Raw genomic sequence first — 57,671 nt, forward strand, 5'->3', positions numbered from 1 at the left:
CTAGTGCGTCTACCAATTCCGCCACCTGGGCATCTCAGGAAAGACATAGATTGTATATCAAGAAAATGAACCCTCGCGCAAAAGTTGCCGATATGAACGAAGAAATTTTGGGCACTGTGCAGGGCCACCGCGACGGACACGGCTTTGTCGTCCGTGACGATGGTGAGCGTGACATCTACCTTCCCCCCAATGAAATGCGAGCGGTGCTGCACAAGGACAAGGTCCAGGTGCGTATCGCCCGTCATGACCATCGCGGTCGCCCCGAAGGCCGTGTGGTGGAAATCGTGGAGCGTCCCGATCAGCCCATCATTGGCCGCTTTCTGCAGGAGAGCGGTGTGTGGCTTGTGGCCCCTGAAGACAAGCGCTACGGTCAGGATGTTCTGATTCCTTCCAACGCCACAGGCGCGGCCAAGCCGGGCCAGGTGGTGGTGGTGGAACTGACAGAGGCTCCGGCCTTGTTTGGTCAGCCTGTGGGCCGCATTACCGAAGTGCTGGGTGAGGTGGATGACCCAGGCATGGAAATCGAGATTGCGGTGCGCAAGTATGGCGTGCCGCATATCTTCTCCGACGCCTGTCTCGAGCAAGCCAGGGCGCTGCCCGAAAAAGTCCGACCCGCAGACTACAAGCACCGCATTGATCTGACCGATATTCCTCTGGTCACCATTGACGGCGAAGATGCGCGCGACTTTGACGATGCCGTGTATTGCGAGCCCGCCAAGGTGGGGCGCAGCAAGGGCTGGCGTCTGCTTGTTGCGATTGCGGATGTGAGTCACTATGTGACCACAGGCAGCGCCATTGATGTGGATGCTTACGATCGCGCCACCAGCGTGTATTTCCCGCGCCGAGTGATTCCCATGCTGCCGGAAAAGCTCAGCAACGGGCTGTGCTCCTTGAACCCCGACGTCGATCGGCTGTGCATGGTCTGCGACATGCTGATCACGGCGCAAGGTGAGATTCACGCCTATCAGTTCTACCCGGCAGTAATGCATAGCCATGCGCGCTTCACCTATACCGAGGTGGCTGCAATCCTGGCCAATACGCGCGGCCCTGAAGCAGCCAAGCGCAAGGAGCGCGTGCAGGATTTGCTGAATCTGTATGGCGTCTTCCAGTCCCTGCTCAAGGCTCGCGAGGCGCGCGGTGCCGTGGACTTTGAGACGACCGAGACGCAAATCGTCTGCGACGACAACGGACGCATCGAAAAAATCGTGCCACGCACTCGCAATGATGCGCACAAGTTGATTGAAGAAGCCATGCTGGCGGCGAATGTCTGCAGCGCAGATTTCATCGACCAAAGCGGGCAGCTTGGTCTGTTCCGCGTGCACGACAAGCCTTCGCTGGAAAAGCAGGAAATTCTGCGCAATTACCTCAAGGCCATGGGTGTGAGCATGAGCATCAGCGAAAACCCTTCGACCAAGGAGTTTCAGCAGATTGCCAATGCCACCAAGGACAGGCCTGACTCGCAGCAGATTCACACCATGCTGCTGCGCTCCATGATGCAGGCTTTCTATACGCCGGAAGGCTCGGGCCACTTCGGTCTGGCCTTTGAGGCCTATACCCACTTCACCAGCCCGATTCGTCGTTATCCGGACTTGCTGGTGCACCGCGTGATCAAGGCTGAGCTGAACGGCACACACTACAAGCTGCCCAGCCTGCCCACGCCGGGTGAAGCCGAAGCCAAGATGGCCAAGCGCCTCTCCTCGCGTGTGGTCGAGCCGGGGCAAAAGCCGCGCAAGCGCTCGGCGGCCAAGGAATTCCAGGCATGGGAGGCTGCCGGCCTGCACTGCAGCGCCAACGAGCGCCGCGCCGATGAAGCCAGTCGCGATGTGGAGGCCTGGCTCAAGTGCAAATACATGCGCGAGCATCTGGGCGAGGAGTTCGCGGGCACGGTTTCCTCGGTCACGACCTTCGGAGTCTTTGTGACGCTGGATGCCATGTATGTGGAAGGGCTGGTGCATATCACCGAGCTGGGCGGCGACTACTTCCGCTTCGACGAAGCCCGGCAGGAGTTGCGTGGCGAGCGCTCGGGTGTTCGCTATGGCATCGGCGCACGAGTGCGGGTGCAGGTCAGTCGCGTGGATCTGGACGGCCGTCGCATCGACTTCCGCCTGGTTCGTGATGGCGAGGATGGCTTGGTACAAACACCACGCAGCGGTCGTGGCCAGGCCAAGGATGAGGGGCGTGGCCGTCGCGAGTCACGTGACGAACGCAGTGCGGGCGGCTATGCCGACAAGTGGAGTCGTCGCGATGCCAAGGCCAATCGTGCGCAGCGCAATGCCGCTGCGGGGCCTGCTTCTGCACCTGAGCCCGATCGCGCCAAGCAGGGCCGAAAGGCAGCCAAGAAGGCCATGCTGAAAAGCGTGAACCTGGCCGCACTGGAGGCAGAGTACGCACAAGAGCACGCCGCGCCCAAGCCTGAGCCTGTGACGGAGTCCGTGACTGCGGTGCAGCAAGCCAAGCCTCGCAAGGCGGCAGGCAGGAAAAAGGTTGCAGCTCTGCTTGCGCCTGATGCTCCGGCCATCTCTGTTGCCAAGGCTGCGGTCAAGCCCGAATCAAAATCGGTCGCAAAGCCCGCAACCAAGGTCTCAACGAAGTCTGTGGCGAAGTCGGCTCCCAAAGCCGTAAAGGTTGCTGCCAAGCCTGCGGCAGGTACCAAGGCTGCACCGGCAAGCAAAACCAGCAAGCGCAAGACCGAGCGCTGATTGCTCTCCTATCAAGAGCTGAAAGGCCTTGCCAGATAATGGCAAGGCCTTTGTTTTTTGCAGTTTATTGATTGCCCAGACGCAGAGCCAGTGCACTGGCGCTGAATGGGAGGTTTGCTGGCCAGCAATCTGCAATGTGGCCATGGCGGAAGGCTGCCTGAGTCGCTGCCATATCGGCACTTTGACCCTGTGCCCATAGCGCTGCTATCAATCCGGCCAGCACATCGCCCGTGCCGCCCGTGGCCAGGCGGGCATTGCCGCTGGCATTGATCCAGACTTGCTGCTGTGGATTGGCCACAACCGTGCCCGAGCCCTTGAGCAGCGCCGTGCACTGAAATTTGCTGGCAAGCTGCAGGCAGGCTTGAAGGCGGTTGGCTTGTACTTGAGCGGTGCTGGTCTGCAGCAGGCGCGCGGCCTCCAGCGGGTGGGGGGTCAAGACCGTGGTCTGCTGGCGTGCAGCGCGCTGGCTCAGCTGCTGTGCCAGTGCCGGGCTGGCCGCAACGGCGTTGAGTGCGTCGGCATCCAGCACCAGTTGTGGTGCTTGTGCCAGTATGTGAGGCAACCAGGCGTGCACGGCTTCGCCGCCACCGCAGCCGCAGACCACGGTGGCCTGGCTCCAGTCCTGCGCGGCGGGTTGGCGCAACATGATTTCCGGCCAGGGCGAAGTGCCTTGCGGTGATTGCTCGTCCAGCAAGGCCAGCATGACGCGACCGGCTCCAGCGTGCAGTGCCGCCAGTGCCGCCAGCCAGGCAGCGCCCGTCATCGACAGGCCGCGCATGCCCAGGCCTTCGCCGCCGAGCACGGCCACATCGCCAAAGCTGCCTTTGTGACTGGCGTGCGGGCGTGTTCTTGAGGAGGCAAGGCCTGGGTTGCTCAGATATGCCGTGGGCTGTGCTGCAGCGACTAGGGCGGGCGAGTGCGGTACGTCGGGAGCGCTGGCAATGCCGCAGCCCAGGTCGTCCCACCAGATTTGTCCGCAGGCATCGCGGCCCTGACCGGTGAACAGGCCGGGCTGCAGGGTCAGCAAGGCAAGCGTGTGGCGTCGTTGGTCGGCGGAGATGTGGCCGGGTGCGAATTCCCTCAGATATTGACCGGTATCGGCATCGAGGCCTGAGACAACGTCTACACAGAGTACGTTGCAGGTGCAATGCTGAACCAGGGCCAGCAACTGCAGCAGGCGCTGATCGGCAGCCGAGGTCTTGCCAAAAGTGCGCGGGCTCAGTCCTATGCCCAGCAGTGCATCAACGCACAGGTCTTGTGGTCCCAGATCGACGGGGGCGTCATCGAGCCACTGCACGCCAGCCTGCAAGGCTTTGTTCCGGGAAATCTGTGCATCGGACGGAAGTTCGGCAGGTGCGCGCACTTCGCTGACCATGATTCGCGCATGGGGCAGCATGGCCCTGAGCTGAGCTGCCGCCTCAAAGCCGTCGCCGCCGTTGTTGCCAGGGCCGCAGGCAATCCAGATGCGTTGCGCGTGCGGGGCTATTGCCATTGCCAGCCTGGCGATGGCAAGGCCTGCGCGTTCCATCAGCCTGTGAGGCGGCAGGCGGTCGGCGCAAGCCTTCTCAATCTGACGTGTGGCGGCGGTGCTGAACAGCGGCCAGCCTTGACCAGCGGAAATGGAGGCGGGCGGGGTGTCGGAGGGAGAAATGCGCAGCATGGCCCGAGGATAGCCTCCGGCTGCGCATTTGTGGGTTTTGATGATTTTTGCCTTTTAATTCAATAGCCATAAGCGGTTATAGCTACGGAAATTGAAGTCAGTCGCGATTGAGCACGGCTTCGATGCCCGCGCTGATATTCAGGATGGCATCGTCGTGCAGGGCGGCATGCCAGATCATCAGGCCCATGGGGAGCTCGTTCGGGTTGTGGCACGGCAGTGACAGGGCGCAGCCGTCCAGCATATTGACCACGCTGGTATTGCGCAGCAGCAGGCCGTTGACGCGGAAAAATTCCTCGTCACGCTTGGCGTCGGCTGCGGCGTCGAAACCGTTGGTCGGGGCGACGGATGCAATCGTGGGTGCCGTGATCGGCGTGGTGGGCGAGAGCAGGGCGTCATAGCCGGCAATGGCACTCTCCATCTTGGCAATCCAGCGCTTGCGCGCGGCCAGCAGATCCAGATAGTCGGCAGCGCTCATGCTCGCGCCGCGCTCTATGCGCGAGCGTACTCGGGGGTCGTAGAGCGCGGCCTTGGCGGGGTCCTGCAGATGGCGCCGGTGCCAGGCATAGCTTTCGGTGGGCGAGAAGCCCCCGATGATGTTGACGCCGCCCAGCTCCTCCAGCTCGGGCAGGTCAATCCACTCGATCTGTGCGCCGCCGGCCTGCAGCTTGGCGATGCTGCGTTCGAAGGCGTTGCGCACGGCGGGCTCGATCTGATCGAAGAAGACGGGGCGTGGCACTGCCAGGCGCCACTGGCTCAGGCTGCGTTCGTCCTTGGTGACTTTGCGCTCGGCCAGAATCTCGTGTAGCAGCACGGCATCGCGCACGCTACGCGTAATGGCGCAGGCAGTGTCCAGTGTGGGCGAGAGTGGCACGGTTCCTTCGGTGGGAACCAGCCTGGCCGTGCTTTTGAAGCCCACTAGTCCATTGAGTGCAGCGGGAATGCGGATGGAGCCCCCGGTGTCCGAGCCCAGTGCTGCCCAGGCGGCGCCGCTGGCGACGGATACAGCTGCTCCTGACGAGGAGCCGCCCGGAATGCGGGCCGGCCATGTGGGCGCCAGCTGAGGATTGGCGGGGTGGCGGGCATCCAGCGCGGCGGGGGTGCCGAAATGCGGGTTCACGCCAACGCCGGAAAAAGCGAACTCGACCATATGGGTGCGGCCAATGATGGCCGCGCCTGCCGCGCGCAGGCGGGCAACGGCCGTGGCGTCTGCTCGGGCGAGGGGCGCATCCTGCAGCACCAGGGAGCTGGCGGCACTGCGCGCGCCTTGTGTGTCGAACAGATCCTTGACCGAGATGGCCAGGCCAGCCAGGGGTGTAGTGGGTGGCGTTTCTGCAGCAGCCCAGCGTGCCTCGTCAAAGAAAGTCTGGCTGAAAACGTTGGCGCACAAGGGGCTTTGCGCGGCAGCAATGCTCATTTGCATGAGGTTTGCAGCGCTTTGGCGGCCTTCGCGGATCTCAAGAGCGACGTGACTGAGGTCGAGTTGCATGGCAGTGTGCTAAAATTTTGCGGCTTTGCTAAGGGTTAGTCCGTGAGGATTGACTTGAAAAGCTCTGAAAGTGGTTGATGCGATGGCTTTTTGTGTGTTGCAGCAATTGCTTTTAAGTCGGCAAGGCAAATAGCAAACCGGCCTATTCAAGGTGTTGCGCTCGCTTTTTTTCAAGGCGGCTGCAATCGTTGGGCCGGATTTTAGACCCAACCTTTGAGGTAATTAACATGGCAGTAACAATGCGCGAGATGCTGGAAGCCGGCGTCCACTTCGGTCACCAAACTCGTTTCTGGAATCCCAAGATGGCTCCGTTCATCTTCGGTGCCCGCAACAAGATCCACATCATCAACCTGGAAAAGTCCCTGCCGATGTTCCAGGAAGCCCAGAAGTTCGCCAAGCAGCTGACTGCTAACGGCGGCACCATCCTGATGGTGGGTACAAAGCGTCAAGCCCGTGAGCTGGTGGCTGAAGAAGCCAAGCGCGCTGGCGTGCCCTTCGTTGACCAGCGCTGGCTGGGCGGCATGCTGACCAACTTCAAGACTGTCAAGACCTCCATCAAGCGTCTGAAGGACATGAAGGCTCAGCAAGAAGCCGGTCTGGAATCCATGTCCAAGAAGGAACAGCTGATGTTCGTTCGCGAACTGGAAAAGCTGGAAAAGGACATCGGCGGCATTCAGGACATGAACGGTCTGCCCGACGCCATTTTCGTGATCGACGTGGGCTTCCACAAGATCGCTATCGCTGAAGCCAAGAAGCTGGGCATTCCTCTGATCGGCGTGGTTGACACCAACCACAACCCCGATGGCATCGACTACGTGATCCCTGGTAACGACGACTCCGCCAAGGCTGTGCAGCTGTACGCCCAAGGCATTGCCGACGCAATCCTGGAAGGCCGTGAAGCTCGTCTGAACGACGTGGTGAAGGCCGCTGCCGGTGAGAACGGCGACGAGTTCGTGGAAGTGGAAGAATCCGCCGCCTAAGCGAAGTCCGGCTGCGCGACCGCATCGCGAGAAAAAGCGGGGCTCTAGGTAGCCCCGTTTTTTTAGCCGGAATCCTGTAACGAATCGAACTGATACTGGAGAAATACGATGGCAATTACTGCAAGCATGGTCGCCGAACTGCGCGCCAAGACCGACGCCCCCATGATGGAATGCAAGAAGGCTCTGACCGAAGCTGATGGCGATATGGCCAAGGCTGAAGAGCTGCTGCGCGTCAAGCTGGGTACCAAGGCTGGCAAGGCCGCTTCCCGCGTGACTGCTGAAGGCGTTGTGGCTGCTTTCATCGACGGCGGCAAGGGCGGCCTGATCGAAGTGAACAGCGAAACCGACTTCGTGTCCAAGAACGACAGCTTCCTGGCCATGGCCAATGCCGCTGCCAAGCTGGTCGCCGAGCATAATCCCGCTGACCTGGACGCTCTGGGCGCTCTGGCCTACGAACAAGACGGCTACGGCCCCACTCTGGAAGACGTGCGCAAGGGTCTGATCGGCAAGATCGGCGAAAACATGTCCTTCCGTCGCTTCAAGGCTTTCAGCGGCGCTGGCCTGGCTGCCTACGTGCACGGCACCCGCATTGGCGTGGTGGTCGAGTTCGACGGCGACGCTGCTGCTGCCAAGGACGTGGCAATGCACGTGGCCGCCATGAAGCCCGTGGCTCTGACTTCCGCTGACGTGCCTGCTGACCTGATCGCCAAGGAACGCGCTGTGGCCGAAGGCAAGGCAGCCGAATCCGGCAAGCCTGCCGACATCGTTTCCAAGATGGTGGAAGGCTCCGTGCAGAAGTACCTGAAGGAAGTGTCCCTGGCCGACCAGGTCTTCGTGAAGGCTGCTGACGGCAAGCAAACCGTGGCTCAGATGCTCAAGGCTGCCAACACCAATGTGAAGGCGTTCACGATGTATGTCGTGGGTGAAGGCATTGAGAAGAAGACTGATGACTTCGCCGCTGAAGTGGCTGCCCAGGTGGCAGCAGCCAAGGCTGGTGCTTAAACCTAAGCCTTAGCAACAATCGCGGCCTAGAGCCGCGATTGATTTATTCCCCTCCCGTTTTCATACTCATTCAACTTCCATCGGAGAAACACCATGTCCAACGCCATTCCAGCCCACAAGCGCATCTTGCTCAAGCTGTCGGGGGAGGCGTTAATGGGAGATGACCAGTTCGGCATCAACCGTGCAACCATCGAGCGCATGGTGGCTGAGATCGTGGAAGTGACCAAGGTGGGTGTGCAGGTTGCCGTGGTGATCGGCGGCGGCAACATCTTCCGCGGCGTGGCGGGCGGCTCGGTCGGCATGGACCGTGCGACTGCCGACTATATGGGCATGCTGGCCACGGTGATGAATGCCCTGGCTCTGGCTGATGCCATGGACAAGCAGGGCCTGACGGCGCGCGTGATGTCGGCCATCGGTATCGAGCAGGTGGTCGAGCCCTATGTGCGCCCCAAGGCGCTGCAGTACCTGGAAGAGGGCAAGGTCGTGGTGTTCGCTGCCGGTACGGGCAATCCCTTCTTCACCACCGACACGGCCGCTGCGCTGCGTGGTGCTGAAATTGGCGCCGAAGTCGTGCTCAAGGCCACCAAGGTGGATGGCGTGTACACGGCTGACCCGGTCAAGGATCCTTCGGCCACACGCTACGACAAGCTGGCTTTCGATGAGGCCATCTCGCGCAATCTGGGCATCATGGATGCCACGGCTTTCGCGCTGTGCCGCGACCAGAAGCTGCCGATTCGCGTGTTCTCCATCGTCAAGCCCGGCGCACTCAAGCGCGTGGTCATGGGTGAAGACGAAGGCACTCTGGTGTACGCTTGAGCGTTTTGCCGCCACATGCCCGCAAAGGAACAAGAACATGACGATCGCTGAAATCAAAAAGAACACCGAAACCAAGATGGGTCAGTCCATCGAGGCTCTGAAGAACAATCTGGCTCGCGTGCGTACCGGCCGTGCGAATCCCGCGCTGCTGGATGCCATTCATGTCGAGTACTACGGCTCCATGGTGCCTCTGTCCCAGGTGGCCAATGTGTCTTTGCTGGATTCCCGCACCATCAGCGTGCAGCCCTGGGAAAAGAACATGGCCGCCAAGGTGGAAAAGGCCATTCGCGAGAGCGATCTGGGCCTGAATCCCGCTTCCATGGGCGACCTGATCCGCGTGCCCATGCCTCCCATGAGCGAAGAGCGCCGCAAGGAAATGACCAAGCTGGCGCGCAACGAAGGCGAGAACGCCAAGATTGCCGTTCGCAACCTGCGTCGCGATGCCAATGAAGGCGTGAAGAAGCTGGTCAAGGACAAGGAAGCCTCTGAAGACGATCAGAAGCGCTCCGAAGCCGAAATCCAGAAGATCACCGACAAGCATATTGCCGAGGTCGATACGCTGGTGGCGGCCAAGGAACAGGACATCATGGCGGTCTGAGTCTTTCCAAAGGACTTGCACTTTTGACATCCAAGAAAAACGGCGCGGTTCCGCGCCATATCGCCGTCATCATGGACGGTAACGGGCGGTGGGCCAAGCGCCGTCTGCTTCCACGTCTTGCCGGTCACAAGCAGGGGGTGGAGTCCCTGCGCCGCTGCGCTCGCGCTTGCGTCGAGCGTGGCGTGCAGGTGCTCACTGTGTTTGCGTTTTCCTCCGAGAACTGGAACCGGCCTCAGGAAGAGGTCTCGGGCCTCATGAGCCTGCTGGCCAATGCTCTGGCCAAGGAAGTCGCTCAACTCAGCCGCGACGGCGTGCGCCTGTACTTTGTCGGCGACCGTCAGGGGCTGAGCGACAAGGTTCGGGAGGGCTTGGCAGAGGCCGAGCGCATCACCGCTCATAACACGCGTCTGGTTCTCAACGTCTGCTTCAACTACGGTGGCCGCTGGGATATAGCCCAGGCTGCACAGAAGCTGGTGGCCCAGGGGCTGGAGTTGACTCCCGATAATCTGGACAGGGCCATGGCTTTGGCCCATGTGCCGGATCCGGATCTCATGATCCGCACCGGTGGCGAGACCCGCATCAGCAATTTCCTGCTCTGGCAGGCTGCTTATACAGAGCTTTTTTTCAGCAATGCCCTGTGGCCTGATTTCGATGAGGCGGCTCTTGACGAGGCCATTGCCGTGTTTGGCGGTCGTGAGCGCCGCTTCGGCCAGACTTCCGAGCAGATTCAACCATCATCCACCGTCACCTTGACGGTTTAACCATAAGAGGTGCCATGCTCAAGCAGCGCGTCATTACCGCCTTGATTTTGCTGGCCATTTTGCTGCCGGCACTGTTTTATACGGCCAGCACCGTGCCCTTTGCCGCACTGATGCTGTTGTTCATGGCGGCTGGTGCCTGGGAGTGGGGGCGACTCAATGGTTTTGGACAGGCAGGCTCACTGGGCCTGGGTGCTGTCTGTACGGCGCTGTGCGCCGGCTCCTGGTGGGCCGGCTGGGTGGATCAGCCTCTGCACACGGTGTGGCTGATTGCAGGTTCCCTCTGGGTGCTGGGGGGCGTTTTGCTGCTGCGCGCTGGCGTGGCGGGCTGGCCGCATATTCCGGCTGCCGTTCGTCTGGTCGGCGGCGTGCTGGCATTGTGGCTGGCCTGGCTGGCCGTGGTGCAGGCGCGCAATATCGGCATCAACTTCCTGCTGTCGGTGCTGGTGCTGGTCTGGGTGGCTGATGTCTTCGCCTATTTTGCAGGCCGCACTTTCGGCCTGAAATTCACCAGGAACAAGCTTGCTCCTTCCATCAGTCCCGGCAAGAGCTGGGAAGGTGTCTGGGGCGGCATGCTGGGGGTGATTGTGCTGGCTCTGGTCTGGAGCTGGGCAGATCGTCACTACGGCGCCGGTGTTCCCAGTTTCTATTCGGTGCTGCAGTCGCGCGGACTTTGGTTCCTGCTGCTGGCTGCGGTGTTTATGGCTGCGATGAGTGTGGTGGGCGACCTGGTCGAATCCCTCATCAAGCGCAGCGTCGGTGTCAAGGACAGCAGCGGCTTGCTGCCCGGCCATGGTGGTGTCCTGGATCGCATTGATGCCCTCCTGCCCACACTGCCGTTGGCGATGATGCTCTCATCCTTTGTGCATCCATGAAGCAGAAAATCACGGTTCTGGGTTCTACCGGTTCCATCGGAACCAATACCCTGGATGTGGTGGCGCGCCACCCTGAACAATACGAAATCTTCGCGCTGAGTGCAGCCACGCAGGTGGATCTGATGCTCAGGCAATGCGCGCAGTTCAAGCCACAGTTCGCTGTGATGGCCAGTGCGCCTCATGCTCGTCAACTGGCTGAGGCAATCAAGCAAAACGGGCTTCAGACACAGGTTCTCCAGGAGCGGGATGCTCTTGAAGTGATTGCGTCGCACCCTGATGTGGATGCCGTCATGGGGGCGATTGTCGGAGCGGCCGGTCTGGCGCCCTGTCTGGCGGCCGCCAGGGCCGGCAAGCGTCTGCTGCTGGCCAACAAGGAGGCTCTGGTGGTGGGCGGCGCGCTGTTCATGGACACGGTCAAGCGCCATGGTGCCACCTTGCTGCCCATCGACAGCGAGCACTCGGCCATCTTCCAGTGCCTGCCCGAAGACAGTAGCACCTGGGCTGATCGCGTTGACTCCTTGCTGTTGACGGCATCGGGCGGTCCGTTCCGCCAGCGCGATCCGGCGACACTGTCCGAAATCACGCCCGAGCAGGCTTGCTCGCATCCCAATTTTTCCATGGGACGCAAGATCTCGGTGGACTCGGCCACCATGATGAACAAGGCGCTGGAGGTGATCGAGGCGCGCTGGCTGTTCGATATGGCGCCCGAGAAAATCAAGGTGGTGATCCATCCCCAGCAGATCGTGCATTCCATGGTGCAGTTCAAGGATGCTTCCGTTCTCGCCCAGCTGGGAACGCCCGATATGCGTGTGCCGATTGCCTGTGGTCTGGCCTGGCCCGAGCGCATCGAGAGCGGCGCACCTGTGCTGGATTTCGCCAAGCTGGCGGCGCTGACCTTCGAGGAGGCGGATGCGCATCGCTTTCCGGGCCTGCATCTGTCCTGGCAGGCGCTGCGCGCGCCCGAGGGTACGACCACGGTGCTCAACGCAGCGAACGAAGTGGCTGTCGCCGCATTCCTGGAGCGTCGCCTGTCGTTTGACCGCATTCATGCCGTCAATCTGCAGACGCTGGAATCCGTGCAACCCGGTGTCGTTGGCAGTCTGGATGAGTTGATGGCGCTCGATGAGCGAGCGCGCGAGCGTGCGGCTGACATAGCTAGGCAGTGGGCGCGCTGATCTGGCGTCGAGTTTGGTGGCTTGAGGGCTTGCGGTTGAACTTGCGGCCTGCTGCGCACTCCAAGCATTGATTGGCATTAAGGAGTTTCAGGTGTTGCTGACGGTTGTGGCTTTCATCGTGGCGCTCGGCGTTCTGATTGCGGTGCATGAGTGGGGCCACTATCGCGTTGCCGTGGCCTGTGGCGTCAAGGTGCTGCGTTACTCCGTGGGCTTTGGCAAGCCGCTGTTGCGCTGGGTCGGCAAGAAGTCGGGCACCGAATATGTGATTGCGGCGCTGCCTCTGGGCGGCTATGTGCGCATGCTTGACGAACGTGAGGGTGAGGTCAGACCCGAGGAAAAACATCTGGCCTTCAACAATCAGCCCTTGCGCTCACGTGCAGCGATTGTTGCTGCGGGACCGGTGGCCAATCTGGTGCTGGCTGTGGCGCTGCTGGCGGTGGTCAACTGGGTGGGTGCCAACGAGCCGGCAGCCCGGCTTGCGGCTCCTCCGGAAGGCACGTTGCTGCATCAGGCCGGTATTCAAAGTGGCGACTGGGTGCAGCGTGCCTCTGTGGGTGGCAAGGAATGGCAGCCTGTGCGTGCCTTGGGTGATTTGCGCTGGCTGGTGACGACAGCTGCCATTGAAGGTGAAACCTTGCAGCTGGAGGTGGCGGCGCAAGAGCACGGGGTGGCGCGTGTCGTGCCACTCGATCTCGCTTCTTTGCAACAAAAGGAACCGGATGCAGCTTTCTTTGACAAGGTCGGGCTGCAGGGTGCCTGGAGTCGTCCGGTCATAGAAGAGGTTGTTGCGGGTGGCCCTGCAGAAAAGGCGGGTCTGCAAAAAGGCGATGTGCTGCTCAGCATCGATGGCCAGGCAGTTCAGGATGGCGCTCAGGCGCGTGCCGCGATTCGTGCCTCGGGTGCATCGGGTCGAGTCGAGCCGCAGGCCTGGGCGGTGGAGCGTGCGGGCCGGCGTCTGAACCTGCGAGTGCAGCCGGAAATAGTACCTGGCAAGGATGGACAAGCTGCAACTGCACGTGTGAACGCCTTTATTGGCAGCCAGCCCGAGATGGTGCTGGTGCGCCATGGCTTTCTGGATGGCTTGAGCGCCGGTGTGCACAAGACCTGGGAGCTGTCCTCCATGACGCTGCGCATGATGGGGCGCATGCTGATCGGTCAGGCCTCGCTCAAGAATATAAGCGGTCCTTTGACGATCGCAGACTATGCAGGCAAGTCCGCCAGCATGGGGCTGGTGCAATACCTGTCGTTCCTCGCGCTGATCAGCATCAGCCTGGGCGTTCTCAACCTGCTACCATTGCCCGTTCTGGATGGTGGGCACCTGATGTATTATCTTTGGGAAGGTTTGACGGGGCGCAGTGTCTCTGATGTCTGGGCTGAAAGACTGCAGCGTGCAGGCGTCGCAGTCATATTGCTGATGATGTCAGTCGCCTTTTTCAACGATATCAACCGGCTCTGGGGCTAATTTTTACCGCTACGGTAGGCCGCATTCGCGGCGATTTCCACTCATGAAAAAACATTTCAATCGCTTGGGCGTGCGCTCTGCAACTGCCCTGGCTGCTATGGTTTTAGCTGCGCAAGCGGCATGGGCATTGGAGCCCTTCAAAGTTCAAGATATCCGCGTCGAGGGTTTGCAGCGAGTGGAGCCCGGTACGGTGTTCGCCTCCATGCCTTTGCGCGTGGGCGATGACTACAACGACGAAAAGGGCGCGGCTGCCATTCGTTCGTTGTTTGCTCTGGGTCTGTTCAAGGACGTGCGCCTCGAAGCGAATGGCAATGTGCTGGTGGTGGTTGTGGAAGAGCGCCCAACCATTGCCGAGGTGAACTTTGCCGGCACCAAGGAGTTCGACAAGGACACTTTGCTCAAGGCCATGCGTGACGTGGGCCTGGCCGATGGCCGCCCTTTCGACAAGGCACTGGCTGATCGCGCCGAGCAAGAACTCAAGCGCCAGTACATCAACCGCAGTCTGTATGGCGCTGAAGTGGTGACCACGGTGACGCCTATCGAGCGCAACCGAGTGAACCTGACCTTCACCGTCTCCGAAGGTGAGCCGGCCAAGATCAACGAAATCCACATTGTGGGCAACAAGGCCTTCAAGGAATCGACGCTCAAGGACCTGTTCGACCAGGACACGGGCAACTGGATGAGCTGGTACACCAAGTCTGACCGCTACGCTCGCAACAAGCTCAATGCCGATCTGGAGTCTCTGCGCTCCTACTATCTGCAGCGAGGCTATCTGGAGTTCCGTGTGGAGTCCACCCAGGTCGCCATCTCTCCGGACAAGCAAAGCATCGGTCTGACCGTGAATATTCACGAAGGCAATCAGTATGTGGTCTCTGGCGTGAAGCTCGAAGGCAACTACCTGGACCGTGACGACGAGTTCAAATCGCTGGTCAAGATCAAGCCAGGTGAGCCCTATAACGCCGATCAGGTTTCCGAGACCGTCAAGGCTTTTACCGACTATTACAGCAATTTCGGTTTTGCCTTCGCCAAGGTGGAGGCCGTGCCCGAAATCGATCGCGCCAACAATCGTGTGGCCATCGTGTTGCAAGCACAGCCTTCGCGTCGCGCCTACGTCCGTCGCATCAGTGTCAGCGGCAACAACAAGACCCGCGACGAAGTGATTCGTCGCGAGTTCCGTCAGTTCGAAGCCTCCTGGTATGACGGCCAGAAGATCAAGCTGTCGCGCGACCGTGTGGATCGTCTGGGCTTCTTTACCCAGGTCGACATTGAGACCCAGGAAGTGCCCGGCTCTCCCGATCAGGTCGATCTGATGATCAATGTGGTTGAGAAGCCCACAGGCTCGATCCAGCTGGGCGCAGGTTTTTCCAGCGCTGAAAAGGTCTCGCTGTCCTTCGGCATCAAGCAGGAAAACGTGTTCGGCTCGGGCAACTACCTGGGTCTGGATATCAACACCAGCAAGTACAACCGCACCATGGTGGTGTCGACAACCAATCCATACTTCACGGATACCGGTATCTCGCGCACCTATGACCTGTACTACCGCACCATCCGTCCCTACTATGACGATGGCGCCTACAAGATCATCACCAAGGGTGCCAGCGTGCGCTTCGGTGTGCCCTTCAGCGAAGTGGACACCATCTTCTTCGGTGCCGGTGTTGAAGGCAATGAGATCAAGCCTGGCACCTATATGCCGGCGGTCTATAACGAGTATTGCGGTGGTCTGTCTGGCCAGAACATAGGCTGCTCCAAGACCGGTATCCCTCTGACTCTGGGATGGTCTCGTGATAACCGCGACAGTGCACTGGCGCCCAATGCCGGTCGCTATCAGCGTGTGAATCTGGAAGCCTCGTTCATGAGCGATATGCGCTATGCGAAGGCCAACTACCAGATTCAGCAATATATTCCGTTGAACAAGAAGTACACGATTGCCCTGAACGGCGAGCTGGGCTGGGGCAAGGGCCTGGGCGGCAATCCCTATCCCATCTTCAAGAATTTCTACTCTGGTGGCCTGGGTTCGGTGCGTGGTTTTGAGCAGGGCTCTCTGGGGCGTCGTGACACGGTGAATACCAATCTGGCCTTGGGCGGTACGCGCAAGCTGACCTTGAATGGCGAATTCATGGTCCCGTTCCCAGGTGCCGGTAATGACAGAACACTGCGTCTGTTCGGCTTTGTGGACGTGGGTAATGTGTGGGCGGAAGGTGAAAGCATGGATCTGGGAACCTTGCGTGCTTCCACCGGTGTCGGTATTAGTTGGATTTCGCCGCTGGGTCCTCTGCGTTTGGCGTATGCTCAGCCAATCCGTAAGGAAACCGGCGATAGAATCCAGAAACTGCAATTCCAAATCGGAACATCTTTCTAATGAAATCTCTCTCTAGCCATCTTTCTTTGGCTGTGCTGCTTGGCGCCATGGCCGTCTCTGCGCATGCACAGGAATTCAAGGCCGGTTTTGTGAACACGGATCGTATCTTCCGTGAGGCATCCGCTGCCAAGGCTGCCCAAGCCAAGCTTGAGCAGGAGTTTTCTAAGCGTGAAAAGGATTTGGTCGATCAGGGCAATTCCTTGAAGAGCGCCTCGGACAAGTTCGAGCGTGAAGCTACCACCATGTCCGAGAGCCAGCGTGCTTCGCGCCAGCGTCAGCTGGTGGATCAGGATCGTGAATTCCAGCGCAAGCGCCGTGAATTTCAGGAAGATCTGAACGCACGCAAGAACGAAGAACTGGCCACCGTGCTGGATCGTGCGAACAAGGTTGTCAAGCAAGTGGCCGAGACTGAAAAGTACGACGTCATCCTGCAAGAAGCCGTGTATATCAACCCCAAGTTCGATATCACCGACAAGGTCATCAAGGCCCTGAACGGCACAAAGTAATCCCAAGGATACTTTTGTGAGCGTTCTATTGGGACAGATTCTCGATGCGCTCGGAGGAGAACTGGTGGGTGGCGAGCGCGAGATGCCTATCTCGCGCATCGCTCCACTGGACTCTGCGGGCCACGGTGATCTGAGCTTTTTAAGCAATCCCCGCTATCGCCAGCAACTGGCCGCCTCACAGGCGGCCTGTGTCATTGTGGCGCCGACGATGCGTGATGAAGCGGCGCAGCGTGGCGCCTGCATTGTCGCGGCCGATCCTTATGCCTATTTCGCGCGTGCCACCCAGTGGTGGAAGGCGCATCAGCAGGGCGGCAGGCCGCGCGGCATCCATGCGAGTGCGGTGGTGGATGCCACGGCCCAGGTGCATGAAAGTGCCTATGTGGGGCCGCAATGTGTGGTGGAGGCAGGTGCGGTCATCGGTGCCGATACGGTGCTGAAATCGCGCGTCACCATCAGCCAGGGCTGTGTGCTGGGCGAGCGCTGCATTCTGCATCCCGGTGTGGTCATCGGTGCCGACGGCTTCGGCTTCGCGCCCTCGGCGGGCCAATGGGAAAAGATAGAGCAGCTGGGGGCCGTGCGCATCGGCAACGACGTGGAAATCGGTGCCAACACCTGCGTGGATCGTGGGGCACTTGATGACACCGTCATTGAAGATGGCGTCAAGATCGATAATCTGGTGCAGATTGCCCACAATGTGCACATTGGTGCGCATACGGTGATTGCCGGCAATACCGGTATTGCCGGCAGTGCGCGTATCGGCAAGCGCTGCCAGATTGGTGGAGCTGCCAATATTCTGGGGCATTTGACGATTGCGGATGGCACGGTGATTTCGCCGACCTCCATGGTCACTCGCTCCTTGCCCAAGGCAGGTTTTTATACAGGCATCTTTCCGTTGCAAGAGAACGAGCAATGGGAAAAGAACGCTGCAACCTTCAGGCAGTTGTACACGCTCCGGGAGCGGGTCAAGAAGCTTGAACAAGCGCTGGCAGAGGGCCGGCAAAGCAACAACGGAAATTGATGATGGATATTCAAGAAATTCTCAAGCAACTGCCTCACCGCTACCCCTTTCTTCTGGTGGACCGGGTGCTGGAGCTTGAGCGCAACACGCGCATCAAGGCGATCAAGAACGTCACGTTCAACGAGCCGTTCTTCACCGGACATTTCCCTGGTCGTCCGGTCATGCCCGGCGTGCTGATTCTTGAAGCTCTGGCCCAGGCTGCCGGCCTGCTGGCCTTCGACGCCATGGGCCAGGTGCCCGATGAAAACAATATCTACTACTTCGTGGGCATCGACTCGGCTCGCTTCAAGCGCCCCGTGGTGCCGGGAGATCAACTGGCCCTGGAGATCACCATCGATCGCGTGCGCGGCGGCATCTGGAAGTTCAACGCCGTCGCCAGCGTGGATGGCGAAGTGGCCGCTGAAGCTCAGCTGATGTGCACCATGCGTCACGTGGGATAAGCGTTGATGGCGGCTGTGAGCTTGATTCATCCCACCGCCGTGGTGGACCCTGCGGCCCAGCTTGACACCTCGGTGTCGGTGGGGCCGTATGCCGTCATCGGCCCCAGGGTGCGCATTGGCGCCGGCAGCAAGGTGGGCGCGCATTGCGTGATCGAAGGCGAGACCACCATTGGTGAAGGCAACCACATCTTCCAGTTCGCGTCGCTGGGTGCGCAGCCTCAGGACAAGAAGTACGCGGGCGAGCCCACGCGTCTGGTGATCGGCGATCGCAACACGGTGCGCGAGTTCTGTACCTTCAACACGGGGACCACGCAGGATCGCGGCGAGACGACCATCGGCAATGACAACTGGATCATGGCCTATGTGCATATCGCGCATGACTGCATCATTGGCAACCAGACCACGCTGGCCAACAACACCACGCTGGCAGGCCATGTGCATGTCGGCGACTGGGTGACGATTGGCGGCCTGACCGGTGTGCTGCAGCGCATGCGCATAGGTGCACATGCCATGGTGGGCTTTCAGGCCCATGTGAACAAGGATGTGCCGCCCTTCATGACGGTGGATGGCAATCCGCTGGCCGCTCGCAGCGTGAATCTGATTGGTCTCAAGCGTCGTGGCTTCTCGGATGCACGCATTGCCGCCGTGCGTGAAATGCACAAGCTGCTGTACCGCCAGGGGCTGACGCTGGAGCATGCCATTGCGGCCATGGATGCGATCAAGTCGGCAACGCCTGAAGCCGTGCAGGACGTGGACTTCATGCAGTCCTTTCTGGCATCGGCAAGCAACGGCATTACACGTTGATAGCGACTCGCGCTGTCCCTATCTGAGTTTGAGACGTGAATAGCTCTGAAATGACTAATAAGCAAGCGCAAGCTGCTCCAGATTCCATAGCGCCCAGCATTGCCATGGTGGCAGGCGAGGCCTCGGGCGATCTGCTGGCTTCGCTGTTGCTGGACGGTCTTCGTCAGCGCTGGCCCGATGCGAGCTCCATGGGCATAGGCGGCGACAGAATGCAGGAGCGCGGCTTTGACGCCTGGTGGCAGTCAGAGCGCCTCGCCGTGCACGGTTACAGCTGGGAAGTGCTGGCGCGCGTGGCCGAGTTGCTCGGTATTCGCAAAAAGCTGCGTCAGCGCCTGATTGCGCATCCGCCCTCGGTCTTCGTCGGTGTGGATGCCCCCGACTTCAACCTGGGGCTGGAAACCGGCTTGCGTGAAGCCGGCATCAAGACCGTGCACTTTGTCTGTCCGTCGATCTGGGCCTGGCGTGCCGATCGCGTGGAGAAAATCCGTCGCGCGGCCGACCATGTGCTGTGCATCTTCCCGTTCGAGCCCGAACTGCTGGCCCAGCATGGCATCGAAGCTACCTACGTCGGTCATCCGCTGGCGCAGGTGATTCCGTTGCACCCCGATAGAGCGGCCGCGCGTGCGCGCCTGGGCCTGGCCGAAGAGGGTCTGGTGCTGGCCTTGCTGCCCGGCAGCCGCCGCTCCGAGGTGCGCTACATTGCCTCAGGCTTTTTCAAGGCGGCGGCGCTGGTCCAGAAGGCGTTGCCTCAGACCCGGATCGTGGTGCCGGCCGTGCCTTCGCTGTACGAAGAGGTGCAGCGCATTGCTGCCGAGGCCGGCATGCAGGGCAAATGTCTCATCGTCAAGGGCCAGTCCCACGATGTGCTGGCAGCCTGCGACTGCACGCTGATTGCCAGCGGCACCGCCACGCTGGAGGCGGCGCTCTACAAGCGCCCCATGGTCATCAGCTACAGCATGCATCCCTGGAGCTGGCGCCTGATGAAGCGCAAACAGCTGCAGCCCTGGGTGGGGCTGCCCAATATTCTGTGCGGCGATTTTGTCGTGCCCGAGCTGCTGCAGGATGCGGCAACACCCGAGGCGCTGGCCCAGGCCGCACTGGGCTGGCTCAGAGCCAGCCAGGATTCTCCTGCCACCATTGAAGCGCTGGTTGAGCGCTTCACCGCGCTACATCACGAACTGCGCCGCGATACCGCCGAACTGGCTGCCCATGCGATCCAAAAAATCATTGCCACCCCCGCTGCTTGAGCAAGGCTGCCTGCCCTGGCATCCGCCCGGGCTGGTTGCCGGGGTGGATGAGGCAGGGCGCGGCCCGCTGGCCGGTCCGGTGGTGGCTGCCGCCGTCATCCTGGACGATCTGAAGCCCATTGCCGGGCTTAACGACTCCAAGAAGCTCACGGCCAACCGCCGCGAGGTGCTCTACGACGAAATTCGTGCCAAGGCGCTGTGCTTTTGCATAGCTCAGGCTTCGGTGCAGGAGATCGACGAGATCAACATCCTCAAGGCAACGTTGCTGGCCATGCGTCGTGCGGTGATGGGCCTGCGTCTCAAGCCCGTGCTGGTGCTGGTGGATGGCAACCAGTTGCCGCAGATCGATGTGCAGGCCGAGGCCATCGTCAAGGGGGACTCGCTGGTGCAGGCCATTTCTGCAGCGTCCATTTTGGCCAAGGTCACGCGCGACCGCTGGTGCGAACGCCTGGACACCCAGTATCCGCAGTATGGCTTTGCTGGCCACAAGGGCTATGGCACGGCCGCGCATCTGCAGGCCTTGCGTGCCCATGGTGCGACGGCAGAGCACAGGCGCTCCTTTGCACCCGTGGCCCAGGTGCTGCAAGCCGGCCAGGTGTGTGCAGGCGGCACGGCGCAGCCTGTGCTGTGCGAGACCGGGCTGTCGGGTGTGACGTCCAGCCTGCAGATGTCGCAGGCATCGCTCTACGTCTGATGCGCGCCTGATCGACATTGTCTGCATTCCCGAGTGCGGCGCAGGGCCGCCTCGGGGGTTCTATCTTCTTGTTTCAAGCTCGGCCAGGTGCTTGCATGCCGGGTTTTTGTTTTTTCTCAGAGGTCGACATGGCTGCACGCCCCCAGGTCACGGACATTCATTCGCGAGACAACGCTTTCGTCAAGGAGCTGCGCCGTCTGTCCCAGGACAGCACGGCCTATCGCAAACAGGGGCAGGTCTGGCTTGAAGGCGATCATCTTTGCCGTGCGGCCCTGGTGCGGGGCCTGAAACCAAAGGTTGCCGTTTTTGCGCAGTCTTTCTGGCCTCAGGCGCCCGAAGAGTGGGTGCTGGCTGCCGGCAAGGTCGTGGTGCTGGCAGATGCCTTGTTCGACGAGATCAGCGCTCTGGAATCTCCTGCCCGCATGGGCTATGTGATGGACTGGGATGCGGGTGTGCAGGTGCAGCCGGGCGTTGCCACCGTGGTGCTGGACCGCGTCCAGGATGCCGGCAATGTGGGCAGCATCCTGCGCAGCGCGTCGGCCTTCGGCTTCACCCAGATCGTGGCGCTCAAGGGCACGGCCGCGCTGTGGAGCCAGAAAGTGCTGCGCGCTGGAATGGGTGCTCACTTCGGTCTGCATCTGGTCGAGGCTGCCTCGGTCGAGGATGTGCAAGCCCTGCAGGTGCCCCTGGTAGTGACCAGCTCCCATCAGGGGACATTGATTCATGAGGCCGACCTGCCATGGCCCTGTGCCTGGGCCATGGGCCATGAAGGGCAGGGTGTGGGCGATGCGCTGATGGAGATGGCGAGCCACCGCATCAGCATTGCACAGCCCGGGGGTGAGGAGTCACTCAATGTGGCTGCTGCCGCAGCGATCTGCCTGCATGCGAGCAGCGTAAGCATGCTACGCCGTAGAGGGTAATCCCGGGGCGCTTCAAAGGGGTGAAGCGGACAGAGCCTATAATGGGCGGCTTTCAAGCATTCCTTCATACGCCTAGCGACGCTTCCTCGCCATTCCCTGCAGACACAAATGTCCCAGCGCACATGCCGGGGCTTCGTTGGGCGTAACCGTAATTAAAAAACCGGAGAACCCAGTGCTTTTGTCTCTCAAGGGAAATTTCCCATCCGCCATTCTGGCGCTCGCAGACGGCACGGTCTTTATTGGCAACTCGATTGGTGCGCAAGGCACCACTGTTGGTGAAGTCGTTTTCAACACTTCGCTGACCGGCTACCAGGAAATCCTCACAGACCCCAGCTATTGCCAGCAGATCGTGACGCTCACGTATCCGCACATCGGCAACTACGGTGTCAATCCTGAAGACGTCGAAGCTGACAAGATCCATGCCGCAGGTCTCATCATCAAGAACCTGCCTTTGCTGGCCAGCAACTTCCGAAGCACCCAGACGCTGTCCGAGTACCTGACCGAAGGTAAGACCGTCGCCATCGCCAACATCGACACCCGCAAGCTCACGCGACTGCTGCGTGATCAGGGCGCGCAGAACGGTGCAATCGTGGGTCTGGCCGCTGGTGAAGAAGTCACCCAGGCCAGGATCGACGAGGCCATCGCCGCCGCCAAGGCTGCCCCCAGCATGAAGGGTCTGGATCTGGCCAAGGTCGTGTCCACCGACAAGTCCTACCCATGGACCGAGGCCGAGTGGACGCTGGGCGAAGGCTACGGCAAGCTCGAATCGCCCAAGTTCAAGGTTGTGGCCTATGACTTCGGCGTGAAGAAGAACATTCTGCGCATGCTGGCCGAGCGCGGTTGCGATGTGACCGTCGTGCCCGCCCAGACTCCAGCCAAGGATGTGTTGGCTCTGAACCCCGACGGCGTGTTCCTGTCCAACGGCCCTGGCGACCCCGCGCCTTGCGACTACGCCATTGCCGCCGTGCAAGAGATCATGGCAGCCAAGATGCCGGTGTTCGGTATCTGCCTGGGCCACCAGATCATGGCTCTGGCCTCCGGTGCCAAGACCTTCAAGATGCAAAACAGCCATCACGGAGCCAACCACCCCGTCAAGGACCTGGACACCGGCCACGTCAGCATCACCAGCCAGAACCACGGTTTTGCGGTGGAGCTGGAGTCGCTGCCCGCCAATGCCCGCGCCACGCACATCAGCCTGTTCGACGGCACGTTGCAAGGCCTGGAGCGCACCGATGTGCCTGCCTTCTGCTTCCAGGGCCACCCCGAAGCATCGCCCGGCCCCAACGATATCGGCTATCTGTTTGACCGCTTCACAGCGCTGATGGAGAAACACAAAAATGCCTAAGCGCAACGACCTAAAAAGCATTCTGATCATTGGCGCCGGTCCCATCGTGATCGGTCAGGCCTGCGAGTTTGACTACTCCGGCGTGCAGGCCTGCAAGGCGCTGCGCGAAGAGGGTTACAAGGTCATCCTGATCAACAGCAACCCTGCCACGATCATGACCGACCCGGCCACGGCCGACGTCACCTACATCGAGCCCATCACCTGGCAGACGGTCGAGAAGATCATCGCCAAGGAACGCCCCGATGCCATCCTGCCCACCATGGGTGGCCAGACTGCGCTGAACTGCGCACTGGACCTGTGGAAGAACGGCGTGCTGGACAAATACAAGGTCGAGCTGATCGGCGCCAAGCCCGAAGCCATCGACAAGGCCGAAGACCGTCTGAAGTTCAAGGACGCCATGACCAAGATCGGTCTGGGCTCCGCGCGCTCCGGCATCGCCCACTCCATGGACGAAGCCTGGGCCGTGCAAAAGCAGATGGGCTTTCCCACCGTCATTCGCCCCAGCTTCACGCTGGGCGGCACTGGCGGCGGCATTGCCTACAACCCCGAGGAATTCGAAACCATCTGCAAGCGCGGTCTGGAGGCTTCGCCTACCAACGAACTGCTGATCGAGGAATCCCTGCTGGGCTGGAAAGAGTACGAGATGGAAGTGGTGCGCGACACCGCTGACAACTGCATCATCGTCTGCTCCATCGAAAACCTGGACCCCATGGGCGTGCACACCGGTGACTCCATCACCGTGGCGCCGGCCCAGACACTGACCGACAAGGAATACCAGATCATGCGTAATGCATCTCTGGCCGTTCTGCGCGAAATCGGTGTGGACACTGGCGGCTCCAACGTGCAGTTTTCGGTGAATCCCAAGGACGGTCGCATGATCGTCATCGAGATGAACCCCCGCGTCTCGCGTTCCTCGGCGCTGGCCTCCAAGGCCACGGGCTTCCCCATCGCCAAGATCGCGGCCAAGCTGGCCGTGGGCTTCACGCTGGACGAGCTCAAGAACGAAATCACCGGCGGCAAGACCCCCGCTTCGTTCGAGCCCTCGATCGACTATGTGGTCACCAAGATCCCGCGTTTCGCCTTCGAGAAGTTCCCTGCAGCCGACAACCGCCTGACCACGCAGATGAAGTCCGTGGGCGAAGTGATGGCCATCGGTCGTACCTTCCAGGAGTCCTTCCAGAAGGCCCTGCGCGGCCTGGAAGTGGGCGTGGACGGCATGAACGAAAAGACCCAGGATCGCGAAATCCTGGAAAAGGAACTGGGCGAGCCCGGTCCCGACCGCATCTGGTATGTGGGTGACGCTTTCGCTGCCGGCTGGTCGCTGGACGAGGTGCACAACATCACCAAGATCGACAAGTGGTTCCTGGTGCAGATCGAGGAGATCGTCAAGATCGAACTCGACCTGGACAAGCTCTACGAAGCCAAGGGCGAAGGCGCTCTGGCGGCTCTGGATGCGCAGACTCTGCGCACCCTCAAGCAAAAGGGCTTTTCCGACCGCCGCCTGGCCAAGCTGCTGCACACCAGCGACAAGGCCGTGCGCGAAGCACGCAAGGCGCTGAAGGTGCGTCCCGTGTTCAAGCGCGTGGACACCTGCGCGGCCGAGTTCGCTTCCAACACCGCATACATGTACTCCACGTATGACGAAGAGTGCGAAGCCGCTCCCACGGACAAGAAGAAGATCATGGTGCTGGGTGGTGGCCCGAACCGTATCGGCCAGGGCATCGAGTTCGACTATTGCTGCGTGCACGCCGCCATGGCCATGCGCGAAGATGGTTACGAAACCATCATGGTCAACTGCAACCCCGAGACCGTGTCCACCGACTACGACACTTCCGATCGCCTGTACTTCGAGCCCCTGACGCTGGAAGATGTGCTGGAAATCGTGGACGTGGAGCAGCCCGAAGGCGTGATCGTGCAGTACGGCGGCCAGACGCCTCTGAAGCTGGCTCTGGGCCTGGAGCGCGAAGGCGTGAAGATCATCGGCACCACGCCCGACATGATCGATGCCGCGGAGGACCGCGAGCGCTTCCAGAAGCTGCTCAACGAACTGGGTCTGCGCCAGCCTCCCAACGCCACTGCGCGTACCGAAGCCGAAGCCCTGGAAAAGGCTGCCGGCCTGGGTTACCCCCTGGTGGTGCGTCCTTCCTATGTGCTGGGCGGCCGTGCCATGGAAATCGTGCACGAGCAGCGCGACCTCGAGCGCTACATGCGCGAAGCCGTGAAGGTCTCCAACGACTCTCCCGTGCTGCTGGATCATTTCCTGTCCAACGCCATCGAGTGCGATGTGGACTGCGTGCGCGATAAGACCGGCGCTGTGTACATCGGCGGCGTGATGGAGCACATCGAGCAAGCTGGCGTTCACTCCGGTGACTCCGCCTGTTCGCTGCCTCCTTACTACCTGAAGGCCGAAACCGTCGCTGAAATCAAGCGCCAGACCGCAGCCATGGCCGAAGGCCTGCATGTGGTGGGCCTGATGAACGTGCAGTTCGCCATCAAGGAGGCTGACGGCCAGGACGTGATCTACGTGCTGGAAGTGAACCCCCGTGCCTCGCGCACCGTGCCCTTCGTCTCCAAGGCCACCGGCGTGCAACTGGCCAAGGTGGCTGCACGCTGCATGGCCGGCGACACGCTGGCCGAGCAGGGCATCACCAAGGAAGTCACACCGCCTTACTTCAGCGTCAAGGAAGCCGTATTCCCGTTCGTGAAGTTCCCTGGTGTGGACACCATTCTCGGCCCCGAGATGAAGTCCACCGGTGAAGTCATGGGCGTGGGCAAGACCTTTGGCGAAGCCTTTGTGAAGAGCCAGATGGGCGCCGGCGTGCACCTGCCTGCCGAAGGCAAGGTCTTCCTGTCGGTGAAGAACAACGACAAGACCCGTGCCGTGGCCGTGGCCAAGGAGCTGGTTGCCATGGGCTACAGCCTGTGCGCTACACGCGGTACAGCTGCAGCGATTGCTGAAGCTGGCCTGGAAGTGCAAGCGGTCAACAAGGTGACTGAAGGCCGTCCTCACATCGTGGACATGATCAAGAACGGCGAGATCGCCCTGGTCATCAACACCGTGGAAGAGCGTCGCAACGCCATCGCCGACTCGCGCCAGATCCGTACCAGCGCGCTGTTGGCACGTGTGACCACCTTCACCACCATCTTCGGCGCGGAAGCGGCCGTGGAAGGCATGAAGGCCATGCGCGGCAATCTGGACGTGCACTCGGTGCAAGAGCTGCATGCCATGCTGACCAAGGCCTGAAAAGCCTGACGCCCGAAGCAGCCCGCAAGGGCTGCCGGGTTTTTACCGCACTTGTGCCACGGCAAACACGGCATAATCTGCGGTAATGTATTTGAACCGCCGCGCGGCAACGTGCGGCGGTTTGCTTTTGGGGCACAGGCCCCTGTTTGACGTTGTCACTCAGGACTGTGCGAGAGGTGCCGCGCTTGGCGCGGCGTTTGCTGAATTTGGAGACTCGATCATGGCCACCATCCCAATCACCAAGCGCGGAGCAGAAAAGCTCAAAGTGGAACTGCAACGCCTGAAGACTGTGGATCGTCCCGCGGTCATTCAAGCCATTGCAGAGGCCCGTGCTCAGGGTGACCTGAGCGAAAACGCCGAATATGAATCCGCGAAGGAGCAGCAGGGCTTCATCGAAGGCCGCATCCTTGAGGTTGAGGGCAAGCTGTCTGCCGCGCAGGTCATCGACCCGACCGAGCTGGATGCTGGCGGTCGCGTGGTGTTCGGCGCGACCGTGGATCTGGAAGATGAAGACAGCGGCTCGCCCGTGACCTACCAGATCGTGGGCGAGGACGAGGCCGATCTCAAGCATGGCCTGATCAATGTGTCCAGCCCCATTGCCCGCGCCCTGATCGGCAAGGAAGAGGGCGATACCGCCGTGGTGCAGGCACCGGGCGGCGAGCGTCGCTATGAAATCGTGGGCGTAAAGTACGTGTAAGCACCCCCTGAGGCGCTGCGCGCCTTCCCCCTCTCTGCTGCGCGGAGGGGGACAACATCTTCGCTGCGGGGCTGCCCTTGCTTGATGTTTCTGGCCTGGGCGCTGCGCCGCGTTCAAGGATCCGTGACTATGTACGAGCGTTTGCCTGTTTTCCTGGCCGCTTTATGGTGGGGCAGTCTGTGCTCCATCGGCTTTGTGGCCGTACCCATGCTGTTTGCCCACCTGCCCACGCCGGCTCTGGCGGGCTTTATGGCGGCCAAGCTGTTCGCCGCGCAGACCTGGATTTCCATAGCATGTTGCGCTCTTCTGCTGGTGTTTTCAAAGCGAAAACATGCTGAAAAGATTGAGCAATGGGCGCAAGCAGCTATCGGTTTTGTTATCGCCGGCATGTTGCTGGCGCTGCTGGTGCAGTACGGCGTGTCGCCCAAGATCGTGGCGCGCGAGAACCTCAGGCTCTGGCATAGCGTGGGCACCGGCATGTATGCGCTGCAGTGGCTGTGCGCCGCCATCGTGCTGTGGCGTGTGGCGGGCGCGCGCAAGCCGGCTTGATCCAGTGCAAGCCCGCGCCAGCTGCGGGGAGTACACTGCCGAAGCCATGGAATCTCAAATCGTAAAAATCGACGCGACCGACTGGAGCCAGGTTCAGGGGCGCGATGAATGGACTGCTGCCGTCGAGGCAGGCAAGGTGCTGTACTTTCCGCAGCTGAGCTTTCAGCTGACCGAGCAGGAAAAAACCCTGCTGCGCCCCGATGTGCGTGATTCCAAGACGCGCAATATCAGCCTCAATGTGGATGGCTCGATCAAGGGCGTGGCTGGCGACGAGGCCACACAGAAGCAGGTGGCTGGCATGGTCGGACGCTTTCGCGACCAGGCCACGGCGCTGATCGCAGGCCTGTTTCCCGCCTATATGCCGGTGGTGCGCATGGCACCCACCAGCTACCGACCTTCGCAGGTGGAAACGCGGGCGCAGTCCTGGCGTGCGGACGACAAGCGCATGCATGTGGATGCCTTTCCTTCGCGGCCCAACTATGGCGAGCGCATTCTGCGCGTCTTCACCAATGTCAATCCGGATGGCCAGCCCCGGGTCTGGCGAGTAGGCGAGCCGTTCACCGATGTGGCCAAGCGTTTTGTGCCGCGTGCCAAGCCCTACAGCGCCTGGCAGGCCAAGGCTCTGGAGCTGCTGCATGTGACCAAGTCCTATCGCAGCGAATACGACCATTTGATGCTGCAGCTGCATGACGGCATGAAGGGCGATCCCGACTATCAGAAAAATGCTCCCCAGGAAACCGTGCCTTTCGCGGCAGGTTCCACCTGGGTGTGTTTCTCCGATCAGGCAGTGCATGCCGTCATGTCGGGGCAGTACATGCTGGAGCAGACCTTGTTCCTGCCGCCAGGCAGTGAATACAATCCCGCGGCCAGCCCGCTGTCCATTCTCTCGCGCATGAAGGGGCATCCGCTGGTCGATGCCAAATATCGCTGATCCATCGGTCAGGCGAGCACAAAAAAGGCGTTGAACCTCGCGGTCAACGCCTTTTGTTTTTGAGGCTGCAACTGCAGCCGTCCTTCAGCCCCAGGCCTTCTCGATCCACCTGGCGGGCTCAATATGGCGAAAGCGCTTGTTGCGGCGGCCTTCCAGGGCATCGGGGGGGTTCACCTCGCCGTGGAAGATCACGATGCGCGCATCGGCCGGCGGCACTGGCTCCTTCCAGTAGTTGCTTGGCCAGGTCGGAATGCAGTAGTACTTGAAGCTGGGGCACCAGGCTGCAGGCCAGTAGTCCAGCTTGCCCTGCTTGTGCAGAAAGTGCGACAGATACTCCTGCTCGTTGCGGTACTTGCCGCGCATCTCTTCGGTGTGCGCGCGGAAATGCTCCAGCACATCGGCATGGGCACCCAGCTCGAAGCGGTAGACCGATGAGTTGCCGACAATGCGTTCGCCAAAGCGCCAGAAACGCGGATAGTCGTGAATGATGCGGAAGTCGCCGGGCAGCGTGAAGAATTCGTCCAGGCTGCCCACAATCACCACGTCCAGGTCCAGGAACAGCGCCTGACCCTTGAGGCCATGCAGGTCGCGCTCGAAGGTGGTGAGCTTCTTCCAGGCGCCGTCACGCTGGCCGGGCGCCAGATGGATGTTCAGGTCGGGGATGGGAAAGCACTCCACTTCGGAGCGAATCCCCTCTGTGCTGTCGGTCAGGCAGACAAAGCGAAAATCTCCGCTGAGATGGCGGCGCACCATGGCATAGAGTCGGTTGACGTACTCCGGGCCGTATTTGGTGCCCCATTTCATGCAAAGAATATGGCGTGGCTGCTGTGTGGTCTGAACCATGGGTTGGCGGTCTCGGCGAGGAAATAAGGCGGATGGACGGGCAGACGGGGCTGATCGGCAGATCAGTCCTGACGGCCTTTCTTGACCGACTTCTGCTTGGGCTTGGCGCGCTTGATGGTGCCGCCGGCGGTCAGGCGCTGGTTGCCGAGCACGCGCAGTTGCTTGACTTCGGGCTTCTGGCCGGCGCGGCCGAACTTGAGCACCTTGACGTCGCGAGGACCGGGCATGCGGTCTTCGTCAAAGGCCTTTTCCTTTTCGGGAATCGGGCGCCACAGCACCAGCAGCTTGCCGATGTGCTGGATGGGAGCGGCGTTCAGCTCGTCGCAAAGTTGTTGATAGATCTGCTCGCGGGCTGCACGGTCGTCGCCGAAAACGCGGACCTTGATCAGACCATGGGCATTGAGTGCGGCATCCACTTCCTTCTGAACGGCAGTGGTCAGACCATCGCCACCGATGAGGACGACGGGGTCCAGATGGTGGGCTTCGGCGCGGTGTTCCCGGCGCTGCGCGGGAGTTAATTCAATTTGGGGCATACCCGTATTATCAAGGCTGCGAGAATTCAGGCATGAAAACCAAAACCAAAAGCAAGAAGGTCAATAAGAATTGGCTGCACGATCACATCAATGACCCGTATGTGAAAGCCGCCCAGAAGGACGGTTATCGTGCCCGCGCGGCCTACAAGCTCAAGGAAATCGACGAGTCGCTCAAACTGATTCAGCCCGGTCACACCGTGGTGGACCTGGGCTGCGCGCCCGGCGCCTGGAGCCAGTATGTGCGTCGTCGTCTCTCGCCCAGCGGTGCGGCCGTGGGCGAGCTCAACGGCCGCATCATCTCGCTGGACCTGTTGCCCATGGAGCCCATCGAGGGCGTGCATTACATCCAGGGCGACTTCCGCGAAGAGGCAGTGCTGGCGCAGCTGGAAGAAGCCATGGGCGGCGGCAAGGCCGACGTGGTGGTCTCGGACATGGCCCCCAATCTGTCGGGCCATGGCGCCACGGACGGGGCGCGGGTCGCGGTGCTCATCGAGATGGCCGTCGATTTCGCGATCAACAACATGAAGCCCGAGGGCGCGCTGGTGGTCAAGCTTTTCCACGGCAGCGGCTACAACGAGCTGGTGGATCTGTTCAAGCAGACCTTCAAGGTGGTCAAACCCATCAAGCCCAAGGCCTCGCGCGACCGGTCTGCCGAGATTTTCCTGGTAGGGATGGGGCTGAAGCAGGGCTCCTGATGCAGTTGCCGGCTTGCATAGGGGCATTTGACCTCATGCCTTGCTGCAGCAAGTCAGTGAAACTGATAGCGCAAAGCCCTGATAAAACACAGGCTTAGAGCCGATTGCCTGTCGGACCATAGCTTGCCTATGGCCGCTATAGGGGGAAATAGGCGTCCTGGGCGCTTGAAACACCTAAAATGAACCTCAACTAGGTCTGGAGTCCCCTCCGGGCCTTTACGTCTGAATATTCCATTGGAGCCCCGCTTGAACAATCAGTGGTTTTCAAAAGTCGCCGTCTGGCTGGTCATCGCCATGGTGCTGTTTACGGTGTTCAAACAGTTTGACACCCGAGGTGCTGGCGGTGCCTCTCATGTTGGCTACTCGGAATTCCTGGAGCAAGTGCGCAACAACCGTATCAAGAGCGCCACCATTCAGGAAGGTGCCGGCGGTACCGAGGTCGTAGCCACCACCACCGATGATCGCAAGATCCGCACTACAGCCACCTACCTGGATCGTGGTCTGGTGGGCGACCTGATCAATAACAACGTCAAGTTCGACGTCAAGCCACGTGAAGAAGGCTCGCTGCTCATGACGCTGCTCGTGAGCTGGGGCCCCATGCTGCTGTTGATCGGCGTATGGGTGTACTTCATGCGCCAGATGCAGGGCGGAGGCAAGGGCGGTGCCTTCAGCTTCGGCAAGTCCAAGGCACGCATGCTCGACGAGAACAGCAACACCGTCACCTTTGCCGACGTGGCTGGTGCCGATGAGGCCAAGGAAGAGGTCAAGGAAGTCGTGGACTTCCTCAAGGACCCCAACAAGTTCCAGAAGCTCGGCGGTCGTATTCCCCGTGGTCTGCTGCTGGTCGGCCCTCCCGGCACCGGCAAGACGCTGCTGGCCAAGTCGATTGCGGGCGAGGCCAAGGTGCCTTTCTTCTCGATCTCGGGTTCCGACTTCGTTGAAATGTTCGTTGGCGTGGGCGCTGCCCGCGTGCGCGACATGTTCGAAAACGCCAAGAAGAATGCACCCTGCATCATCTTCATCGACGAAATCGACGCCGTCGGTCGCCAGCGCGGTGCCGGCATGGGCGGCGGCAACGACGAGCGCGAGCAGACTCTGAACCAGATGCTGGTCGAGATGGATGGTTTCGAGACCAATCTCGGCGTGATCGTGGTGGCTGCAACCAACCGCCCCGACATCCTGGATGCCGCCTTGCTGCGTCCCGGTCGTTTCGACCGCCAGGTCTATGTGACGCTGCCCGATATCCGCGGCCGCGAGCAGATTCTCAATGTGCACATGCGCAAGATCCCCGTGGGCCAGGACGTGAACCCCGCCATCATCGCGCGCGGCACGCCCGGCATGTCGGGTGCCGATCTGGCCAATCTCTGCAACGAAGCAGCGCTGATGGCGGCTCGCCGCAATGCGCGCACCGTGGAGATGCAGGACTTCGAGAAGGCCAAGGACAAGATCATCATGGGCCCCGAGCGCAAGACCATGGTCATGCCCGAGGAAGAGCGCCGCAACACGGCCTACCATGAAGCCGGCCATGCCCTCATCGGCAAGCTGCTGCCCAAGTGCGATCCCGTGCACAAGGTCACCATCATCCCGCGCGGCCGCGCACTGGGCGTGACCATGAGCCTGCCCGAGAAGGACCGCTACTCCTATGACAAGGAGTACATGCTCAACCAGATCGCCATGCTGTTTGGTGGCCGTATCGCCGAAGAAGTGTTCATGAACCAGATGACGACTGGTGCGTCCAACGACTTCGAGCGCGCGACCCAGATCGCCCGCGACATGGTGACGCGCTACGGCATGAGCGATGCCCTGGGCACCATGGTCTATTCCGAGCAGGAAGGCGAACCTTTCCTGGGCCGTACCTTCAGCCGAGGCTCCAATCTGTCCGAGTCCACCATGCAGAAGGTGGACGACGAAGTGCGTCGCATCATCGACGAGCAATATGCGCTGGCACGCAAGCTGATCGAAGACAACAGCGACAAGATGCACGCCATGGCCAAGGCCATGCTGGACTGGGAAACGATCGACGCCGAACAGCTCAACGACATCATGGCTGGCAAGGAGCCTCGTCCTCCCAAGGACTGGACGCCTCGCAATCCGCCCTCGTCGGATGGCGGCAACTCCTCCGGAGGCAATCCCGCATCGAATGCTGAGCCTTCACCGACTACGGCTTAAGCGCCAAGTCTCCGCTGCAAAAGGTCCCTCAGGGGCCTTTTGTTTTTGTACTCTCAGATATCGGAAGATCTATGTCGCAACAGTGGCAAACCTCGCGTTTTCTCGTGCAGCTCGACAAGCCCCAGGTCATGGGCATCGTGAATGTGACCCCGGATTCCTTTTCTGACGGCGGCAAGCATGCCGGGGTATCCCAGGCCATGGCCCACGCAGAGCTGCTGCTGGCACAGGGCGCACATATTCTGGACATAGGCGGCGAGTCCACCAGGCCGGGCTCACCTGCAGTCAGCCTGGAGGACGAGCTGGCGCGTGTTCTGCCCGTGCTGCGCGAGGCCGTCAAGCTCGATGTGCCCATCTCCATCGATACCTACAAGCCCGAAGTCATGGCGGAAGCCCTGGATCTCGGAGCCGACATCATCAATGACATCTGGGCGCTGCGCCAGCCCGGCGCCTTCGAAGTGGTGAGCCGGCACGGCAGCTGCGGGGTGTGCCTGATGCATATGCACAAGACTCCGCAGGACATGCATCTCGAGCATATGCAGGGCAACGCCGTGGCGCAGGTGCGTGACTTTCTGCTGCAGGCGACGCAGCCCTTGCTCGACGCAGGCGTCGCACGCTCGCGCATCGCCTGGGATTACGGTATTGGCTTCGGCAAGAGCGTGGTACAAAATTTTGCCTTGCTTGCACATCAGCGTGAGCTGCTGGTCCTAGACTTCCCGCTGCTGGCAGGCTGGTCGCGCAAGGGTTCTCTGGGGCAGGTCAGCGGCCTGCCCGTGGATCAGCGCATGGTGCCCAGTGTGGCGGCGGCATTGCTGGCGGTCGAGCGAGGGGCCAGAATTGTGCGTGTCCACGACGTGAAGGACACGGTGGCCGCGCTGGCAGTCTGGCAGGCCATGCATGATGCGCAAGCACTGCAGGCCTGATGACAGAGTATTGAATCTAAAAAGGACAACGAAACTATGGCAAGACAGTACTTCGGCACCGACGGGATTCGCGGCACGGTGGGCAAGTCGCCCATCACGCCTGACTTTGCCCTGCGCCTGGCGCATGCCGTCGGGCGTGTGCTGCGTCGTACGCAGGAGCGTCCTCTGGTGCTGATCGGCAAGGACACCCGCATCTCCGGCTATATGCTGGAGAGCGCACTCGAATCGGGCTTCAACTCTGCCGGTGTCGATGTCATGCTGCTTGGCCCCCTGCCGACACCGGGCGTGGCCTATCTGACGCGTGCCCAGCGCGCCAGCCTGGGCGTGGTCATCAGCGCCAGCCACAACCCGTTCTACGACAACGGCATCAAGTTCTTCAGTGCCGAAGGCACCAAGCTGCCCGATTCCTGGGAAGAGGATGTGGAAGCCGCCCTCAAGGAAGACCCCGTCTGGGTGGATTCAGCCTCTTTGGGCAAGGCACGACGTCTGGCCGATGCCGCCGGCCGTTATATCGAGTTCTGCAAAAGCACTTTCGATCACAGCCTGTCGTTGCGGGGCCTGAAGATCGTAGTGGATGCGGCCCATGGCGCGGCCTATCAGATTGCTCCCAAGGTCTTTCACGAGCTAGGTGCCAATGTGGTGGAAATCGGCTGCTCCCCGGACGGCCTGAACATCAACGAGGGAGTTGGCGCGACCCATCCCGAAGCGCTGGTGAGGGCAGTGCGTGCCAACAATGCCGACTATGGCGTGGCGCTGGACGGCGATGCCGACCGTCTGCAACTGGTCGATGCGCAAGGCCGTCTCTACAACGGCGACGAGCTGCTCTATCTCATGGCGGCCGATCGTCTGGCTCGCGGCGACGTAGTCAGCGGCGTGGCGGGAACCCTGATGACCAATATGGCGGTGGAGCAGGCGCTCAAGGAGCAGGGCGTGGGTTTTGTCCGTGCCAAGGTGGGAGACCGCTATGTGCTGGAGGCGCTCAATGCCAAGGGCTGGCAGCTGGGCGGCGAAAGCTCGGGCCACCTGCTGGCGCTGGACAAGCACACGACCGGTGACGGCCTGGTCAGTGCACTGCAGGTGCTGCAGGCCTGCGTGCGCTCGAAGAAGACCATTGCCCAGTGGCTGGAGTCCGTGAAGCTGTTCCCCCAGGTCATGATCAATGTGCGCCTGCAGCCTGGCCAGGACTGGAAGAGCAACGCCAAGCTGCCAGGTGAGCAGGCAGCGGTCGAAAAGCTGCTGGGCAGCGACGGCCGTGTGCTGATCCGTCCCAGCGGTACCGAGCCCCTGGTGCGAGTCATGGTCGAGGCCAGGAGTGCGGACATGGCCAGCAACTGTGCCGAGCGTCTGGCCGAGGTGGTCAGGGCCAGCTGAAGCTGCGCAAACCCTGATGATTGTCATGAACAACGATGACAGTCATCTCTTGGTCATCTAATTGTCATAAACCATGGGCAGACTGCGGACATGCCCTCAGGGGCGCTTCAAGCTTTCGCAGGCTGCTGCCACATGTCCCAATCCGTATCTGCTTCCGACTCTTTTTTTTCCACTTCCATCACTTCATCTTCAGGGCAGGATCCGGTTGCAGTTTCCCCAGTGACCTCGCAGACCGATAGTCAGGCGCATGAGGCGGGACCTGCATCCCTGGGTCTGGCGCATATCTCGCTTGTGCCTCCCGTCACGACGGCGGTCGTCAACTCCACGAGCGAGCCGGCAGCAGTTGCGCAAGCCGGGGCGGCCGGGCACCATGGTGTGCCCGGTGCCGTTTCTGACGCTGCGACACCGGCCCCTGCCAAAGCGCCGCGCCGACGCCGAGCGGCGTCCAAGAACGAGGTAGCCATGCCGCCTGTGATCGAGCCGACTCTGGAGCTGCTGGACCGCGATCAAAGCATTCTGGTCTTCAATGAGCGCGTGCTGAACTGGGCCGAGCGCGAGGATGTGCCGCTGCTCGAGCGCCTGCGCTATCTGTGCATCGTGTCTTCCAATCTCGACGAGTGGTTCGAGGTGCGCTGTGCACCTCATGTCTCTGCCGCCAAGGTCGGGGATGAACAGGGGCCTTACTCGCGCGCCAGCTTCGAGCGACTGATGACCACGGCCCACGGCCTGGTGGCCAAGCAGTACCAGCTCTATAACCAGTCCATCATTCCCGCGTTCGACAAGCATGCGATTCGCCTGGTTTCTCACGGCGAGCGCAGCGTGGCGCAGCGCAAATGGGTGCGCGAGTACTTCATGCGCGAGGTGCAGCCCCTGCTGATGCCGGTGGGGCTGGATCCGTCGCATCCCTTCCCGCAGGTCGCCAACAAGGCGCTGAATTTCATCGTGCGCCTCAATGGCGTGGATGCCTTCGGGAGGGCCAATGAAGTGGCCATCGTCAAGGTGCCGCGTGCCTTGCCGCGCCTGATCCGCCTGCCCGAGAAGATCTCGGGCAAGCAAAAGCTGTTTGTCAGCATCTCCAGCGTGGTACGTGCCCATCTGGCCGAGCTGTTCCCTGGGCGCGAAGTGTCGGAGTTCTCGCAGTTCCGTGTCACCCGTCACTCCGATCTGGCCGTGGACGAGGACGATGTGGTGGATCTGCGCATGGCCCTGCGCCAGGGTCTGCACCACCGTCACTACGGCCAGGCCGTGCGTCTGGAGGTGTCCTCGTCCTGCTCTGTGGTGCTCTCTGACCTGCTGCTGGAGCAATACGGCCTGCCGGCCGAGGCGCTGTTCCGCGTCAAGGGGCCGGTGAATCTGGTGCGCCAGATGCAGCTGATCGATCTGGTCGACGACCCGGCCCTGCTGTTTCCCAAGTGGAAGCCGGCCTGGCCCACGCAGCTCGTGCCCGGCCGATCCATCCTGGCGCAGATGCGCAAGAGCGACATCATCATCCATCAGCCCTTCGAGAGCTTTGACGGCGTGCTGGAGTTGCTGCGCGAGGCCGTGAACGATCCGCAGGTGCTGGCCATCAAGCAGACCATCTACCGCACGGGCACCGACTCCGAGATCATGAGCCTGCTGGCCGAGGCCGTGAGCCGCGGCAAGGAGGTGCTGGCCGTGCTGGAGCTCAAGGCGCGCTTTGATGAAGAGGCCAATATCAACTGGGCGGAAAAGCTGGAATCGCTGGGCGTGCAGGTGGTGTACGGCGTGGTCGGCCTCAAGACCCACGCCAAGATGCTGCTCATCACGCGCCGTGAAAAGCGCAACAACCAGCTCAAGCGCTATGCCCATCTGTCCACAGGCAACTACAACGCCCGCAGCGCACGCCTTTACACCGACATCAGCCAGCTGACCTGCGATGACGAGATCACGGCCGATATGGATGCGGTATTTCGCCACCTGTCCAGCCATAACACCATGCCCAAGCTGCAAAAGCTGGTCATGGCGCCGTTCCATCTGCAAAACCGCATGCTGGAGCTGATCGGCCTGGTGGCCGCCGCAGCGGCGCGGGGCGAAAAGGCACGCATGGTGCTCAAGATGAATGCGCTGACCGACGAGCCCCTGATTCGCGCCCTGGTCGAGGCCGGTCGCAAGGGAGCACAGATCGATCTCATCGTGCGCGGCTCCTGCATGCTGCCGGCACAGCGCCCGGGCGTGACGGACAATATCCGCGTGCGCTCCATCATCGGCCGTTTTCTGGAGCATTCACGCGTCTTCTACTTTGCCTGGGGCCAGGAGGAAGAGCTGTTGCTGTCCAGTGCCGACTGGATGAATCGCAATATGCTCAGTCGCGTGGAGCTGGCCTGGCCGGTGCTGGACAAAAAGCTGCGCCAGCGCGTGATCGACGAGTGCCTGGTGGCCTATCTGGGCGACGACCGCGATGCCTGGACGCTGGACGCCTCGGGCATTTACCAAAAGCCCGCGCGTCCGCTGGAGGGCAAGGGTGCCCAGCAGGCCCTGATGGTGCGCTACGGCGGCAAGAGCGTTTGAATACTCTGAAAAGAGGAGCGTCTTGCGCCTGATATGCAATGTTTTCAGATATTTTTAGCATTGAAATCATTGTTTGGAAGGTGCTTGAAGCTATCTTTTTGAATGGCTCTGCAGAGCAAAAAAAGGGACTGCCTCGCAGTCCCTTTGTCTTTTGCAGGCTACGGCGGCCTGGCTGGTGACATCAGCGCAGCTGCAGCTTGAGGCTCCAGGGCGTCTTGCTCCAGGCCATGGCTTCCTCTTCGAGCAGGCGGGCGGACTGGGGGTAGGTCAGCATCCAGCCCGAAGGTGTGGAGAGCTTGCATTCCGAACCCGAACGCTTGATCTGCATGCCCTGCATGTCAGGGTCGCGGCGGGTATGGCTCAACTGCACGGCAATGCGCAGTGCCATCAGCGGCAGGGCCAGCTGCGGCTCCTCGATCGCGTCCTCCAGCTTGCGCAGCTTGCCCTGGTGACCCAGCACCAGCTGACAGATGCGCTGGCGCAGCTCAGGCTCCCAGGTGGCCAGGCCGCAATGCTCGACGATATAGGCGCCGTGGCGGTGATAGTTGCTCAGGGCCACGCGCATGCCGACCTCATGCAGCTGCGCGGCAATGGCCAGGGCCTGAGTGCTCAGCGGCGCGGTTTCTGCGGGCAGGATTTGCTGGCACAGCTGGGTGGCAATGCGCTGAACGCGCTGGGCATGGGGTACGTCCACGCCGAAGTCCAGTTGCAGCGCGCCGACTTCCGCCGCTTCCTTGTCGGCAGGGGGCTCATGGTCGAGCAGGTCGTGCAGGGCTCCCTGGCGCAGTGCACCCTGTGCAACTTCCAGCTCGGTAATGCCCAGCAGGTCGACCACGGCCATCATCACGCTGATGCCGCCTGCGACCACCGGGCGGCGATCTTCCTTGAGGCCCGGCATGCGCAGGCGCTCCACATGACCGATGTCCAGCAGCAGCTCATAGAGGTAGCGCAGCTTGGCGGGCGTGATCACCTGTCCGTCCAGGCCCTGGGCCGTGAGAGCGTCGGCCACGGCGTTGGCTGTGCCGGAGGAGGCATAGGCGCAGTCCCAGGCTGTGCCCGGGTAGGCGAACTGGGCCTGGGCCAGGCATTGCTTGGCGGCGGCAACGGCGGCCTGGAAGTTGGCCTTGCTCAGTGCGCCGTCGCTGAAGAAACGGCTGCTCCAGGAGACGCTGCCCAGTGCGAACGATGCCACTTGCAGAGGCTGGCTGTGCTGGCCGATGATGATTTCGGTGGAGCGACCGCCAATGTCGATGACCAGGCGTTTTTGCTGGCTGGGCGGCAGCGAGCTGGCCACGCCGCGATAGATGAGCCGGGCTTCTTCCTCGCCGGCAATGACTTCGATGGGAAAGCCCAGCAACTGGCTGCCACGCGTCACGAATTCGTCGGCATTCAATGCCTCGCGCAGGGTCTGGGTGGCTACAGCGCGGACATGCGAGGCATCAAAGCCCCTGAGGCGCTCGCCAAAGCGAGCCAGGCACTCCCAGCCGCGCTCCATGGCTTCGCGCGAGAGTTCCTGGCGTGAGTTCAGGCCATTGCCCTGGCGCACGGTTTCCTTGAGGTATTCCACACGCTCGATGCGTTGATGCGAGCCGATACGGCCTATTTCAAGGCGAAAGCTATTGGAGCCAAGGTCTACGGCGGCAAGCAGCGATTCAGGAGCCATTTCTGAGCCAATCAATGCGTTGTTGTTATGCGGGTTGGGGCACGGGCAGAGCATGAGCGTGATGGAACAGGCGACACATGCACCGGGCAGTGGAATATGCAATACGGGCCGTCATCAAGCTTGCGGGGCGCGGGGTTCAACCTCTGCCAAGTCAGGTATTTGCAGGTATTTGCCGAGTTGGGCCGCCAGAGTGCGCTCACGCTGTGTGACAGACTATGTCATACATTGCCGACGATCAGTCTCCAGCCTTGCGACAAGCTGTTACCCGGGCCGGGTCTGCGGGTCAAGGCTCAGCAGTTTGCGAATGAAATATGACACTCGCATGACCGCTTTGGAGCTCTTTCACTCGGTTGCGCCTTGAAATTTTCATGTCACGACCTTGTCATAAAAGGTTTTTAAAGTTCACTCCATCGAATCTTTCAACCCTAAGAGGTCGTTTCATGAAGTTGTCCTTGATTCACGTTCTGGTGGCTGGTGCTCTGTCTGCAGCGGGTATTGCCAACGCCAGCCAGGAAGCCACAGGTGCCGGTGCGAGCTTCCCGGCTCCTCTGTATTCCAAGTGGGCTGCCGACTATCACAAGGCCACTGGCGTCAAGATTAACTATCAGTCCGTGGGTTCCAGCGCCGGTGTCAAGCAGATCGAAGCCAAGACCGTGGACTTTGGTGCTTCCGATGAACCCCTGAAGGATGACGAACTGGCCAAGAAGGGTCTGGTTCAGTTCCCCACCGTGATCGGCGGCATTGTTCCCGTGGTCAACATCAAGGGCGTGGCTCCCGGCCAGCTGAAGCTGTCGGGCCAGGTGCTGGGCGATATCTACCTGGGCAAGATCTCCAAGTGGAACGACCCCGCCATCACGGCTCTGAACCCCGGTGTGGCACTGCCTGATGCCGCTATCGCTCCCGTGCGCCGCGCTGACGGCTCCGGCACCACCTTCGGCTTCACCAACTACCTCTCCAAGGTCAATGCCGAGTGGAAGGAAAAAGTGGGCGAGGGCAAGGCCGTGAACTGGCCCACCGGTGCCGGCGGCAAGGGTAACGAAGGCGTTGCCGCCTTTGTGGGTCGCCTGCCCAACTCCATCGGTTATGTCGAGTACGCCTATGTGAAGCAGAACAAGCTGACCTACACACAGCTGCAGAACAAGGAAGGCGCTTTTGTCTCTCCTGACGACGAGACCTTCAAGGCGGCTGCTGCTGGCGCTGACTGGGCCAAGAGCTTCTACCAGATCCTGACCAACCAGCCCGGCAAGAACGCCTGGCCCATCACCTCGGCAACCTTCATCCTGATGCACAAGACTCAGGAAAAGCCTGCTCAGGCCGCCACCTCGCTGAAGTTCTTCGACTGGGCTTACAAGCAGGGTGACAAGACTGCCGCCGATCTGGACTATGTGCCCATGCCCGACGCAGTCAAGAACGTGATCTACAAGTCCTGGAACGACATCAAGGACGCTTCGGGCAAGGTTGTTTCCAAGTAATTTCGTGTCATCAGTGAGCAGCGGGCTGCCGTGCCGGACGGTATGTTCGCTGCTTGTTTCAACCCTTTGCGAATAAAGGCGCTCACGTGTCCACTACGTCGCCCTCCAGTTCGCTGGCTGCAGCCCCCACCGATGCCGCCAAGCGACGCTCTCCCTCTCCGCCACGTGCTCCGATGATCTCGGGACGTATGGCGGATCGTTTGTTTGGTGGCCTGGCACGCAGCGCAGCAATTTTGACGCTGGTGCTGCTGCTGGCCATCATGGTTTCGCTGATCTTCGGTGCCTGGCCCGCCATCTCCGAATATGGTCTGAGCTTTCTGACCAGCAGTGTCTGGGACCCCGTGCAGGATCAATACGGCGGTCTGGTCATGATTTACGGCACGCTGGCCACTTCGGCCATCGCGCTCATCATTGCAGTGCCCGTGAGCTTCGGCATTGCCCTGTTTCTGACGGAGCTCTCGCCTGCCTGGCTCAAGCGCCCTCTGGGCACTGCCATCGAGTTGCTGGCCGCAGTTCCCTCCATTGTTTACGGCATGTGGGGCCTGATGGTGTTCGGCCCCGTGCTGGCCACCTATGTGCAGCAGCCTCTGCAGAACCTGCTGACCGGTGTGCCCTATCTGGGCGCTTTTGTCTCCGGCCCTCCCGTGGGTATCGGTATTTTGTCGGCCGGCATCATTCTGGCCATCATGATCATCCCCTTCATCGCCTCCGTGATGCGCGATGTGTTCGAAGTCACGCCGGCGCTGCTCAAGGAGTCGGCCTACGGTCTGGGCTCCACGACCTGGGAAGTGGTCTGGAAAGTGGTGCTGCCCTATACCAAGACCGGCGTGCTGGGCGGCGTCATGCTGGGCCTGGGCCGCGCACTGGGCGAGACCATGGCCGTGACCTTTGTGATCGGCAACATGAACCAGCTCAATTCCCTGTCCGTGTTCGAGGCTGCGAACAGCATCACCTCGGCGCTGGCCAATGAGTTTGCCGAAGCGGGCGAGGGCCTGCATCAGGCGTCGCTGATCTATCTGGGTCTGGTGCTGTTCTTCATCACCTTCGTGGTGCTGGCCTGCTCCAAGCTGCTGCTCAACCGTCTGCAGAAGAACGAAGGAGCCCGCTCATGAGCCCGACCTCCACCTCCACCAAAATGCTCGACGCAGCCGATCTGGCTGCGGTGCGTCAGGCCAAGTACAACAAGCGCAAGCGCCTCAATCAGGTCGCGCTGACCCTGTCCATGGCAGCCATGCTGTTTGGCGTGTTCTGGCTGGTCTGGATTCTCTGGGAAACCATTCGCCAGGGCCTGGGTGGTCTGAACTTCGCCCTGTTCTCGCAGATGACGCCTCCCCCCAACGAGGAGGGCGGTATTGCCAATGCCATCTGGGGTTCGCTGATGATGGTGGCGCTGGCCACTTTCGTGGGCACGCCAATCGGCGTGATGGCCGGGGTCTATCTGGCCGAGTACGACAAAAAAGGCTGGCTGGCTTCCACCACCCGCTTCGTCAACGACATTCTGCTGTCGGCCCCCTCCATCGTCATCGGTCTGTTTGTCTATACCGTGGTGGTGGTGCGCTTCAAGAGCTTCTCCGGCATGGCCGGCGTGATCGCGCTGGCGCTGATTGTGATTCCCGTGGTTATCCGCACCACGGAAAACATGCTGGTGCTGGTTCCATCCAGCCTGCGTGAAGCAGCTTATGCGCTGGGTACGCCCAAGTGGAAGGTCATCATCATGGTGACCTTGCGCGCAGCCCGCGCCGGCGTGATCACCGGTGTGCTGCTGGCAGTGGCCCGCATTGCTGGCGAGACCGCTCCGCTGCTGTTCACGGCGCTGAACAACCAGTTCTGGAATGCCGACATGAGCAAGCCCATGGCCAGCCTGCCGGTCACCATCTTCAAATTTGCCATGAGCCCGTATGAGAACTGGCAGCAACTGGCCTGGGCCGGTGTCTTCCTCATCACTGTGGCTGTGCTGGGTCTGAATATCCTGGCGCGTTTCATCACCCGCCAGAAATAATTCGAAAGTTCAAGATCATGACTGCAATCACTGCTCCCGCCAACATCAAGCTGGCCGTGCGCGACCTGAACTTCTACTACGGCAAGTTTCACGCGCTGAAGAACATCAACCTCGATATTCCCGAGAAGAAGGTCACGGCCTTCATCGGCCCCTCGGGCTGCGGCAAGTCCACGCTGCTGCGCACCTTCAACCGCATGTTCGAGCTCTATCCCGAGCAGCGCGCCGAAGGTCAGATCATGCTGGACGGTGACAATCTGCTGACCAGCAAGCAGGATGTGGCACTGATTCGTGCCAAGGTCGGCATGGTGTTCCAGAAGCCCACGCCGTTCCCCATGTCCATCTATGACAACATCGCTTTCGGCGTGAAGCTGTTCGAGAATCTCAACGCCTCGGACATGGACGACCGCGTGGAGTGGGCGCTGCGCAAGGCAGCACTGTGGAATGAAGTCAAGGACAAGCTGCAGCAAAGCGGCTCGGGCCTGTCGGGCGGTCAGCAGCAGCGTCTGTGCATCGCGCGCGGCATTGCCATCAAGCCCGAGGTACTGCTGCTGGACGAGCCCTGCTCGGCGCTGGACCCCATCTCCACGGCCAAGATCGAAGAGCTGATTGCGGAGCTGAAGAACGACTACACCGTGGTCATCGTGACACACAACATGCAGCAGGCCGCCCGTTGCAGCGACTACACGGCCTATATGTATCTGGGGGATCTGGTGGAGTTTGGCGACACCGAAAAAATGTTCTTCAAGCCCCAGCGCAAGGAAACGGAAGACTACATCACAGGCCGCTTCGGCTAAGGACTTAAAAATGACAGAAAAACATTTGTCCACGCAGTTCGACTCCGAACTCAATCGTGTCTCGGCACGCGTCATGGAGCTGGGCGGTCTGGTCGAGTCGCAGATCAGCAATGCCGTCTACGCACTGACCAGCTTCAGCACCGAGGCGGTTGAGCAGGTCATCAGCACCGAGCAGCGCGTCAACGCCATGGAGGTCGAGATCGACCATGAGCTGTCGTCCATCATTGCGCGCCGCCAGCCCACGGCCCGCGACCTGCGCCTGCTGATCGCCTTCTCCAAGGCAACGGCCAACCTGGAGCGCATGGGCGACGAAGCCTGCAAGATGGCCCGCATGGTCAAGTCCATCATCGAAAGCGGCGCTGCCCGTTCGCTGCCCAGCGGCGAGTTGCGCATGGCGGCACAGATGGCTTCCGAGCTGCTGCGCAAGACCCTGGATGCCTTCGCCCGACTGGACACCAAGGCGGCAGTGGCCATCTTGCGTGAAGACGACCTGATCGACGAAGAGTTCGACGGCTTTGTGCGCAAGCTCATCACCTACATGATGGAAGATCCGCGCACTATCTCCGCCAGCCTGGACCTGCTGTTCCTGGCCAAGGCCATCGAGCGTATCGGCGACCACTCCAAGAACGTGGCCGAGCTGATCATCTACCTGGTCGAGGGCAAGGATGTGCGCCATCAGACCATGGCTGAAATCGAATCTGCGGTGTTGTAAGACGGAGGCTACTCAGGGATGAAGAAGATGCCCATGGTCCTCATCGTGGAGGACGAACCTGCGATTGCAGAGTTGATCGCGGTCAATTTGAGGCATAACGGCTTCCAGCCCGTCTGGGCGGAAGACGGTGTTTCGGCGCAGCGCGAGCTTGATGCCGTGCTGCCCGACGTGATTTTGCTCGACTGGATGCTGCCCGGGGCCAGCGGTCTGTCTCTGGCCCGTAAATGGCGTGCCGACAGCCGCACCAAGGCCGTGCCCATTCTCATGCTGACGGCGCGTGGCGACGAGCCCGACAAGGTGGCGGGCCTGGATGCCGGTGCGGATGACTACATCACCAAGCCTTTCTCCACCCAGGAGCTGCTGGCCCGTATCCGTGCCGTGCTGCGCCGCCGTGCGCCTGAGCAGGTGCAGGACAAGGTCAGCATTGGCGAGCTGGTGCTGGATGCCGCAGCCCACCGCGTGAGCTGGCAGGGCGATCTGCTCAAGATCGGACCTACCGAGTTCAAGCTGCTCAACTATCTGATGAAGCACCCCGAGCGCGTGCACAGCCGTGCGCAGTTGCTCGACAAGGTCTGGGGCGATCATGTCTTCATTGAAGAGCGCACCGTGGACGTGCACGTCAAGCGCTTGCGAGAATCGTTGGGTGTGGCGGGTGTTCTGATTGAGACCGTGCGCGGTGCGGGCTACCGCTTCAGCGCCCAGGCCATGGCCTGACAGCACTTCCCCCCGAACCTCGGCCCGGCCTGGCTGGGTCGTCAAAAATCACAACTGAAAGCAAATATGGGGTGGCGTGGTTTTCGATTGTTGGCTTCTCAGGTCGCGGCAGCCGTAGTGGTATGGCTGCTGTGGGCCTATCTCGTTGCACCCGGTGCGACGGTGCTGCAGCAATGCGTGGCGGCCATGACGGGTGCCTTGATCGGCGGCTGGATATGGTGGCTGGTGGACAGCTGGAATGGCGCGCGGCTACTGCACTGGCTGCGCCAGTCGGAGCTGGGCGCGGTACCCAATCTGGCAGGGATCTGGGGCGAGGCCAGCGTGCGCATGCGCCGCTGGATTCGCCAGAGCGTGCAGCAGGTGCAGCAGGGCGACCAGCGGCTCAATGACATTCTGTCTGCCTTGCAGGCCAGTCCCAATGGTGTGGTGCTGCTCGATGCACAGGGCCGCATCGAATGGTGCAATCAGATTTCCGCCAAGCAGTTCGGCTTTGACGCCGAGCGCGATGTGCTGCAAAGCATCGGTAATCTGGTGCGAGATCCTCAGTTCAGTGCCTATTTTGCGGCGCAGGACTTCAGCCATGATCTGGTCATGCAGGGGCGCGAAAGCACACCTTCGCGGCCGGTCAAGCTGTCGGTGCAGCTCTACGGCTACGGTGAAGGGCGCAAGCTGCTGCTGGCGCGCGATGTGACGGCGCTGGAGCAGGCCGAGGCCATGCGCCGCGACTTCGTGGCCAATGTCTCGCACGAAATCCGCACGCCTCTGACCGTGCTGGCCGGTTTTGTCGAGACCCTGCAGAACCTGCCGCTCGAGGAAGACGAGCGCAGGCGCTATCTGGAGCTGATGGCCCAGCAGGCCGAGCGCATGCAGCATCTGGTGGAAGACCTGCTGACCTTGTCGCGCCTGGAGGGCAGCCCGCTGCCCAGCAACAATGACTGGGTGTCGGTGGCGCAGCTGCTCAATCGCTGTGAGAACGAGGCTCGTGGACTCTCCAATGCCTTGACGCGCAAGCAGGCCAAACCCCATGTGCTGAACTTTCCTGATGAGCAGGCGCTGCGGCAGGCCGGAGATCTGGCAGGTGCAAGCGCAGAACTGCACAGTGCGTTTTCCAATCTGCTGGCCAATGCCATGCGCTATACGCCGGCCGGCGGGCAGATCGATGTGCGCTGGCAACTGCTGCCCGATGGATCGGCCCGCTTTGCCGTCAAGGACTCAGGCCCCGGCATCGACGAAAAGCATGTGTCGCGCCTGACGGAGCGCTTTTATCGCGTGGATCGCAGCCGCTCACGCGATACGGGCGGCACCGGCCTGGGGCTGGCCATCGTCAAGCATGTGCTGCAGCGGCATGGCGCCAGGCTCAGTATTGAGAGTGAGCTGGGCAAGGGTTCGGAATTCGCCGTCACCTTCCCACCCAGCCGAGTGCGGGCGGCTGCTGAAGTACCCGCCAAGGCACTTTCTCATTAGGAGGCTCCAGGCTGGGTCTGCGGCTTTGGAGGTTGTATGGCCCTGTGCAAAATGCTGCTGAAGGCCATGGCCGTGACAAACAGGGCTGCCGCGCTGCAAACCCAGAAGGGCATGGGTGTGGCCTGCCAGTCCAGCCAGCCTTCGGCTGCTTGCCATCGGTAGGTCAGCCAGTAGCCAAGGCCCAGGCCGCCGCCCCATAGCAGCAGGCAATAGATCACCAGAGGCGCCACGGTCACGCGATAGCAGCGCAGCACGAAAATGCAATAGGTCTGCACGCAGTCCGCCACATGGTATGCAGCCACGCAGATCAGCAACCAGGACGTCACTGCCAGCACCCGCGGGGAGTCGGTGTAGATGTCTGCAATCCAGGTGCGAGCGATCAAGAGCGTAGCTGCTGTCGCAATACCGATGAGCAGAGCAAGCTTGAAACACTGTTGAATCAGCGTCCTGGCCTGGGCCTCATCACCGGCGCCGCGCCAGTAGCTGACGCGGGCGCTGGTGGCGATGGCCAGAGACAGCGGCACCATATAGCAGATGGCGGCCAGATTGGCGGCGATCTGGTGGCTGGCGGACGAGAGCGAGCCCTGCCTTGCCACATACAGGGCCATGAGGGTGAAGGAGGTGACTTCCACCAGAATGGCCAGGCCTGCAGGAACACCCAGGCGGCAGAAATGGCCAAGTTGCCGCCAGTCAGGGTGCTCCAGCTTCTGCCAAAGCGCCAGCGGAGCATAGAAATCCTGAGTGCGCATCAGCCACAGAGCCACGGCAAACATGGTGTAGTTGACCAGCAGCGTGGCCAGTGCGCAGCCCACTGCTCCGAGGGGAGCAAGACCCAGCCCGCCAAAGGTGAACCAGATGGACAAGGGGATCTTGATCAGCAGCGAGATGAGTTGCAGCCAGGTGACCAGCTTGGGGTGGCCTAGCGCCTGGTTGAGCGCGCTGTAGATACGAAACAGCAGCGCCGGAGGCAAGCCCCAGGCCAGTACGGCGAGATAGCGCTTGACCTCCAGTTGCAGCGCATCGGGCACGCCCGTCCAGTGCAGCAGTGCACCGGGCATGAGCAGCACCGCCATGCCGAGCACGCAGGCCAGCGCGCACAGATACATGGACTGGCGCAGCGATTGACCTATGGCCAGGGGCTGACCGGCGCCGCGCTGCTCGGACCACAAGGGCAGAAGAGCCTGAAAAATGCCCATCAGCGAGGCATAGACGCTGATGAAAATGGCCGACCCTACGGAGAGGGCGGCCACGGCATCGTTGGAATAGCGGCTGGCCACGATGGTGTCGGTGGTGCCAAAGGCCATGACGGCCAGCTGCCCGGCCAGCACGGTGCCCGCATGCCGTCCTATGTACTGCAATTCGCCCTTCATGGGGCTTTGGGGTCGGTGTACTTGAGCAGTACCAGGACTTCCTTTTGGCCTGCCAGACGGGTGATGCGGCTGACCTCGCTCCAGCCCTGGCGCAGCTTGCGATTGTGATCGCCTGCCCAGCGGTCTGCGTCGACCAGCGCCCAGCCGCAGTCGCCTGGATTGCTGCGACGCAATAGCGCCGTATCCACATGGGTGTAGTAGCGCACGGCCGCAATCTGCGAACGGCCCAGGCCGTAGGTCAGCACGCAGCTTGTGGCGCCGTTCTGCTTGAGTTCGCTGCCCAGCTGTGTCATCTGGAATTCATAGCTGCGAGCATGATCCAGCGGCTCCATCCAGAGTGTGGACAGCAAAACCCAGCTCAGTGTGGCGCCGCCGGCCGGGAGCACCAGGCTCTTCCAGATGGCTGCACGATTGCGCGAGGTGCGCCAGACCACCAGTACAAACCAGCCGGCCGTGGCGATCAGCGCCACGATGACGGTGAGCCAGGAGATGCTGGCCTCGAACTGCGGAGCCAGACGCGCAATATTGGCGGCGATCTTGGGCGGGAATCCAGTCTGAAACGCCAGCCAGACCACCCAGATGGCAATCGCGGATGCCGTAAAGAACAGCAGCGTGAACCAGTCGATCAGCGCGCTGATGCTGCGGCGGAATGTGGGCAGGGCGAAGGCGGCCAGGGTGGCAATGGCGGGAAGTCCCAGCAGCAGCGCACGATCGGCCGGGGTGCTGCTCAGGCAGGCAGCCACAGGGACTGTGGCAAACAGCAGGGCGATGGACAGATGCGGGTTGTGGCCGGGGCGTGCAATCTGGCGGCGCCAGACCCACAGCGTCCACAAAGCCAGGGGCCAGGCGGGCCAGCAGAACCACAGCAGCAGTTGCAGCAGGGCATCCCAGTCCTTGAACGAGTCCACCAGATGCCAGACCCATTGATGCAAGGCCGTGGTCAGGCTGGCAGCGAGCACCGTGGCGGCTAGCCAGGCTGCGGCCCAGGTGCGGGCCTGACGGTGGGCGCGGCCGGGATTGTCGCCCCAGCTGCGCTGTGTGAAGGCGATCACGCTGCCGCCCAGTCCGAACAGTACGGAAAGAGTGGGTGCGCCGCTCAGGGCCAATCCCAGCAGGCCGAATAGCAGTGCAGCGGCTGACTTCCTGGGGTGATAGGCCATGGCCGCCGCTGCAAAAAACAGCAGCGCCGTGCAGCCCAGCTGCGTGACATAGCTGGTGGTTTCATGCGAGAGCTGGGCCAGGCCCAGGCAGGCAACCAGGGCCAGCAAAGCCGCATCGGCCATGGCGCGGGCATAGTCGATCAGCTGGGCTTCCCCGCCAAAGGCAAAGGCCACGGGCTGCGCCCCGGGGGTGCGTGCAAGGTAATAGGCTCCCCACCAGGTGGCGCCCAGGGTCACGATCAGCAAGGCGATGAAGGGCAGGCGCGCCGCCATCTCGGCGCCAAGCAGCCACTCGAAACCCTGCAAGGACAAGGCACCCAGCCAGTAGGGCAGCAGACCGTCCATGCTGGGAGCCAGGCCCGAGAGCTTGGGGGCTAGCCAGTCGGTCTTGCCCAGCGCCAGCTCGCGCATATAGCCAAAGGCCTCCATATCGTTGGAGCGCCAGGGGCCACGCATGACAAAGCCGGGAATCACATAGGCCAGGCACAGCAAAAGCAGGGCCCAGCGCGGCAGGCGGCGTACAGCGCTTTGGGCAACGATGGCAGGTGTGGGCTGGTTCACGCAGTCAATCCGGTAGCGGCTGTGCGAATTTGCACGGCCAGATCAGGCGAAAGCGCTTGAAGTCAAAGCGCTTGGTGCTCCGATGATAGGAGCATTGGGATTCCGTGGGGCGGCACCCAAAAAAGAAAAAGGCAGCACGGTTGCCCGGGCTGCCTTTTCAGCAAAAAAGTAAGAATTACTTCTTGCCGAAGCGGTTGCGGAACTTCTCCACGCGACCACCCATGTTGTCCACCGACTTTTGTGTGCCAGTGTAGAAGGGGTGCGATTCAGAAGTGGTATCCAGCTTGAACAGAGGGTACTCTTTACCTTCGAAGTTTTCGGTTTCCTTGGTGGAAACGCAAGAACGTGTCACGAACTTGAAGCCGTTGGACATGTCAACGAACAGAACTTCGCGGTAATTGGGGTGAATGCCTTCTTTCATGATCTTTCCTTTGGTCAAGTGCGGGAGCCGCACCAGCCTGTCCGGTGTACTTTCCGCATAAAAGCTCTCCATTATTGCACACAATGAGAAAACACCACCACATGCGTCCGCAGGCGGTGGTGTGCGGTCAGCTTGCAAACCATGACCAATAGCTTCGGTGGCAGGCCTGATCCAGGCAAGGCTGCATAGTTCTTCTAGCTGCAGCAGCCCGGTGCTTGGAGCCGGCTTGCGCATGCCGGAGCGCTTCCGGCTGCGGGAGCTTGATGTGGCTCAACTCCCGGCAGGTCGTGACTATGCAACAACTTCTGCAGCGCATAAGATGTTGCGTTATTGCCATGCAGCAAAAAGGGGCCGCTATGGTTGACCGCGAGGCCGAAGCTCAGTTCAGTTCCAGCCAGCAGCTTGATCAAGCTGTGCGTGCGATGTGGGCACAGCAGTGGCTGTCGGTTTCCCCCGAGTCCCAATGGCAGGCCTGGATGGATTGGGCCGGCAATCTCGCCATCAGCCCGGGAAAGCGTCTGGATCTGGCAAGGCTGGCGCTGGAGGAATGGGCCAGGCTTTGCTATGGCGGGCCGCAGACGCAGGAGGCGGAACGTCTCTTTCAGGCTCCTGAATGGAGGCAATGGCCGTTCGCGGTCATGAGTGCGGGATTTGTCGCCCAGCAACGCTGGTGGCAGGCTGCCACCCAAGGCGTTCCAGGTGTTGAAAAACATCACGAGCGTCTGGTCGGGTTCTGGAGCAGGCAGTGGCTGGAGATGCTTTCGCCAGCGAACTTTTTTGCCATCAACCCGATAGTTCTGGAACGTACCGCCAAAGAGGGCGGGGCGAATCTGGTGCGTGGCTTCCAGTACCTGATGGAAGATGTGCATGCGCAGCTCGCAAACAAGCCGCCTGCAGGTTGCGAGGGGTTTCAGGTGGGGCGCGATGTGGCCGTCACCGCTGGCAAGGTGGTGCTGCGCAACCAGCTGATGGAGCTGATCCAGTACGCGCCGACAACCGACAAGGTCCATCCCGAGCCGGTATTGATCATGCCGGCCTGGATCATGAAGTACTACATCCTGGATCTTTCGCCACACAATTCGCTGATCAAGTATCTGGTCGATCAGGGACATACGGTGTTCTGCGTCTCCTGGAGGAACCCCGATGCCGGAGATCGAGATCTGGGCATGGACGACTATGTCGAGCTGGGCTGGCGCGCTGCGCTGGATGTCGTCACGGCCATCGTGCCGGGGCAGAAGGTGCATGCCGCAGGCTATTGTCTGGGCGGAACCTTGCTGGCCATTGCGGCAGCCGCGATGGCGCGCGATGGAGACGAGCGTCTGGCATCGATGACCTTGCTGGCCGCGCAGACCGATTTCACCGAACCCGGCGAGCTGGCGCTGTTCATCGACGAAGCGCAGGTCAGCCTGCTTGAGGCCCAGATGGCCCAGCAAGGCTATCTGCGCGCCGATCAGATGGCGGGCGCATTCCTGATGCTGCGCTCCCATGATCTGCTGTGGTCGCGCATGGTCAATCAATACCTGCTGGGCGAGCGGGCACCGATGAGCGATCTCATGGCCTGGAATGCCGACGCCACGCGCATGCCTGCCAGGATGCACTCGCAATACCTGCGCCGTCTGTTTCTGAATAACGATCTCAGTGAAAGCCGCTATCCGGTCGATGGCAAGCCGGTCTCGCTCCTCAATCTGCAAGTGCCCATCTTCTGTGTGGGAACGCTCACCGATCATGTAGCGCCTTGGCAATCGGTATTCAAGCTGCACCACCACACTGCGGCTGAAATCACCTTTGTGCTGACGAGTGGCGGCCACAACGCCGGCATCGTCAGCGAGCCCAGCCATCCGCGACGCCGCTACCAGTTGCTCACGCGGTCTGTCGGCGCGCAGGACGTTGTCGCCCAGCAGTGGCAGCAAGAGGCCGAGCAGCGCCAGGGCTCCTGGTGGCCGGCATGGGACGAGTGGCTCAAAAACAGATCCGGCACACCGATAGCTCCGCCGCGCATGGGCGGCACGAGCGGCGGGCCCTTGTATGACGCTCCAGGCCAGTACGTGCTCGGGCATTGAGTTTTCAAAAGCCGTCTGGTCACGGTGATATGCCGGACGGTCCGCCAGCCTCTCGATAGGCACCACCATCACCATAGGGAGAACGATATGAGCATTCAAGCGACCCCCCTGAATCTGTTCAAGGCCAATGCCGAGCTGCAACTGCGCATCGCTCAGCTTATGCGTGAAAGTGGCCATCGCTGGCTGGCAGCCGCGCAGCAGACCAGTGCTGCAGGCATCAGTGAAACCACGGCGGAGCTGCAAAGCCTGCTGCGTGCCGAAGACTGGCAATCACTGGCCAGCCTGCCCGCTGAGGCTTTCATGCGCAGGCTCGAAGACCGCATGAGCGATGCCAAAAGCGCCAGCGATATCGCGATCAAGAACCAGCAGGCTTTTGCCAGCGGTCTGCAGCAGGCCCTGGAGGCCTGGCAAAAATCTGTGGCCGAGGCCCTGCGTGCCGACGGCGCGCCCAATCTGCCCGCTTTGCCACTGCAGGACATCTTCAAGCAATGGCTGTCTGCCTGGACGCCGGCCACTCAGGACCCCGCTCAGGCCAAGAGCGGCAAAGCAGCGCAGAAGTAGGCAATCGGCTGGCGCAGCTTCAGCCCAAGATGGCGACGCTGCCGCCTGCGGGCCGGCTGGTCAGCTGGCTCTCCATTGCAAAAAATCCGATGTTTTCGGCGTTTTGTGTTGATCCATAAAACGCTGGATGCTATTGTTTTTGAATCTTCTTGAGACAGAAGATTGTGACTTCGGGAGCACGACATGAGCAAACCCAGCGGGGTCGGTCCGTCGACCAACGGGACTGTTGATCCTTTTGCATGGTGGCGGGCCGCCGGGGCCTATGCGGTGGATGCCGCTCAACGTGCTGTGCTTTATGCCGACATCGAGCGGCAGGTGGGCGACCAGTACCGGACCCAGCGTGAGGCCAGGATGCCGAACGTGCTGCATTTCCCCGCGGAACTCGTGATGTCGGGGCTGGACCTCCCAAGACCTGTCAACTATGGCCTGGTGCGCATTCAGGCGTCCGAAGACCGGCCTGTCGACCCCGCCAAGCGTCCATTCGTCGTGATAGATCCACGCGCCGGGCATGGCCCGGGCATAGGTGGCTTCAAGCCCCACAGCGAGATCGGTGCTGCGCTGGAGGCTGGCCACCCTTGCTACTTCGTCGGTTTTCTGCCTGATCCCGTACCTGGTCAGACGGTGGAAGATGTGATGCGTGCCGAGGCAGCGTTCATGCGTCGCGTGGCCGAGCTTCACCCCGAGAGTGAGGGCAAGCCGGCGGTCATCGGCAACTGCCAGGCGGGCTGGCAGATCCTGATGACGGCCGCTGTCTGGCCCGAGCTGTTCGGGCCCATCATTGTTGCCGGAGCGCCCCTGTCGTACTGGGCTGGCGACAATCCCATGCGTTATTCGGGCGGGCTCCTCGGGGGCAGCTGGATGACGGCTCTTGCCAGCGATCTGGGTAACGGCCGCTTCGACGGCGCCCATCTGGTGCAGAACTTCGAGCAGCTCGATCCGGCCAACACGCTGTGGAGCAAGCAGTACAAGGTCTATGCGAATGCCGACACCGAAGCCGAGCGCTATATAGACTTCGAGAAATACTGGGGCGGCTATGTCTTTCTCAACGATGTGGAGATGCAGTACATCGTCGACAATCTGTTCATAGGCAACAGGCTGTCGACGGCCCAGTTGCTGACATCGGACGGGGTGCGCATCGATCTGCGCAATATCCGCTCGCCTATCCTGGTGTTCTGCTCCTATGGCGACAACATCACGCCGCCGGCCCAGGCTCTGGGCTGGATCACCGATTTGTACGCCAGCGACGACGACGTGCGCGCTCATGACCAGACCATCATCTTCAGCACGCACGACAGCATCGGTCATCTGGGCATCTTTGTTTCGGGTGCGGTCGGCAGCAAACAGCACCGCAAGTTCGCCAGTGCCATCGAGCAGATCAATCTGCTGCCGGCAGGCATTTACCGCGCCAGCGTGGACGATGCCACGAAGCAGGAGCAAAAGCTGCTCCATGATCCCTATCTGCTGAGCATCCGTGCCAGCGGCATCGATGAAGTGCGCGATATCGTCAAGCCCGATCCGGAGTCCGATCGCCGTTTTGACGCAGCGGCCCGCGTATCCGACATCAACCTGGCTCTGTATCGCAGCATATGGCAACCCTGGGTGCGTGCGCTGAGCACTTCCCAATCGGCGCACTGGTTGCAGACCTTGCATCCCATGCGCCTGCAATTCGAGGCCTGGAGCAGCCAGCACCCGCTGGCTTGCCTGATACGCAGCAGCGCCGAATACATACGCGAACATCGCCAGCCCGTGGATGAGGCCAATCCCTGGCTGCACATGCAGCAGCGGTGCTCGGCCGCACTGGATCGCGCTCTCGATGATTTCCGCGACCGGCGCGACCATATCTACGCCCTGTGGTTCGACATGCTCTATGGCTCGCCGCTCATGCAGGCGCTGGCTGGGCATGCTTATGGCGAGAGCGCGGCAGTGCGCCAGCATCCTGGCTCCACCCCCGAGCATCTGGCGCTGATGGCGGGCAGGCAGCGACAGATCGAGAGCAGTGTGGATCAGGGCGGCGTGCTCGAAGCCACGCTGCGCGGCTTGCTGAGCGTGCTGTCCCGGCGTCGCGCTGTGGACGAGCGCTACTACCACCTGGCTGCGCAATTGCTGGAGCAGCAAGCGCCTGGGCGCTGGAGTCTGGCCGAGCTGCGAGCCGCCATCCGCGAGCAGACCCTGGTGATGAGGCAATGCGGCAGCGCCGCCATCGAAGCCATTCCAGGCCTGCTGAAGAACACGCCTGCCGACACCATCCGCAAGGCCGGCGAAGCCATCACCCAGATGGCAGCCATCGATAAGGAACCCGGCGCAGAGGAGGATGCCGTGAGACATGCCTTGCATCAGGTGCAGGCCTTGTTCGAGCAGGCCGCACTGGCGCAGCAGCCCCGGATCCAGGAGCCTCTGGAGCTGGCGCCGGCTCCAGTGCAGACTCCTGCAGCTCCCCAGCGGGCTGCGGCTGCTGCGCGACGTAAACCGGCCGCACCACGCGGCAAGAAAGGAGTGCGATGAGTCAACCGAGCCCAGACATGACGCTGCAGCCGTTTGAGGGCATAAACGTCGGCGACAGCCTGCGCGTCACCGTCGCCTCCCGTGACGCGAGCACGCTGACGCTGCTCTGCGCCCACGATGCGCAGCCCCGGCAGCCAGCCTCGCAGCAAGCGGTTTCCATGCCATCAGGCGGCGCAGCGCAGCCGCTTGACGTTACCTCACATCACGGCCTGACCCGGCTGCTGGCGGCTGTCAAGGAACTGCCGCCGGTTCGCGTGGGGGTCGTCCATCCCTGCGATGCCACCAGCCTGTCCGCCGCGCTTGATGCGCATCGGCTGGGGCTGATCGAGCCGGTCCTGATCGCTCCGCGCGCCAGGCTCGAAGCGATTGCGCTGGCGCAGGGGTTCGAGCTGCAGGGCCTGCGCATCGAGGACGTGCCGCACAGTCATGCAGCCGCCGAGCGTGGTGCCAGACTTGCCACCAGCGGCGAAGTCGAGGCACTGATGAAAGGCAGTCTGCACACCGACGAGCTGATGGCGGCTGTTGTTGCCGGCAGTGCCGGGTTGCGCACCAAGAGGCGTGTCAGCCATTGCTTTGTGTTGCAGACGGCCAGCTACTCACGCCCCTTCATCGTCACCGACGCGGCCATCAACCTGGCCCCCGATCTGTTGCAGAAGGCCGATATCGCGCGCAATGCCATCGAGCTGGCACAGGTTCTGGGTGTGGCAAGGCCCAGGCTCGCCATCCTCGCCGCCGTCGAGACGGTCAACCCCAACATGCCCGCGACACTGGATGCTGCCGCACTGTGCAAGATGGCCGACCGGGGCCAGATCACAGGGGGCGTGCTGGACGGACCGCTGGCTTTCGACAATGCAGTCTCCATCGAGGCCGCGCGCACCAAGGGCATCACTTCGCCAGTGGCCGGTCAGGCCGACATCCTGCTGGTGCCCGATCTGGAAAGCGGCAATATGCTGGCCAAGCAGCTCATGTACCTGGGCGGCGCTGCCAGCGCAGGCATCGTGCTTGGCGCCAAGGTGCCCATCGTGCTGACCAGCCGCGCGGACTCGCGCGAATCCCGCATTGCATCCTGTGCGATTGCGCTGCTGCTCGCACATCACTACCGGCAGACGCCGCCCTGAAATACATGGCCGATGGCACCGGACTGGCAAACGCTGCAGTCTCTGTCCCGTCGGCAGACAAAGGCCCTGGCATGAGCAATTCCGTCATCATCGTCCTGAACTGCGGCTCCTCGAGCATCAAGTTCGCTGTATTCGAGGCCGCTCACCCGCTGCCGCGCAAGCCTCTGTGGAATGGCAAGGTGCAGGGGATTGGCGGGCCCGGTCCCGACTTCGGAGAAACCGGCGTCCAGCCCTTTGCGATCGAACTGGGCGCAGAGCATCCGTATCGCGATGCACTGCGCATCATTCGCAAGCGCCTCACGGCCCGGCTCGAGGACCGGCCCGTGGCGGCGATCGCTCATCGGGTGGTGCATGGCGGCAGCAAGTATTTCGAGTCCACCCGCATCGATGCAGGCGTGCTGCGAGACTTGCGCAGCTATGTGCCGCTGGCACCGCTGCATCAGCCGTTTGCGCTGGAGGCCATCGAGATCCTGTTGCGCGAGCGGCCCGACATCGTGCAGATTGCCTGCTTTGATACCGGCTTTCATCACAGCCTGCCCAAGGTCGAGCAGATCCTGCCACTACCCTACGAATGGTGGCAGCGCGGCGTTCGCCGCTATGGCTTTCACGGACTCTCGTATGCCTATATGGCGACCGCGCTGGCCGAGCGTCATGGCGACAGGGCCAGGGGCCGCACCATCGTCGCCCATCTGGGCAGCGGCGCCAGTCTGTGCGGCATGCAGCAGCTGCAAAGCGTGGCGACCACCATGGGCTTCTCGGCCCTGGATGGATTGATGATGGGCACCCGCACCGGGGCGTTGGACCCGGGGGCCGTGCTCTATCTGATGGAGATCGAGAAGCTGACGCTTCAGGAGGTCGGGCGTCTGCTCTATCACGACTCGGGGCTGCTGGGCGTGTCGGGCATCTCGTCCGAGCCGCGCGTGATCCTGCGCCATGTCCGGGATTCAGGTGAGGCTGGCGAGCGGGCGCGCATGGCGCTGGACCTCTTTGTACGCCGCATCGTGCGCGAGATCGGTTCTCTGGTCGCTGCGCTGGGCGGGCTGGACATGCTGGTGTTCACGGCGGGCATTGGCGAGCACAGCGAGGAGATTCGAGCCCGCATCTGCGCCGATCTGGCATGGCTGGGCCTTGGGCTGGATGAGCAGGCCAATGTAGCCCATGCACCGCTCATTTCATCTGCAGACAGCCGGGTACTGGTGGGAGTTGAGCCCACGAATGAGGAGTGGGTGGCCGCCCGCGATACGGTGCGAGTTCTCGCGGATTCATAGTCTTTTTGACGCGCATCGAGTGGCGGCAGGGCTTGAAGGCGCCATGCCGATATTCATGGCGGCACAGTGCTGAGGCTGGACGGTTGTGCGCCGGCTTCGCTCTCTTGCGCCGGACACTGCCTGGCCGCATCGATGCTCGCCTGGATGGCCGAGCGTGCCTGAGGGCTGTTCTTCCAGCAGCTGGAGCCGGTGAGGGCCGAGGCCTTGAGGTTGGAAGGAAAAAACTTTCAGCAGAAACCGGCAATACGCCCTCCATGGTTGCCGCGGCGCCCGGCCAGAACTCAGGCCATGCTCGACAAGGTTTTTCTGAACCGCATCAGCGACAGCCAGAACAGCACTGCGCCGATTCCCGCCAGCCACACAAAGGGCTTCCATACGGTTTCTATGCCGGCGCCGCGATACAGAATCGCCTGACCCAGCTCCACAAAGTGCGTGGTGGGTGCGAACAGCATCACATCCTGCACCAGCTGGGGCATGGATTCGCGGGGTGTCATGCCGCCAGACAGC

General features: G+C 61.4%; 48 protein-coding genes (1 of these 48 running past the window's edge). 39 read left to right on the plus strand and 9 right to left on the minus strand.

Annotated elements, in window-relative coordinates; all coding sequences use genetic code 11:
* Positions 1-65: 65 nt before the first annotated feature.
* The gene (gene rnr / locus AAIL67_RS22160) at positions 66-2,699 is read left to right on the plus strand and encodes a ribonuclease R (RefSeq protein ID WP_343484933.1); all 2,634 of its coding nucleotides are present in this window, start codon (positions 66-68) and stop codon (positions 2,697-2,699) included.
* A 64-nt stretch (positions 2,700-2,763) separates the two neighbouring features.
* Here the strand turns inward: rnr and AAIL67_RS22165 are convergent, their stop codons facing one another.
* Complete coding sequence (locus AAIL67_RS22165) at positions 2,764-4,359, minus strand: NAD(P)H-hydrate dehydratase (RefSeq protein WP_343484934.1); 1,596 nt, start codon at positions 4,357-4,359, stop codon at positions 2,764-2,766.
* Between the two features lie 97 nt (positions 4,360-4,456).
* Positions 4,457-5,845, minus strand: coding sequence for an amidase (locus AAIL67_RS22170; protein ID WP_343484935.1), 1,389 nt, complete (start codon positions 5,843-5,845; stop codon positions 4,457-4,459).
* A gap of 227 nt (positions 5,846-6,072) precedes the next feature.
* On the opposite strand from AAIL67_RS22170, the gene rpsB reads away from it, so the two are divergent.
* From rpsB to AAIL67_RS22275, 21 genes are all read left to right on the plus strand, one after another.
* Positions 6,073-6,825 (plus strand): 30S ribosomal protein S2, encoded by a 753-nt coding sequence (gene rpsB, locus AAIL67_RS22175; protein WP_003067383.1) that lies wholly within the window; start codon positions 6,073-6,075, stop codon positions 6,823-6,825.
* Positions 6,826-6,933: 108 nt separating this feature from the next.
* Positions 6,934-7,827, plus strand: a complete 894-nt coding sequence (gene tsf / locus AAIL67_RS22180) for a translation elongation factor Ts (protein WP_003067381.1) — start codon at positions 6,934-6,936, stop codon at positions 7,825-7,827.
* A 93-nt stretch (positions 7,828-7,920) separates the two neighbouring features.
* On the plus strand, positions 7,921-8,643 hold the full coding sequence (pyrH, locus tag AAIL67_RS22185; protein WP_003053409.1) for a UMP kinase: 723 nt from the start codon (positions 7,921-7,923) through the stop codon (positions 8,641-8,643).
* 37 nt (positions 8,644-8,680) lie between these two features.
* Positions 8,681-9,241, plus strand: coding sequence for a ribosome recycling factor (gene frr / locus AAIL67_RS22190; protein ID WP_003067379.1), 561 nt, complete (start codon positions 8,681-8,683; stop codon positions 9,239-9,241).
* Positions 9,242-9,264: 23 nt separating this feature from the next.
* Complete coding sequence (gene uppS, locus AAIL67_RS22195) at positions 9,265-10,002, plus strand: polyprenyl diphosphate synthase (protein ID WP_343484937.1); 738 nt, start codon at positions 9,265-9,267, stop codon at positions 10,000-10,002.
* A gap of 14 nt (positions 10,003-10,016) precedes the next feature.
* The gene (locus AAIL67_RS22200; protein ID WP_045840058.1) at positions 10,017-10,874 is read left to right on the plus strand and encodes a phosphatidate cytidylyltransferase; all 858 of its coding nucleotides are present in this window, start codon (positions 10,017-10,019) and stop codon (positions 10,872-10,874) included.
* Positions 10,871-12,049, plus strand: coding sequence for a 1-deoxy-D-xylulose-5-phosphate reductoisomerase (gene ispC / locus AAIL67_RS22205; protein ID WP_034392692.1), 1,179 nt, complete (start codon positions 10,871-10,873; stop codon positions 12,047-12,049). Before AAIL67_RS22200 ends, ispC begins: the two co-directional genes overlap by 4 nt.
* A gap of 91 nt (positions 12,050-12,140) precedes the next feature.
* The gene (gene rseP / locus AAIL67_RS22210) at positions 12,141-13,511 is read left to right on the plus strand and encodes an RIP metalloprotease RseP (protein ID WP_343484938.1); all 1,371 of its coding nucleotides are present in this window, start codon (positions 12,141-12,143) and stop codon (positions 13,509-13,511) included.
* A gap of 43 nt (positions 13,512-13,554) precedes the next feature.
* On the plus strand, positions 13,555-15,870 hold the full coding sequence (gene bamA / locus AAIL67_RS22215) for an outer membrane protein assembly factor BamA (protein ID WP_034379342.1): 2,316 nt from the start codon (positions 13,555-13,557) through the stop codon (positions 15,868-15,870).
* A complete protein-coding gene (locus AAIL67_RS22220; protein WP_034358744.1) occupies positions 15,870-16,376 on the plus strand; it encodes an OmpH family outer membrane protein in 507 nt (168 codons plus the stop codon). Before bamA ends, AAIL67_RS22220 begins: the two co-directional genes overlap by 1 nt.
* A 16-nt stretch (positions 16,377-16,392) precedes the next feature.
* The gene (gene lpxD / locus AAIL67_RS22225) at positions 16,393-17,394 is read left to right on the plus strand and encodes a UDP-3-O-(3-hydroxymyristoyl)glucosamine N-acyltransferase (protein WP_034358742.1); all 1,002 of its coding nucleotides are present in this window, start codon (positions 16,393-16,395) and stop codon (positions 17,392-17,394) included.
* Complete coding sequence (gene fabZ, locus AAIL67_RS22230; protein ID WP_003053425.1) at positions 17,394-17,834, plus strand: 3-hydroxyacyl-ACP dehydratase FabZ; 441 nt, start codon at positions 17,394-17,396, stop codon at positions 17,832-17,834. Before lpxD ends, fabZ begins: the two co-directional genes overlap by 1 nt.
* Positions 17,835-17,849: 15 nt before the next feature.
* Positions 17,850-18,638: an acyl-ACP--UDP-N-acetylglucosamine O-acyltransferase gene (gene lpxA / locus AAIL67_RS22235; protein WP_207384576.1), complete on the plus strand. Its 789-nt coding sequence runs from the start codon at positions 17,850-17,852 to the stop codon at positions 18,636-18,638.
* Positions 18,639-18,688: 50 nt separating this feature from the next.
* A complete protein-coding gene (gene lpxB / locus AAIL67_RS22240) occupies positions 18,689-19,885 on the plus strand; it encodes a lipid-A-disaccharide synthase (protein WP_012839121.1) in 1,197 nt (398 codons plus the stop codon).
* On the plus strand, positions 19,848-20,579 hold the full coding sequence (gene rnhB / locus AAIL67_RS22245; protein ID WP_034358738.1) for a ribonuclease HII: 732 nt from the start codon (positions 19,848-19,850) through the stop codon (positions 20,577-20,579). The genes lpxB and rnhB overlap by 38 nt, the downstream gene beginning before the upstream one ends.
* A gap of 128 nt (positions 20,580-20,707) precedes the next feature.
* Positions 20,708-21,499 (plus strand): RNA methyltransferase, encoded by a 792-nt coding sequence (locus AAIL67_RS22250; RefSeq protein WP_034358736.1) that lies wholly within the window; start codon positions 20,708-20,710, stop codon positions 21,497-21,499.
* Positions 21,500-21,671: 172 nt separating this feature from the next.
* Complete coding sequence (gene carA, locus AAIL67_RS22255) at positions 21,672-22,844, plus strand: glutamine-hydrolyzing carbamoyl-phosphate synthase small subunit (RefSeq protein ID WP_012839119.1); 1,173 nt, start codon at positions 21,672-21,674, stop codon at positions 22,842-22,844.
* Positions 22,837-26,088, plus strand: coding sequence for a carbamoyl-phosphate synthase large subunit (gene carB / locus AAIL67_RS22260; RefSeq protein WP_003067353.1), 3,252 nt, complete (start codon positions 22,837-22,839; stop codon positions 26,086-26,088). The genes carA and carB overlap by 8 nt, the downstream gene beginning before the upstream one ends.
* Before the next feature lie 220 nt (positions 26,089-26,308).
* On the plus strand, positions 26,309-26,785 hold the full coding sequence (gene greA / locus AAIL67_RS22265; protein ID WP_003067350.1) for a transcription elongation factor GreA: 477 nt from the start codon (positions 26,309-26,311) through the stop codon (positions 26,783-26,785).
* Between the two features lie 129 nt (positions 26,786-26,914).
* Positions 26,915-27,334 carry a DUF4149 domain-containing protein gene (locus AAIL67_RS22270; RefSeq protein WP_003067348.1) on the plus strand — a complete coding sequence of 140 codons (420 nt, stop codon included), beginning with the start codon at positions 26,915-26,917 and terminating at the stop codon, positions 27,332-27,334.
* A 46-nt stretch (positions 27,335-27,380) separates the two neighbouring features.
* Positions 27,381-28,265 carry a Kdo hydroxylase family protein gene (locus tag AAIL67_RS22275; protein WP_063664300.1) on the plus strand — a complete coding sequence of 295 codons (885 nt, stop codon included), beginning with the start codon at positions 27,381-27,383 and terminating at the stop codon, positions 28,263-28,265.
* Positions 28,266-28,349: 84 nt separating this feature from the next.
* Here the strand turns inward: AAIL67_RS22275 and AAIL67_RS22280 are convergent, their stop codons facing one another.
* Positions 28,350-29,108 carry a glycosyltransferase gene (locus AAIL67_RS22280; protein ID WP_343485148.1) on the minus strand — a complete coding sequence of 253 codons (759 nt, stop codon included), beginning with the start codon at positions 29,106-29,108 and terminating at the stop codon, positions 28,350-28,352.
* Between the two features lie 62 nt (positions 29,109-29,170).
* Positions 29,171-29,641, minus strand: a complete 471-nt coding sequence (locus tag AAIL67_RS22285; protein ID WP_003067342.1) for a YhbY family RNA-binding protein — start codon at positions 29,639-29,641, stop codon at positions 29,171-29,173.
* A 32-nt stretch (positions 29,642-29,673) separates the two neighbouring features.
* Here AAIL67_RS22285 and AAIL67_RS22290 point away from each other — a divergent pair, with 32 nt between their 5' ends.
* From AAIL67_RS22290 to ppk1, 5 genes are all read left to right on the plus strand, one after another.
* Positions 29,674-30,336, plus strand: a complete 663-nt coding sequence (locus tag AAIL67_RS22290; RefSeq protein ID WP_003053442.1) for an RlmE family RNA methyltransferase — start codon at positions 29,674-29,676, stop codon at positions 30,334-30,336.
* 246 nt (positions 30,337-30,582) lie between these two features.
* The gene (ftsH, locus tag AAIL67_RS22295; RefSeq protein ID WP_003067340.1) at positions 30,583-32,505 is read left to right on the plus strand and encodes an ATP-dependent zinc metalloprotease FtsH; all 1,923 of its coding nucleotides are present in this window, start codon (positions 30,583-30,585) and stop codon (positions 32,503-32,505) included.
* A gap of 71 nt (positions 32,506-32,576) precedes the next feature.
* Positions 32,577-33,425 (plus strand): dihydropteroate synthase, encoded by an 849-nt coding sequence (gene folP, locus AAIL67_RS22300; RefSeq protein WP_343485150.1) that lies wholly within the window; start codon positions 32,577-32,579, stop codon positions 33,423-33,425.
* A 36-nt stretch (positions 33,426-33,461) separates the two neighbouring features.
* Positions 33,462-34,796: a phosphoglucosamine mutase gene (gene glmM, locus AAIL67_RS22305; RefSeq protein ID WP_003067335.1), complete on the plus strand. Its 1,335-nt coding sequence runs from the start codon at positions 33,462-33,464 to the stop codon at positions 34,794-34,796.
* Between the two features lie 462 nt (positions 34,797-35,258).
* Positions 35,259-37,325 carry a polyphosphate kinase 1 gene (ppk1, locus tag AAIL67_RS22310; RefSeq protein WP_063664304.1) on the plus strand — a complete coding sequence of 689 codons (2,067 nt, stop codon included), beginning with the start codon at positions 35,259-35,261 and terminating at the stop codon, positions 37,323-37,325.
* 181 nt (positions 37,326-37,506) lie between these two features.
* Here the strand turns inward: ppk1 and AAIL67_RS22315 are convergent, their stop codons facing one another.
* Positions 37,507-38,988: a Ppx/GppA phosphatase family protein gene (locus AAIL67_RS22315; RefSeq protein WP_034358724.1), complete on the minus strand. Its 1,482-nt coding sequence runs from the start codon at positions 38,986-38,988 to the stop codon at positions 37,507-37,509.
* A 440-nt stretch (positions 38,989-39,428) separates the two neighbouring features.
* On the opposite strand from AAIL67_RS22315, the gene pstS reads away from it, so the two are divergent.
* From pstS to phoR, 7 genes are all read left to right on the plus strand, one after another.
* On the plus strand, positions 39,429-40,460 hold the full coding sequence (pstS, locus tag AAIL67_RS22320) for a phosphate ABC transporter substrate-binding protein PstS (RefSeq protein ID WP_003067330.1): 1,032 nt from the start codon (positions 39,429-39,431) through the stop codon (positions 40,458-40,460).
* 173 nt (positions 40,461-40,633) lie between these two features.
* Positions 40,634-41,572: a phosphate ABC transporter permease PstC gene (pstC, locus tag AAIL67_RS22325; protein ID WP_034358718.1), complete on the plus strand. Its 939-nt coding sequence runs from the start codon at positions 40,634-40,636 to the stop codon at positions 41,570-41,572.
* A complete protein-coding gene (pstA, locus tag AAIL67_RS22330) occupies positions 41,569-42,459 on the plus strand; it encodes a phosphate ABC transporter permease PstA (protein ID WP_034358716.1) in 891 nt (296 codons plus the stop codon). Before pstC ends, pstA begins: the two co-directional genes overlap by 4 nt.
* Positions 42,460-42,476: 17 nt before the next feature.
* The gene (gene pstB / locus AAIL67_RS22335; protein ID WP_003067324.1) at positions 42,477-43,253 is read left to right on the plus strand and encodes a phosphate ABC transporter ATP-binding protein PstB; all 777 of its coding nucleotides are present in this window, start codon (positions 42,477-42,479) and stop codon (positions 43,251-43,253) included.
* Positions 43,254-43,263: 10 nt separating this feature from the next.
* Positions 43,264-43,965 (plus strand): phosphate signaling complex protein PhoU, encoded by a 702-nt coding sequence (gene phoU / locus AAIL67_RS22340; RefSeq protein ID WP_003067322.1) that lies wholly within the window; start codon positions 43,264-43,266, stop codon positions 43,963-43,965.
* 18 nt (positions 43,966-43,983) lie between these two features.
* Complete coding sequence (gene phoB / locus AAIL67_RS22345) at positions 43,984-44,679, plus strand: phosphate regulon transcriptional regulator PhoB (RefSeq protein WP_003053455.1); 696 nt, start codon at positions 43,984-43,986, stop codon at positions 44,677-44,679.
* A gap of 87 nt (positions 44,680-44,766) precedes the next feature.
* The gene (gene phoR / locus AAIL67_RS22350; RefSeq protein WP_034358714.1) at positions 44,767-46,143 is read left to right on the plus strand and encodes a phosphate regulon sensor histidine kinase PhoR; all 1,377 of its coding nucleotides are present in this window, start codon (positions 44,767-44,769) and stop codon (positions 46,141-46,143) included.
* On the opposite strand, the gene AAIL67_RS22355 is transcribed toward phoR, so the two are convergent.
* The 3 genes from AAIL67_RS22355 to AAIL67_RS22365 all read right to left on the minus strand — a co-directional run bounded on the left by AAIL67_RS22355 (position 46,140) and on the right by AAIL67_RS22365 (position 49,655).
* Complete coding sequence (locus tag AAIL67_RS22355) at positions 46,140-47,513, minus strand: MATE family efflux transporter (protein ID WP_343485152.1); 1,374 nt, start codon at positions 47,511-47,513, stop codon at positions 46,140-46,142. The two genes, phoR and AAIL67_RS22355, sit on opposite strands and share 4 nt — an antisense overlap.
* A complete protein-coding gene (locus AAIL67_RS22360; protein WP_063664291.1) occupies positions 47,510-49,234 on the minus strand; it encodes a hypothetical protein in 1,725 nt (574 codons plus the stop codon). The genes AAIL67_RS22355 and AAIL67_RS22360 overlap by 4 nt, the downstream gene beginning before the upstream one ends.
* Positions 49,235-49,409: 175 nt before the next feature.
* On the minus strand, positions 49,410-49,655 hold the full coding sequence (locus tag AAIL67_RS22365) for a type B 50S ribosomal protein L31 (RefSeq protein ID WP_003053459.1): 246 nt from the start codon (positions 49,653-49,655) through the stop codon (positions 49,410-49,412).
* Between the two features lie 356 nt (positions 49,656-50,011).
* Between AAIL67_RS22365 and AAIL67_RS22370 the strand changes: the two genes are divergently transcribed.
* The 5 genes from AAIL67_RS22370 (at position 50,012) to AAIL67_RS22390 (ending at position 57,164) form a co-directional block, all read left to right on the plus strand.
* Positions 50,012-51,715 carry an alpha/beta fold hydrolase gene (locus AAIL67_RS22370; protein WP_343485153.1) on the plus strand — a complete coding sequence of 568 codons (1,704 nt, stop codon included), beginning with the start codon at positions 50,012-50,014 and terminating at the stop codon, positions 51,713-51,715.
* 87 nt (positions 51,716-51,802) lie between these two features.
* Positions 51,803-52,276, plus strand: coding sequence for a phasin family protein (locus tag AAIL67_RS22375; protein ID WP_034358706.1), 474 nt, complete (start codon positions 51,803-51,805; stop codon positions 52,274-52,276).
* A 183-nt stretch (positions 52,277-52,459) separates the two neighbouring features.
* On the plus strand, positions 52,460-54,778 hold the full coding sequence (locus AAIL67_RS22380) for a DUF3141 domain-containing protein (protein ID WP_034379310.1): 2,319 nt from the start codon (positions 52,460-52,462) through the stop codon (positions 54,776-54,778).
* Complete coding sequence (locus AAIL67_RS22385; RefSeq protein ID WP_343485155.1) at positions 54,775-55,896, plus strand: bifunctional enoyl-CoA hydratase/phosphate acetyltransferase; 1,122 nt, start codon at positions 54,775-54,777, stop codon at positions 55,894-55,896. Before AAIL67_RS22380 ends, AAIL67_RS22385 begins: the two co-directional genes overlap by 4 nt.
* A 71-nt stretch (positions 55,897-55,967) precedes the next feature.
* Complete coding sequence (locus AAIL67_RS22390; protein ID WP_343485156.1) at positions 55,968-57,164, plus strand: acetate/propionate family kinase; 1,197 nt, start codon at positions 55,968-55,970, stop codon at positions 57,162-57,164.
* A gap of 281 nt (positions 57,165-57,445) precedes the next feature.
* On the opposite strand, the gene AAIL67_RS22395 is transcribed toward AAIL67_RS22390, so the two are convergent.
* Positions 57,446-57,671, minus strand: the end of a protein-coding gene (locus AAIL67_RS22395) for an ABC transporter permease (RefSeq protein ID WP_034358702.1). The gene runs 902 nt beyond the window's last position; 226 of the gene's 1,128 nt are visible here — the last part of the coding sequence; its start codon lies beyond the right edge, outside the window; it ends in the stop codon at positions 57,446-57,448.

It is taken from the genome of Comamonas sp. A7-5, assembly GCF_039581385.1.
Taxonomy (GTDB): domain Bacteria; phylum Pseudomonadota; class Gammaproteobacteria; order Burkholderiales; family Burkholderiaceae_C; genus Comamonas; species Comamonas thiooxydans.

Excerpts from the sequence above, each read along its gene's own strand:
- rnr (WP_343484933.1), top strand. The coding sequence starts at position 66 with ATGAACCCTCGCGCAAAAGTTGCCGATATGAACGAAGAAATTTTGGGC.
- AAIL67_RS22165 (WP_343484934.1), bottom strand. The coding sequence starts at position 4,359 with ATGCTGCGCATTTCTCCCTCCGACACCCCGCCCGCCTCCATTTCCGCT.
- AAIL67_RS22170 (WP_343484935.1), bottom strand. The coding sequence starts at position 5,845 with ATGCAACTCGACCTCAGTCACGTCGCTCTTGAGATCCGCGAAGGCCGC.
- rpsB (WP_003067383.1), top strand. The coding sequence starts at position 6,073 with ATGGCAGTAACAATGCGCGAGATGCTGGAAGCCGGCGTCCACTTCGGT.
- tsf (WP_003067381.1), top strand. The coding sequence starts at position 6,934 with ATGGCAATTACTGCAAGCATGGTCGCCGAACTGCGCGCCAAGACCGAC.
- pyrH (WP_003053409.1), top strand. The coding sequence starts at position 7,921 with ATGTCCAACGCCATTCCAGCCCACAAGCGCATCTTGCTCAAGCTGTCG.
- frr (WP_003067379.1), top strand. The coding sequence starts at position 8,681 with ATGACGATCGCTGAAATCAAAAAGAACACCGAAACCAAGATGGGTCAG.
- AAIL67_RS22200 (WP_045840058.1), top strand. The coding sequence starts at position 10,017 with ATGCTCAAGCAGCGCGTCATTACCGCCTTGATTTTGCTGGCCATTTTG.
- ispC (WP_034392692.1), top strand. The coding sequence starts at position 10,871 with ATGAAGCAGAAAATCACGGTTCTGGGTTCTACCGGTTCCATCGGAACC.
- bamA (WP_034379342.1), top strand. The coding sequence starts at position 13,555 with ATGAAAAAACATTTCAATCGCTTGGGCGTGCGCTCTGCAACTGCCCTG.
- AAIL67_RS22220 (WP_034358744.1), top strand. The coding sequence starts at position 15,870 with ATGAAATCTCTCTCTAGCCATCTTTCTTTGGCTGTGCTGCTTGGCGCC.
- fabZ (WP_003053425.1), top strand. The coding sequence starts at position 17,394 with ATGATGGATATTCAAGAAATTCTCAAGCAACTGCCTCACCGCTACCCC.
- lpxB (WP_012839121.1), top strand. The coding sequence starts at position 18,689 with ATGACTAATAAGCAAGCGCAAGCTGCTCCAGATTCCATAGCGCCCAGC.
- rnhB (WP_034358738.1), top strand. The coding sequence starts at position 19,848 with ATGCGATCCAAAAAATCATTGCCACCCCCGCTGCTTGAGCAAGGCTGC.
- AAIL67_RS22250 (WP_034358736.1), top strand. The coding sequence starts at position 20,708 with ATGGCTGCACGCCCCCAGGTCACGGACATTCATTCGCGAGACAACGCT.
- carB (WP_003067353.1), top strand. The coding sequence starts at position 22,837 with ATGCCTAAGCGCAACGACCTAAAAAGCATTCTGATCATTGGCGCCGGT.
- greA (WP_003067350.1), top strand. The coding sequence starts at position 26,309 with ATGGCCACCATCCCAATCACCAAGCGCGGAGCAGAAAAGCTCAAAGTG.
- AAIL67_RS22270 (WP_003067348.1), top strand. The coding sequence starts at position 26,915 with ATGTACGAGCGTTTGCCTGTTTTCCTGGCCGCTTTATGGTGGGGCAGT.
- AAIL67_RS22275 (WP_063664300.1), top strand. The coding sequence starts at position 27,381 with ATGGAATCTCAAATCGTAAAAATCGACGCGACCGACTGGAGCCAGGTT.
- AAIL67_RS22280 (WP_343485148.1), bottom strand. The coding sequence starts at position 29,108 with ATGGTTCAGACCACACAGCAGCCACGCCATATTCTTTGCATGAAATGG.
- AAIL67_RS22285 (WP_003067342.1), bottom strand. The coding sequence starts at position 29,641 with ATGCCCCAAATTGAATTAACTCCCGCGCAGCGCCGGGAACACCGCGCC.
- AAIL67_RS22290 (WP_003053442.1), top strand. The coding sequence starts at position 29,674 with ATGAAAACCAAAACCAAAAGCAAGAAGGTCAATAAGAATTGGCTGCAC.
- folP (WP_343485150.1), top strand. The coding sequence starts at position 32,577 with ATGTCGCAACAGTGGCAAACCTCGCGTTTTCTCGTGCAGCTCGACAAG.
- glmM (WP_003067335.1), top strand. The coding sequence starts at position 33,462 with ATGGCAAGACAGTACTTCGGCACCGACGGGATTCGCGGCACGGTGGGC.
- ppk1 (WP_063664304.1), top strand. The coding sequence starts at position 35,259 with ATGCCGCCTGTGATCGAGCCGACTCTGGAGCTGCTGGACCGCGATCAA.
- AAIL67_RS22315 (WP_034358724.1), bottom strand. The coding sequence starts at position 38,988 with ATGGCTCCTGAATCGCTGCTTGCCGCCGTAGACCTTGGCTCCAATAGC.
- pstS (WP_003067330.1), top strand. The coding sequence starts at position 39,429 with ATGAAGTTGTCCTTGATTCACGTTCTGGTGGCTGGTGCTCTGTCTGCA.
- pstC (WP_034358718.1), top strand. The coding sequence starts at position 40,634 with ATGATCTCGGGACGTATGGCGGATCGTTTGTTTGGTGGCCTGGCACGC.
- pstA (WP_034358716.1), top strand. The coding sequence starts at position 41,569 with ATGAGCCCGACCTCCACCTCCACCAAAATGCTCGACGCAGCCGATCTG.
- pstB (WP_003067324.1), top strand. The coding sequence starts at position 42,477 with ATGACTGCAATCACTGCTCCCGCCAACATCAAGCTGGCCGTGCGCGAC.
- phoU (WP_003067322.1), top strand. The coding sequence starts at position 43,264 with ATGACAGAAAAACATTTGTCCACGCAGTTCGACTCCGAACTCAATCGT.
- phoB (WP_003053455.1), top strand. The coding sequence starts at position 43,984 with ATGAAGAAGATGCCCATGGTCCTCATCGTGGAGGACGAACCTGCGATT.
- AAIL67_RS22355 (WP_343485152.1), bottom strand. The coding sequence starts at position 47,513 with ATGAAGGGCGAATTGCAGTACATAGGACGGCATGCGGGCACCGTGCTG.
- AAIL67_RS22365 (WP_003053459.1), bottom strand. The coding sequence starts at position 49,655 with ATGAAAGAAGGCATTCACCCCAATTACCGCGAAGTTCTGTTCGTTGAC.
- AAIL67_RS22370 (WP_343485153.1), top strand. The coding sequence starts at position 50,012 with ATGGTTGACCGCGAGGCCGAAGCTCAGTTCAGTTCCAGCCAGCAGCTT.
- AAIL67_RS22375 (WP_034358706.1), top strand. The coding sequence starts at position 51,803 with ATGAGCATTCAAGCGACCCCCCTGAATCTGTTCAAGGCCAATGCCGAG.
- AAIL67_RS22380 (WP_034379310.1), top strand. The coding sequence starts at position 52,460 with ATGAGCAAACCCAGCGGGGTCGGTCCGTCGACCAACGGGACTGTTGAT.
- AAIL67_RS22385 (WP_343485155.1), top strand. The coding sequence starts at position 54,775 with ATGAGTCAACCGAGCCCAGACATGACGCTGCAGCCGTTTGAGGGCATA.
- AAIL67_RS22390 (WP_343485156.1), top strand. The coding sequence starts at position 55,968 with ATGAGCAATTCCGTCATCATCGTCCTGAACTGCGGCTCCTCGAGCATC.